At 59.7% G+C, this 56,595-nt stretch carries 52 protein-coding genes (2 of these 52 cut by a window edge); 23 read left to right on the forward strand and 29 right to left on the reverse strand.

Annotation, left to right across the window (positions count from 1 at the left end; genetic code table 11):
• From ACM6J5_RS26770 to ACM6J5_RS26795, 6 genes are all read right to left on the reverse strand, one after another.
• On the reverse strand, window positions 1–622 hold the 5' portion of the coding sequence (locus tag ACM6J5_RS26770) for a His/Gly/Thr/Pro-type tRNA ligase C-terminal domain-containing protein (protein ID WP_414929658.1). The gene continues 266 nt to the left of window position 1, outside the view; the window shows 622 of its 888 coding nt (coding positions 1–622); the start codon lies at window positions 620–622; the stop codon falls past the left edge of the window.
• 116 nt (window positions 623–738) lie between these two features.
• Complete coding sequence (locus ACM6J5_RS26775) at window positions 739–1,614, reverse strand: metal ABC transporter substrate-binding protein (protein WP_095946191.1); 876 nt, start codon at window positions 1,612–1,614, stop codon at window positions 739–741.
• Between the two features lie 11 nt (window positions 1,615–1,625).
• A complete protein-coding gene (locus tag ACM6J5_RS26780; protein WP_095946192.1) occupies window positions 1,626–2,492 on the reverse strand; it encodes a metal ABC transporter permease in 867 nt (288 codons plus the stop codon).
• Window positions 2,492–3,160 (reverse strand): metal ABC transporter ATP-binding protein, encoded by a 669-nt coding sequence (locus ACM6J5_RS26785; protein WP_414929659.1) that lies wholly within the window; start codon window positions 3,158–3,160, stop codon window positions 2,492–2,494. Before ACM6J5_RS26785 ends, ACM6J5_RS26780 begins: the two co-directional genes overlap by 1 nt.
• Window positions 3,157–4,053: a GTP cyclohydrolase FolE2 gene (gene folE2, locus ACM6J5_RS26790; protein ID WP_414929660.1), complete on the reverse strand. Its 897-nt coding sequence runs from the start codon at window positions 4,051–4,053 to the stop codon at window positions 3,157–3,159. Before folE2 ends, ACM6J5_RS26785 begins: the two co-directional genes overlap by 4 nt.
• 142 nt (window positions 4,054–4,195) lie before the next feature.
• On the reverse strand, window positions 4,196–4,573 hold the full coding sequence (locus tag ACM6J5_RS26795) for a glutamine synthetase (RefSeq protein ID WP_414929661.1): 378 nt from the start codon (window positions 4,571–4,573) through the stop codon (window positions 4,196–4,198).
• Between the two features lie 141 nt (window positions 4,574–4,714).
• On the opposite strand from ACM6J5_RS26795, the gene zigA reads away from it, so the two are divergent.
• Entirely contained in the window at window positions 4,715–5,920 is a 1,206-nt protein-coding gene (gene zigA / locus ACM6J5_RS26800; RefSeq protein WP_095946195.1) for a zinc metallochaperone GTPase ZigA, read from the forward strand.
• Window positions 5,921–5,935: 15 nt separating this feature from the next.
• Here zigA and ACM6J5_RS26805 read toward each other — a convergent pair whose 3' ends face one another.
• Window positions 5,936–6,292 (reverse strand): NADH:ubiquinone oxidoreductase, encoded by a 357-nt coding sequence (locus tag ACM6J5_RS26805; protein WP_095946196.1) that lies wholly within the window; start codon window positions 6,290–6,292, stop codon window positions 5,936–5,938.
• 27 nt (window positions 6,293–6,319) lie between these two features.
• On the opposite strand from ACM6J5_RS26805, the gene ACM6J5_RS26810 reads away from it, so the two are divergent.
• Entirely contained in the window at window positions 6,320–7,291 is a 972-nt protein-coding gene (locus tag ACM6J5_RS26810; protein ID WP_414929662.1) for a CobW family GTP-binding protein, read from the forward strand.
• 4 nt (window positions 7,292–7,295) lie between these two features.
• Here ACM6J5_RS26810 and ACM6J5_RS26815 read toward each other — a convergent pair whose 3' ends face one another.
• Entirely contained in the window at window positions 7,296–7,709 is a 414-nt protein-coding gene (locus tag ACM6J5_RS26815) for a DUF3301 domain-containing protein (RefSeq protein WP_095946198.1), read from the reverse strand.
• Between the two features lie 118 nt (window positions 7,710–7,827).
• On the opposite strand from ACM6J5_RS26815, the gene pdxY reads away from it, so the two are divergent.
• On the forward strand, window positions 7,828–8,700 hold the full coding sequence (gene pdxY, locus ACM6J5_RS26820; RefSeq protein ID WP_347909811.1) for a pyridoxal kinase PdxY: 873 nt from the start codon (window positions 7,828–7,830) through the stop codon (window positions 8,698–8,700).
• 130 nt (window positions 8,701–8,830) lie between these two features.
• On the opposite strand, the gene ACM6J5_RS26825 is transcribed toward pdxY, so the two are convergent.
• Window positions 8,831–9,313 carry an acyl-CoA thioesterase gene (locus ACM6J5_RS26825; protein WP_046038855.1) on the reverse strand — a complete coding sequence of 161 codons (483 nt, stop codon included), beginning with the start codon at window positions 9,311–9,313 and terminating at the stop codon, window positions 8,831–8,833.
• A gap of 286 nt (window positions 9,314–9,599) precedes the next feature.
• Here ACM6J5_RS26825 and ACM6J5_RS26830 point away from each other — a divergent pair, with 286 nt between their 5' ends.
• Window positions 9,600–11,363, forward strand: a complete 1,764-nt coding sequence (locus ACM6J5_RS26830; protein ID WP_095946418.1) for a cation:proton antiporter — start codon at window positions 9,600–9,602, stop codon at window positions 11,361–11,363.
• A 22-nt stretch (window positions 11,364–11,385) separates the two neighbouring features.
• Here ACM6J5_RS26830 and ACM6J5_RS26835 read toward each other — a convergent pair whose 3' ends face one another.
• The 4 genes from ACM6J5_RS26835 to uvrD form a co-directional block, all read right to left on the reverse strand.
• Complete coding sequence (locus tag ACM6J5_RS26835; protein WP_003187120.1) at window positions 11,386–11,793, reverse strand: SMI1/KNR4 family protein; 408 nt, start codon at window positions 11,791–11,793, stop codon at window positions 11,386–11,388.
• A 272-nt stretch (window positions 11,794–12,065) separates the two neighbouring features.
• The gene (locus ACM6J5_RS26840) at window positions 12,066–12,944 is read right to left on the reverse strand and encodes a Tim44 domain-containing protein (protein WP_095943446.1); all 879 of its coding nucleotides are present in this window, start codon (window positions 12,942–12,944) and stop codon (window positions 12,066–12,068) included.
• A 179-nt stretch (window positions 12,945–13,123) separates the two neighbouring features.
• Window positions 13,124–13,564 carry an EamA family transporter gene (locus tag ACM6J5_RS26845; protein ID WP_150671915.1) on the reverse strand — a complete coding sequence of 147 codons (441 nt, stop codon included), beginning with the start codon at window positions 13,562–13,564 and terminating at the stop codon, window positions 13,124–13,126.
• Between the two features lie 26 nt (window positions 13,565–13,590).
• Window positions 13,591–15,774, reverse strand: coding sequence for a DNA helicase II (gene uvrD / locus ACM6J5_RS26850; protein WP_095943444.1), 2,184 nt, complete (start codon window positions 15,772–15,774; stop codon window positions 13,591–13,593).
• A gap of 256 nt (window positions 15,775–16,030) precedes the next feature.
• Here uvrD and ACM6J5_RS26855 point away from each other — a divergent pair, with 256 nt between their 5' ends.
• The 3 genes from ACM6J5_RS26855 (at window position 16,031) to ACM6J5_RS26865 (ending at window position 20,379) form a co-directional block, all read left to right on the forward strand.
• Window positions 16,031–18,901, forward strand: a complete 2,871-nt coding sequence (locus ACM6J5_RS26855; RefSeq protein ID WP_150671916.1) for a putative bifunctional diguanylate cyclase/phosphodiesterase — start codon at window positions 16,031–16,033, stop codon at window positions 18,899–18,901.
• A 200-nt stretch (window positions 18,902–19,101) separates the two neighbouring features.
• On the forward strand, window positions 19,102–19,968 hold the full coding sequence (hexR, locus tag ACM6J5_RS26860; protein ID WP_007954250.1) for a transcriptional regulator HexR: 867 nt from the start codon (window positions 19,102–19,104) through the stop codon (window positions 19,966–19,968).
• Between the two features lie 201 nt (window positions 19,969–20,169).
• Window positions 20,170–20,379, forward strand: a complete 210-nt coding sequence (locus ACM6J5_RS26865) for a PA3496 family putative envelope integrity protein (RefSeq protein ID WP_046038865.1) — start codon at window positions 20,170–20,172, stop codon at window positions 20,377–20,379.
• Here the strand turns inward: ACM6J5_RS26865 and ACM6J5_RS26870 are convergent.
• Window positions 20,321–21,283 carry a LysR family transcriptional regulator gene (locus tag ACM6J5_RS26870; RefSeq protein ID WP_150671917.1) on the reverse strand — a complete coding sequence of 321 codons (963 nt, stop codon included), beginning with the start codon at window positions 21,281–21,283 and terminating at the stop codon, window positions 20,321–20,323. The two genes, ACM6J5_RS26865 and ACM6J5_RS26870, sit on opposite strands and share 59 nt — an antisense overlap.
• Before the next feature lie 191 nt (window positions 21,284–21,474).
• On the opposite strand from ACM6J5_RS26870, the gene ACM6J5_RS26875 reads away from it, so the two are divergent.
• Both ACM6J5_RS26875 and oadA read left to right on the forward strand, forming a co-directional pair.
• Window positions 21,475–22,890, forward strand: a complete 1,416-nt coding sequence (locus ACM6J5_RS26875; RefSeq protein WP_046038868.1) for an acetyl-CoA carboxylase biotin carboxylase subunit — start codon at window positions 21,475–21,477, stop codon at window positions 22,888–22,890.
• An 11-nt stretch (window positions 22,891–22,901) separates the two neighbouring features.
• A complete protein-coding gene (oadA, locus tag ACM6J5_RS26880; RefSeq protein ID WP_414929663.1) occupies window positions 22,902–24,710 on the forward strand; it encodes a sodium-extruding oxaloacetate decarboxylase subunit alpha in 1,809 nt (602 codons plus the stop codon).
• Window positions 24,711–24,817: 107 nt separating this feature from the next.
• On the opposite strand, the gene ACM6J5_RS26885 is transcribed toward oadA, so the two are convergent.
• The 3 genes from ACM6J5_RS26885 to ACM6J5_RS26895 are packed head-to-tail and all read right to left on the reverse strand — an operon-like array spanning window position 24,818 to window position 26,588.
• Entirely contained in the window at window positions 24,818–25,498 is a 681-nt protein-coding gene (locus tag ACM6J5_RS26885; RefSeq protein WP_095943440.1) for a GNAT family N-acetyltransferase, read from the reverse strand.
• A gap of 9 nt (window positions 25,499–25,507) precedes the next feature.
• Window positions 25,508–25,954: a GNAT family N-acetyltransferase gene (locus ACM6J5_RS26890; RefSeq protein ID WP_414929664.1), complete on the reverse strand. Its 447-nt coding sequence runs from the start codon at window positions 25,952–25,954 to the stop codon at window positions 25,508–25,510.
• 10 nt (window positions 25,955–25,964) lie between these two features.
• On the reverse strand, window positions 25,965–26,588 hold the full coding sequence (locus tag ACM6J5_RS26895) for an FMN-binding negative transcriptional regulator (RefSeq protein WP_150671920.1): 624 nt from the start codon (window positions 26,586–26,588) through the stop codon (window positions 25,965–25,967).
• 92 nt (window positions 26,589–26,680) lie between these two features.
• Here ACM6J5_RS26895 and ACM6J5_RS26900 point away from each other — a divergent pair, with 92 nt between their 5' ends.
• The gene (locus ACM6J5_RS26900; RefSeq protein WP_414929665.1) at window positions 26,681–28,234 is read left to right on the forward strand and encodes a PLP-dependent aminotransferase family protein; all 1,554 of its coding nucleotides are present in this window, start codon (window positions 26,681–26,683) and stop codon (window positions 28,232–28,234) included.
• A 126-nt stretch (window positions 28,235–28,360) separates the two neighbouring features.
• Here the strand turns inward: ACM6J5_RS26900 and ACM6J5_RS26905 are convergent, their stop codons facing one another.
• The 6 genes from ACM6J5_RS26905 to ACM6J5_RS26930 form a co-directional block, all read right to left on the reverse strand.
• Entirely contained in the window at window positions 28,361–29,461 is a 1,101-nt protein-coding gene (locus ACM6J5_RS26905) for a polyamine ABC transporter substrate-binding protein (protein WP_414929666.1), read from the reverse strand.
• 12 nt (window positions 29,462–29,473) lie between these two features.
• Entirely contained in the window at window positions 29,474–30,505 is a 1,032-nt protein-coding gene (locus ACM6J5_RS26910; RefSeq protein WP_414929667.1) for a histone deacetylase family protein, read from the reverse strand.
• Window positions 30,506–30,641: 136 nt separating this feature from the next.
• On the reverse strand, window positions 30,642–31,640 hold the full coding sequence (locus tag ACM6J5_RS26915; RefSeq protein ID WP_095943434.1) for an AraC family transcriptional regulator: 999 nt from the start codon (window positions 31,638–31,640) through the stop codon (window positions 30,642–30,644).
• A gap of 154 nt (window positions 31,641–31,794) precedes the next feature.
• The gene (locus ACM6J5_RS26920) at window positions 31,795–32,799 is read right to left on the reverse strand and encodes an asparaginase (RefSeq protein WP_095943433.1); all 1,005 of its coding nucleotides are present in this window, start codon (window positions 32,797–32,799) and stop codon (window positions 31,795–31,797) included.
• Window positions 32,800–32,939: 140 nt separating this feature from the next.
• A complete protein-coding gene (locus ACM6J5_RS26925; protein ID WP_095943432.1) occupies window positions 32,940–34,385 on the reverse strand; it encodes an alanine/glycine:cation symporter family protein in 1,446 nt (481 codons plus the stop codon).
• 492 nt (window positions 34,386–34,877) lie between these two features.
• Complete coding sequence (locus ACM6J5_RS26930; protein ID WP_414929668.1) at window positions 34,878–36,302, reverse strand: aspartate ammonia-lyase; 1,425 nt, start codon at window positions 36,300–36,302, stop codon at window positions 34,878–34,880.
• A 180-nt stretch (window positions 36,303–36,482) separates the two neighbouring features.
• Here ACM6J5_RS26930 and ACM6J5_RS26935 point away from each other — a divergent pair, with 180 nt between their 5' ends.
• Window positions 36,483–37,394 carry a LysR substrate-binding domain-containing protein gene (locus ACM6J5_RS26935; protein ID WP_095943430.1) on the forward strand — a complete coding sequence of 304 codons (912 nt, stop codon included), beginning with the start codon at window positions 36,483–36,485 and terminating at the stop codon, window positions 37,392–37,394.
• 59 nt (window positions 37,395–37,453) lie between these two features.
• Here the strand turns inward: ACM6J5_RS26935 and ACM6J5_RS26940 are convergent, their stop codons facing one another.
• Both ACM6J5_RS26940 and ACM6J5_RS26945 read right to left on the reverse strand, forming a co-directional pair.
• A complete protein-coding gene (locus ACM6J5_RS26940; RefSeq protein ID WP_095943429.1) occupies window positions 37,454–38,023 on the reverse strand; it encodes a hypothetical protein in 570 nt (189 codons plus the stop codon).
• Between the two features lie 63 nt (window positions 38,024–38,086).
• Window positions 38,087–38,644 carry a reprolysin-like metallopeptidase gene (locus tag ACM6J5_RS26945; protein ID WP_095943428.1) on the reverse strand — a complete coding sequence of 186 codons (558 nt, stop codon included), beginning with the start codon at window positions 38,642–38,644 and terminating at the stop codon, window positions 38,087–38,089.
• A gap of 511 nt (window positions 38,645–39,155) precedes the next feature.
• Here ACM6J5_RS26945 and purE point away from each other — a divergent pair.
• From purE to ACM6J5_RS26965, 4 genes are all read left to right on the forward strand, one after another.
• Window positions 39,156–39,647, forward strand: a complete 492-nt coding sequence (gene purE / locus ACM6J5_RS26950) for a 5-(carboxyamino)imidazole ribonucleotide mutase (RefSeq protein WP_007971731.1) — start codon at window positions 39,156–39,158, stop codon at window positions 39,645–39,647.
• Window positions 39,648–39,658: 11 nt separating this feature from the next.
• Window positions 39,659–40,741 (forward strand): 5-(carboxyamino)imidazole ribonucleotide synthase, encoded by a 1,083-nt coding sequence (locus ACM6J5_RS26955; protein ID WP_414929669.1) that lies wholly within the window; start codon window positions 39,659–39,661, stop codon window positions 40,739–40,741.
• 113 nt (window positions 40,742–40,854) lie between these two features.
• Window positions 40,855–41,100, forward strand: coding sequence for a GlsB/YeaQ/YmgE family stress response membrane protein (locus ACM6J5_RS26960; protein ID WP_007928514.1), 246 nt, complete (start codon window positions 40,855–40,857; stop codon window positions 41,098–41,100).
• 86 nt (window positions 41,101–41,186) lie between these two features.
• Entirely contained in the window at window positions 41,187–41,723 is a 537-nt protein-coding gene (locus ACM6J5_RS26965; RefSeq protein WP_095943426.1) for a DUF3299 domain-containing protein, read from the forward strand.
• A gap of 119 nt (window positions 41,724–41,842) precedes the next feature.
• On the opposite strand, the gene ACM6J5_RS26970 is transcribed toward ACM6J5_RS26965, so the two are convergent.
• A complete protein-coding gene (locus ACM6J5_RS26970; RefSeq protein ID WP_414929670.1) occupies window positions 41,843–42,742 on the reverse strand; it encodes a D-hexose-6-phosphate mutarotase in 900 nt (299 codons plus the stop codon).
• Window positions 42,743–42,811: 69 nt separating this feature from the next.
• Window positions 42,812–43,216 carry an acyl-CoA thioesterase gene (locus ACM6J5_RS26975; protein WP_007942704.1) on the reverse strand — a complete coding sequence of 135 codons (405 nt, stop codon included), beginning with the start codon at window positions 43,214–43,216 and terminating at the stop codon, window positions 42,812–42,814.
• A 363-nt stretch (window positions 43,217–43,579) separates the two neighbouring features.
• Here ACM6J5_RS26975 and ACM6J5_RS26980 point away from each other — a divergent pair, with 363 nt between their 5' ends.
• From ACM6J5_RS26980 to ACM6J5_RS27015, 8 genes are all read left to right on the forward strand, one after another.
• Window positions 43,580–44,878, forward strand: a complete 1,299-nt coding sequence (locus ACM6J5_RS26980) for an MFS transporter (RefSeq protein ID WP_056726831.1) — start codon at window positions 43,580–43,582, stop codon at window positions 44,876–44,878.
• A gap of 234 nt (window positions 44,879–45,112) precedes the next feature.
• On the forward strand, window positions 45,113–46,114 hold the full coding sequence (locus ACM6J5_RS26985) for a phosphate ABC transporter substrate-binding protein PstS (RefSeq protein WP_095943424.1): 1,002 nt from the start codon (window positions 45,113–45,115) through the stop codon (window positions 46,112–46,114).
• A 411-nt stretch (window positions 46,115–46,525) separates the two neighbouring features.
• Window positions 46,526–48,559, forward strand: coding sequence for an ABC transporter permease subunit (locus ACM6J5_RS26990; protein ID WP_191628367.1), 2,034 nt, complete (start codon window positions 46,526–46,528; stop codon window positions 48,557–48,559).
• Between the two features lie 16 nt (window positions 48,560–48,575).
• A complete protein-coding gene (pstA, locus tag ACM6J5_RS26995) occupies window positions 48,576–50,246 on the forward strand; it encodes a phosphate ABC transporter permease PstA (RefSeq protein ID WP_095943422.1) in 1,671 nt (556 codons plus the stop codon).
• 174 nt (window positions 50,247–50,420) lie between these two features.
• A complete protein-coding gene (pstB, locus tag ACM6J5_RS27000; RefSeq protein ID WP_095943421.1) occupies window positions 50,421–51,254 on the forward strand; it encodes a phosphate ABC transporter ATP-binding protein PstB in 834 nt (277 codons plus the stop codon).
• Between the two features lie 121 nt (window positions 51,255–51,375).
• Window positions 51,376–52,137 carry a phosphate signaling complex protein PhoU gene (gene phoU / locus ACM6J5_RS27005; protein ID WP_057712724.1) on the forward strand — a complete coding sequence of 254 codons (762 nt, stop codon included), beginning with the start codon at window positions 51,376–51,378 and terminating at the stop codon, window positions 52,135–52,137.
• Between the two features lie 169 nt (window positions 52,138–52,306).
• A complete protein-coding gene (locus ACM6J5_RS27010; protein WP_095943420.1) occupies window positions 52,307–53,209 on the forward strand; it encodes a response regulator in 903 nt (300 codons plus the stop codon).
• Between the two features lie 206 nt (window positions 53,210–53,415).
• The gene (locus tag ACM6J5_RS27015; RefSeq protein ID WP_095943419.1) at window positions 53,416–54,312 is read left to right on the forward strand and encodes a peptidoglycan DD-metalloendopeptidase family protein; all 897 of its coding nucleotides are present in this window, start codon (window positions 53,416–53,418) and stop codon (window positions 54,310–54,312) included.
• Between the two features lie 114 nt (window positions 54,313–54,426).
• On the opposite strand, the gene ACM6J5_RS27020 is transcribed toward ACM6J5_RS27015, so the two are convergent.
• Window positions 54,427–55,767, reverse strand: a complete 1,341-nt coding sequence (locus ACM6J5_RS27020; protein WP_095943418.1) for a hemolysin family protein — start codon at window positions 55,765–55,767, stop codon at window positions 54,427–54,429.
• A gap of 124 nt (window positions 55,768–55,891) precedes the next feature.
• Window positions 55,892–56,595 carry the 3' portion of a phosphate regulon sensor histidine kinase PhoR gene (gene phoR / locus ACM6J5_RS27025; protein WP_256589043.1) on the reverse strand. 583 nt of this gene lie beyond the right edge of the window, so only the last 704 of its 1,287 coding nucleotides appear in the window; its start codon lies off the right edge, out of view; its stop codon occupies window positions 55,892–55,894.

Genomic DNA, 56,595 nt, shown 5'->3' on the forward strand with positions numbered 1-56,595 from the left:
CCATGCTCACAACGACCACGTGGGGTGGAACACGCCACTGTTGCAGTTCCTGATGGCTGGACCAGCAGGTGCCGTAGATACGCTGTTGTAAAGTGCCGTTGATATGGTCGAGGGTAAACGCCTGCAAGACTTTGGTGGTGGGGACATGCGGTCCATGGCTCTGGTACTCGGTGTCCCCCAGCCGGTACAGCGAGACTGCTTCGCGCACCGGCCGACGACGGATCGAGTGATTGGTCGCTGCCAGTGATTGCATACGCGCTTCGATGAGGGGCAGGTCTGCCGCGGTCAGCGGTGGCTCGACGGCAAACTCGTAAAAGAACCCGTCGCCCAATTCTTTTCCCGCACGCATTTGCGCATGAGGGTGGAGTTGCTTGACCGCCATCGCCAGCATCAAGGCACAGGAGCGGCGCAAGATCTCCAGACCGTCCGGCTCCCGGGGGGTGACAATGCTGACCCGGGCGTCCGCTTCGATCAGGTATTCACAGTCCACCAGTACCCCGTTGACCCTTCCTGCTACGGCCGCGCTGGCCAGTTCGGGGCCGATGCTGGCGGCCACCTCATGCACGGACAGTGGCTGGTCGTATTCACGCAATGAACCATCGGGCAGGGTGATCTGGATCATGGTCGGCGTACTCAGGTGCTTCTAACGAGCGTTATCGCATAAACCGTAGGGGCAAACATTAAGACGTTTGTCGTGGCAGGCGTTCAGCGGTAAATCTCCGGAAGGGTTCTTGCGGATCATGGCTTGCTCAACGCGTTGTACAGGGTGTTGAGGTTGTACTCGAACAGCCCGGTGAAGGTGCTGGCCGGGCCACTCGCCGCCAGGGCATCGGAGTACAGCGTGCCGCCGATCTGCGCGCCGCTTTCATCCGCGATCTGCTTGAGCAGACGCGCGTCCTTGATGTTTTCCATGAACACCGCTTTGACCTTGGCCTGACGAATCTGGGTGATCAGTGTGGCCACTTCCGCGGCTGAAGGTTCGCGCTCGGTGGACAGGCCTTGAGGCGCCATGAACTCGATACCGTAGGCCTGGCCGAGATAACCGAAGGCGTCATGGGACGTCACGATCTTGCGGTTGCCCGGTGGCAGTGAACCGAGTTTGGTCTTGGCTTCGGCGAGCAGGGCGTAGACCTGTTTCAGGTACGCCTGGCTGTTGCGCTCATAGTCGGCGGTGTTCGTCGGGTCGGCGGCGATCAGCGCCTTGGTGATGTTGGCGATGTACAGCTCGGTGTTCGCCAGGTTATGCCAGGCATGCGGGTCGGGAACGGTTTCGCCGTCTTCATCCAGGCTGCGCGGGATGACGCCGTGGCTCGCGCTGATGACCGGCGCCTTGGTCTCGGTACTCGTCACCAGGCGATCCAGCCAGGGCTCGAAACCCAGGCCGTTCTTGATGATGAGCCTGGCTTTGAGCAGCGCCTTGGCATCGTCCGGTGTCGGCTCGTAGGTATGGGCATCCGCGTCCGGGCCGACCATATTGGTGATCTGGATATGCTCCTTGCCGACCTGCCGGGTCATGTCGGCAAGGATGCTGAAGCTGGTGACCACCTGGAGTTTTTCGGCGGCAGACAGCGACATCGACACCATCAAGCTGAACAGCACGAGTAAAGCGCGCATCGGGTAACACCTCATTGGGATGTGAGCAAAGGCGGGCGGCGCAGCAAGCCATGCACCGGCCCGAGCACCACGGACAACAGATACCCTCCGCCGGCCACCAGCACGATTGCCGGGCCACTGGGCAGCGAGTAATAGAACGAAATCAATAAACCCAGCCACACCGAGAGGCTGCCGAGCGAGGCGGCGACGACGATCAGCACCGGCAAGCGGCGACTCCAGAATCGCGCTGCGGCGGCAGGCAACATCATCAGCCCGACCACCATCAACGCGCCGATTGCCTGGAAACCGATGACCAGATTCAACACCACCAACGTCAGGAATACACCGTGGGCCAGTGGGCCGAGTCGGCTGACAGTTTGCAGAAAAAGCGGGTCCAGGGTGTCGAGCAGCAGTGGTTTGTAGATCAATGCCATGGCAATCAGGCTCAGTCCCGAGACCCAAAGCATGCCGGTCAAGGTCGGGCCGTCGACCGCCAGCGCCGAGCCAAACAACAGGTGCAACAGGTCCAGGCGTTTGCCGGCGATGCCGAGAATCAGCACGCCACCGGCCAGGGAAATCGGGTAGATCGCCGCGAGGCTGGCGTCCTCTCGCAGGCCGGTGCGTCGCGTAATCCAGGCCGCGAGGCCAGCCATGCTCAGGCCTGCGCCGAGGCCGCCGATGGTCAACGCCGGGAGGCTCAAACCGGCAAACCAGAATCCCAGAGCCGCGCCGGGAAGGATGCCGTGGGCGACGGCATCGCCGATCAAACTCATGCGCCTGAGGATCAGAAACACCCCAAGGGGCGCCGTGCTGCACGCCAGGAGCAAACCGCCGAGCAGCGCCCGACGCATGAAGACGAACTCCTGGAACGGTTGCCAAAGATGCGCGGCAGCGATCATCAGGCCACCTGCGCTTGAGATGATTGGCGGATCAGTTCGGTACTCGGGCCGAATACGCAGCCACTGCTTTTGATCAGCAACGTGTGCGGGATGTGCTCGCGGACAGCGTCCAGGTCATGGCATACGATCACCAGTGTCCGGCCCTCGAGGTTCCAATCGTGTATGTGCTTCCAGAGCAATGCCTGGCCGAGCTCATCGAGGGCCGCGTGGGGTTCATCGAGCAACAGCAAGGGTGCATCGGTCAGGCTCAACCGTGCGAGCAGGGCGCGTTGCAATTCGCCGCCAGAGAGAGCCATCAACGGTCGATCTTCCAGGCCGTTCAGGTGCCAGTTCGCGAGGGCGTTTTTCAGTCGTTGGCTACGGAGCTCCGATGACTGTTTGTTGCCCCAGAAACCGGCGGTGACTAATGCCTGAAGGCTGATCGGAAATTGCCTGTCCAAGTGTTGTTGCTGGGGCAGGAACGCCACACCGCCTTTAAGTGGAAGGCTCAGTTGCACCTTTCCGGCCAACGGTTTTTGCAGACCGGCGATGACCTTCAGCAGGCTGCTTTTCCCGGAGCCGTTCGCACCGATGATGGCGGTCAGGCTGCCCTGCGACAGTTCGAAGTCCAGCGCTGGCGTGAGCGGCTGCCCCGGTGCGCCCCAGCACAGGGCGTGGCAGCCAATCATGCGACCTCCCAGTTGAAACGGCTTTCGGCCACGGCGTCATGGGCGTGCAGGCTTTCGGCGTGGATGACACGAATATGGAAGGCATTGATGCCTGTGGAGCGTTTCAGGGCCAGATTCAAACGGCGTGCGGCGTCCTCGCAGAACATCAGGTTCTGACCATTGGCCAGAGCAAAGGCCTGTTCGTCGGCGCGTTTTACCGCTGTTTGAACGGCTGTGCCGAGTGCGGCTTCGGCGTCGTTGATGACGGCGATCAGAGGCAAGTCGTCCAAAAAATCAGCCAGCCGTACGCGCAACTTTGCGCTGCTGCGTTGGCTGTGAGGTGTGGCAACGATGCCGTTCGTGGAGCCGAGCCACGCTAAAACGTCGGCGTGTTGCAGTGCCTTGTTGGCGAAATCATCGACGAACTGCCGCTGAATCAACTGTCGAGAAAGGGCTGCGGAACACGGGCAAGTTGAGGAATAAGGCACGTCGATTTTTAGTTCCACGTGGAACATTGCGTTTTTCAAACGTGCTTCGATGCTGATCGGATAGTTTTTCCAGCCATCCAGTGGGCTGATCAGCGCCGGCCTTTTCAGCAACAAATCGGCATTAATGGTTAGGTAAGCGCTGCTGGATAGCCCCTCATGACTCTCAAGAAAACGCTGCAATACCCGCCGCAATAAAGCCGGTGAAAGGTTTTCCTGTTCCAGTAATTCAAGCGCCAGATAGAGTCGTGACATGTGAATGCCACGCGCATTGCCATCGTCGAGGCTTACGCCGACATCGGCCTTTGCATTCAGTCGTTGGCCATCAAACAAAACGGGAAGAGCAATGCCGCACATGCCCACCCACTCCAGTGGCAGGGCTTGGCGTGAGGCCTGCGCGGCGATATCCGGCAGAGTCAGCGCATTCATGAGCAGGTCCATCGTGGGAGTTGATCTGGCATGTTATATTATAACAATGCAATCGACGATGCCTTTTTCATGAACAAGCTTTCATCATGCGCAACCGCCACATGCTCAGCCTGATTTCACGCCATCAACAGAAAAAAGAAGTTTAACAACCGGCGATCCGGCTGCAGGTGAACCTGGCGCTGCTGCCGCCAGAGCTGGAAAACCGGTTGATCGTGGTCCAGCCGACGCGCCGGTTATAGCCAACCCAGGCCTCGCCATCGGAAGCGATGCCAGTGAAAAACGTAAGCTGGCCGTAGCGGCTGTTGGTTTGGGCCCAATAGCGTTTGCCGGCTGTTTCGAAGCCCCGCAGATAGATCGTGTTTCCGGCGGTATTGACGCTGTAGGCGTTGCCATCGGCATCCACGCAGGCCAACAGGTTGGCGCTGCGGGTGCACTTGGCCAGGCTCGGGACCTGGGCCGTCGCGTCGGCAGCCACCAGCAGGGAAAGTATGATCAATGCAGGTTTCAGGACGTTGCGCATGGGGCTTCTCACGAAAGGAACGCGTTCAGCATCCTGTCCTTTGCACCGCCGGGCAAGAGGGGATGGTTTATTTGTACTGTTACAGTATAACATTATGTAAGCCCGACACAGCGACCGGGCATCCCTGTGAGGAATATGCAGATGTCCAATCGACTCCCCGTGACCGTTCTCTCCGGCTTTCTTGGCGCCGGAAAAAGTACACTTCTTAATTACATACTACGTAATCGCGATGGTTTGCGAGTTGCAGTCATCGTCAACGATATGAGCGAAATCAACGTCGATGGCACCGAAGTTCAGCGCGATGTCAGCCTGAATCGCGCCGAAGAACGGTTGGTGGAGATGAGTAACGGGTGTATTTGCTGTACGTTACGTGAAGACTTGCTGGAGGAGGTGAGTCAACTCGCCAGGGAAGGTCGCTTCGACTATCTGCTGATCGAGTCCACCGGTATTTCCGAACCGCTGCCAGTGGCGGAAACCTTTACCTTTCGCGATGAAAACGGCCAGAGCCTCAACGACATTGCACGGCTGGACACCATGGTCACAGTGGTCGATGGCATGAACTTCCTGCTCGATTACCAGGCTGCCGAAAGCCTGGCTTCCCGAGGAGAAACACTAGGGGAAGAAGACGAACGTTCGATTACCGATCTGTTGATTGAGCAGGTCGAGTTCGCTGATGTGATTTTGCTCAGCAAGATCGACTTGATCAGCAGCCACCAGCGCGAAGAACTGATCGCGATACTTGAACGGCTCAACGCCCGGGCGGAAATCATCCCGATGACGATGGGCGAAATCCCTTTGGATAAGATCCTCAACACCGGCCGTTTTGACTTCGAAAAGGCTGCCCAGGCACCGGGATGGTTGCAGGAACTGCGCGGCGAACACGTGCCGGAAACCGAAGAATACGGCATCGCTTCCAGTGCTTACCGGGCTCGCCGGCCGTTCCATCCGCAGCGTTTCTTCAACTTCATCGACGGTCCCTGGGACAACGGCAAGCTGCTGCGCTCCAAGGGCTTTTTCTGGCTGGCGAGCAAGCACATGGATGCTGGCAGTTGGTCTCAGGCCGGTGGCTTGATGCGCTATGGCTTTGCCGGGCGCTGGTGGCGTTTCGTACCGAAAAACCAGTGGCCGCAAGATGAAGAAAGTACCACCGGGATCATGAAAAACTGGACCGCCGACAGCGGGGACTGTCGCCAGGAGCTGGTGTTCATCGGCCAGAACATCGACTTCACGCAACTCACTGCAGAACTGGACGCATGCCTGCTGACCGATGAGGAGATGGCGCTGGGCACAGAGGGCTGGCGTTTGCTGCCTGATCCATTCGGCCCTTGGAACGAAGAGGTTGCCTGATCCTCTACTGGCGCTTCAGGGCTTGAGCCAGGTGCCCTGGCTCTGGGCCTCGCAGTACGGCTGCAAATATGCCGCGTCGGTGGCAACGCCGTAATAGTGAATATCCTGGCGGTAGGGCATATTGGCGACTTGGGCGTTGCTGCAAATACCAAATGCGCCGCCGGGGCATTGATCGACATACTGCACCTCGACTTTCTGCCCCGCCAGGTTCGGCTGGCAGAAACCATCGGCGAAGAGTTTTGGCGGGATGTTGCGGTTCTGCTGGCAAACCTGGACATCAAGCCGCTCGGTCTGGCTGTGAACCACACAAGCCTGGGCCAGCGCCTCGCCTGAAACGAGTGCCAGGAGCAACGACAAGCCAATCAACCGCATCCATCACCTCCTCAGAAATCATCGACCATGCTGCAGAATATCCCCACTCATGTCATTGCCGGCCCGTTGGGCGCCGGCAAGACCAGCCTGATCAAGCACCTGCTGGCTCAGCGCCCGGCTGGCGAGCGCTGGGCGGTGTTGATCAACGAGTTTGGCCAGATCGGTCTCGACGCTGCGCTACTGACCCAGGATGGCGATGGTATCGCACTGGGGGAAGTGGCTGGGGGCTGCCTTTGTTGCGTCAACGGTGCGCCGTTTCAGATTGGTCTTGGGCGCTTGTTGCGCAAGGCACAACCGGATCGGCTGTTCATCGAGCCCTCGGGGCTGGGGCATCCGGCGCAGTTGCTCAGGCAATTGAGCGAAGCGCCGTGGCAAGGCGTGTTGGCTGTTCAGCCTTGTGTGCTGGTGCTGGATGCCCAGGCGCTCGCCGCTGGCAAACCGCTGCCGGATGTTCAACAGCAAGCGCTGGGCCATGCGGGATTGCTGCTGTTGAACAAGTCTGAAGGTCTCGACGAAGACAGTCGCCAGCGAATTGCCGGGCAATTGCCGCCTCTCCCCCTGTGCTGGACACAACAGGCGGCTTTACCCTTGAGCGAGTTGCCGGGGCTGAATGCCAAAGCGCGGGCAGGTGTGGATAACTTCGTCGTGCCCATGGGCCTGGCGCAGCTGCCGGCGGTCTGGAGCGACCCCGCGTTGCCCATTTGCCTGAGTCAGGAACAGGACGGAGGCTGGAGCATCGGATGGCGTTGGCACCCAAGCCAGGTGTTTGATGCCGCTCTGGTTGGCCGGTGGCTTGAAAGCCTTGGCTGGAGGCGGGCGAAACTGGTTATCCACAGTGCTCAGGGCTGGATTTCGGCGAACGCGGTGGATAGCTCGGTGCTGGACTGGCAGCCCAGTGAATGGCGGCAGGATTCGCGTATCGAGCTGATTTTCAGTGAAGCGCAGAATGCAGAGCGGTTGCAGCGTGAGCTGGCAGCGTGCCGATCCGGATCGGATTAACGGCTCACGGCCGCCACTTGGTATGGTCCTGACGCCACTGGCTCAGCTCGATCACTTCAGCGCGGGGTTTCGCTACTTCGACCACCGGTTCGGTTTCATCGAAGGGGACCGGGTAGGGCGCCAGCTCGATCTGTGCACTGTGTGCGCCGAACTGAGTGATGGTGCCGTTGTGGCGGGTTTCGCCCGTCACGGTGAATTCGAAGTTATACACACGGGCCAGGCGTCGGCGACCACTGGCATCCTTGATGAAAGCGATTTTTTTCAAGGCCACGTTGCCGTCGAGCAATTCGATCCCGAGTTTGCCGCAATGCTGCTTGACCCGCTCCAGCGCGCGCTCGCGCAAGCCGTGGTTGTGCCATAGCCATGCGCCGGCAGTGGCGAACAGCATCAGCACGAATATATTTCCAAGGGTCAGCATCACAGGGTGCTCCAACAAGATAGTGTCAGCTTAACTGCGTCGCTGGTCTGTCGTACAGGCTGCGTTTAGTCGCATACTGCGCGGCTAGAATTTCAATCGTTTTACGGAAATCCACCGCATGAAACGTACTCCGCATTTGCTCGCTATCCAGTCCCACGTGGTATTCGGTCACGCCGGCAACAGTGCCGCGGTTTTCCCGATGCAACGGGTCGGGGTGAATGTCTGGCCGCTCAACACTGTGCAGTTCTCCAATCACACCCAGTACGGCCAGTGGGCCGGTGAGGTGCTGGCGCCGCACCAGATCCCCGACCTGGTCGAAGGTATCGCGGCGATTGGCGAGCTGGGCAACTGTGATGCGGTGCTCTCCGGTTACCTCGGCAGTGCGGCCCAGGGCCGGGCGATTCTGACAGGGGTGGCGCGGATCAAGTCGATGAATCCCAAGGCGCTGTACCTGTGTGACCCGGTCATGGGGCATCCGGAGAAGGGCTGCAGTGTTCCGGCGGAGGTCAGTGATTTCCTGTTGGAAGAGGCCGCCGCCGTGGCGGACTTCATGTGCCCGAACCAGTTGGAGCTGGACAGCTTCTCCGGGCGCAAGCCGCAATCGCTGTTCGATTGCCTGGCCATGGCGCGTGCATTGCTGGTGCGCGGCCCGAAAGCGGTGTTGGTCAAGCATCTGGACTATCCAGGCAAATCGGCAGAGGTCTTCGAGATGCTGCTGGTGACGGCTGAGGGCAGCTGGCATTTGCAGCGCCCGTTACTGGCGTTCCCGCGTCAGCCGGTGGGCGTGGGCGATCTGACGTCCGGTCTGTTCCTGGCGCGTGTGCTGTTGGGCGACAGCCTGGTGGCCGCGTTCGAGTTCACAGCGTCGGCGGTGCATGAAGTGCTGCTCGAAACCCAGGCCTGTGCCAGCTACGAGCTGGAACTGGTTCGGGCTCAGGACCGGATTGCCCATCCGCGGGTGCGGTTCGAGGCTACACCCATCAGTCTCTGATTCGGCGCTGCCCCAATCGCGAGCAGGCTCGCTCCCACATTGGATCTTTGTCGTACACAAAATCTGTGTCCACTGAAATCAACTGTGGGAGCGAGCCTGCTCGCGATGGGGGCTAGAGTCGCGACAAGATTCAGACGTCGCCCTTGATCTCCTGATAGCGCTTTTCCGACTCCTGACGAATCTGTCGGCGCTGCTGCGCCTGCATGTAACGACGCTTGTCTTCGCTATTCTGCGGTTGCAGCGGTGGTACGGATGCCGGTTTACGTTGGTCATCCACCGCGACCATGGTGAAGAAGCAACTGTTGGTGTGGCGCACCGAGCGTTCACGGATGTTCTCGGTCACCACTTTGATGCCTACTTCCATGGAGGTATTGCCGGTGTAGTTGACCGAGGCGAGAAAGGTCACCAGTTCGCCGACATGGATCGGCTCACGGAAAATGACCTGATCCACCGACAGGGTCACCACATAGCGGCCGGCATAACGGCTGGCGCAGGCGTAGGCCACTTCGTCGAGGTATTTGAGCAGGGTGCCGCCGTGAACATTGCCAGAGAAGTTGGCCATGTCGGGGGTCATCAATACCGTCATCGACAGTTGGGCGTTTCCGGGTTCCATAGCATTCTCACGGGTCAAGGCCAGGTTTGAGGGATGCACCTCTGCGGGTGCCTCGGCGGTTTTTTCAAACCAACAGTTATCGGGACGCCGGGTGCCGGGTCGCCGTCACGCTGGATCGATCTGTTTCCATATATTGCACCGCCTTTCTGTCGGAAGTCGCGGTGTTACGCTGCAAAAGCCCGGACGCAGGGACTTTTCCTACGCGTAAAGCAGACTTTTGTTCGGTTCGATCAGACGTATTCCTGCGTCTGTGAATCGGGCAACTTCAATCAGGGAGCCGCTCGCCATGCATGCCATCAGTTTCATTCAGGATCTGGCAGTGATCATGTTGATCGCAGGTGTGGTCACCGTGGTTTTCCATCGCCTGAAACAACCGGTGGTACTGGGATACATCGTCGCCGGCTTCATCATCGGTCCGCACACCCCGCCATTCGGCCTGATCCATGATGAAGAAACCATCAAGACCCTGGCCGAACTCGGGGTGATATTCCTGATGTTCTGCCTGGGCCTGGAGTTCAGCCTGCGCAAGTTGTTCAAGGTCGGTGCCACGGCATTCATCGCGGCATTCCTGGAAATCGTGCTGATGATCTGGATCGGCTACGAGATCGGTCGCTGGTTCGACTGGAACACCATGGACTCACTGTTCCTCGGCGCGATCCTGGCGATTTCCTCGACCACCATCATCGTCAAGGCGCTCAATGATCTGAAACTGAAGAACGAGCGATTTGCCCAGTTGATATTCGGTGTGCTGATCGTCGAGGACATTCTGGGCATCGGCATCATCGCGCTGCTGTCCAGCATCGCGGTCAGCGGTACGGTCAGCTCCGGCGAAGTGTTTTCCACGGTCGGCAAACTGTCGCTGTTCATGATCGTCGCGTTGGTCATCGGCATCCTGATGGTGCCGCGGCTGTTGGCCTACGTCGCCAGATTCGACAGCAACGAAATGCTGCTGATCACGGTACTGGGCCTGTGTTTTGGCTTCTGCCTGCTGGTGGTCAAGCTTGAATACAGCATGGTCCTCGGGGCATTCCTGATCGGCGCGATCATGGCTGAGTCCCGGCAACTGCTGAAAATCGAGCGTTTGATTGAACCGGTTCGCGATCTTTTCAGTGCGATTTTCTTTGTGGCCATCGGGCTGATGCTCGATCCGGCGATCCTGCTTCAGTACGCCTGGCCAATCGCCGTAATCACCGTAGCCGTGGTGCTCGGCAAGATGTTGTCCTGCGGCCTTGGTGCATTTATCGCCGGCAATGACGGACGTACCTCGCTGCGGGTCGGGATGGGGCTTTCACAGATTGGCGAATTCTCTTTCATCATCGCGGCACTGGGCATGACGTTGCAGGTCACCAGCAACTTTTTATACCCCGTGGCTGTGGCGGTTTCGGTGATCACAACCCTGCTGACGCCCTATCTGATTCGCGCGGCTGATCCATTGTCGATCAAGCTCGCCGGCGCCATGCCAGAACGTCTGGGACGGGTGTTGGGGATGTATGGCGAATGGCTGCGCAGCATCCAGCCTCAGGGTGAGGGTGCGTTACTGGCATCCATGATTCGGCGGATTTTGTTGCAGGTGGGAGTCAATCTGGCGCTCGTGATCGCAATCTTCTTCTCGGGCGCGTATTTCGCCGAACGCATGTCGGCCTACCTGCAAGCCTGGATCAGCGACCCGAGCTGGCAAAAGGCGTTGATCTGGGGTGGGGCGCTGCTGTTATCGCTGCCTTTTTTGATTGCGGCGTACCGAAAGCTAAAGGCACTGTCGATGTTGCTGGCGGAAATGGGCGTGAAGCCGGAGATGGCCGGGCGCCACACGCAGCGAGTGCGCCGGGTGATCGCCGAAGTGATCCCGATCCTGTCGCTGCTGGTGATCTTTTTGCTGTTGGCAGCCTTGTCGGCCAGTATTCTGCCGACCAACAAGTTGCTGATGCTGATCGCCGTGGTCGCGGCCGCCGTGGCGGCGCTGCTGTGGCGTTGGTTCATTCGTGTGCATACGCGGATGCAGGTGGCGTTGCTGGAAACCCTCGACAATCACAAGGAGTCGTCCGGGCACTGACCACCCAGCGGCGTTGACTGGGTCAGCTTTCCAGCCAGACGTCCCGTGCCCAGTGCCACACCGACTCCCAGGTTTCTTCGGCGATCAGCTCTTCTTCGGCCTGCCAAAGCACCACGGTGCCGTCTTCTTCGACGCAATAGTAGTCATCACCGTCCTGGCAGATCGGGATCAGGCTGCGATCGACGCCGGCGTCCCAGGCGTTGGCGGCAACGTCGGGCAGGTAGGTGTGGGATTGCGGGTCGGTCACGGTGACCGGTTCCAGGCTGCCGTAGACGACGTCGCTGACGGTCAGCAGAAACTCTCTGAAGACGAACGGAATGTCGATGAACAGTTGTTCTTCGATTTCGACCAGCAGGTCTTCGTCGGGCAGTTCCAAGGGGACCGGTACCGGTTCGTTGGCTTCACGCAGTTGTTCGATGATTTCTTCCACGTCCGGGATCCTCTTGCTTGTATGGCGCGGTTTATATGGGGCGGTTTATACAGTAGCTTGCTATAGATGCAACCGCGAAATAGAAAACCCCGGCCTGGGCCGGGGTTTTGTTTACAGCAGATGAAGTTCTGTCCGGAACGTGCCTGCGCGTCGATCATACGGCGTTAAAAACAGGCTCGGAATGCTCATTGACTAAAGTCAACTCCGCTTCCTCGCCTGTTTTTGCCTTGTCTGATCTTAGCTCGGCACCTTCCGAACAGAACTAAGCGGGATCAGCCGTTCTGGCGGATACCAGCTACCAGCCAAGGCTGGTTTTCGCCCTGTGCACGTTCCATGTTCCAGCTTTCGCTGAAGACTTCGCCCTGGTCGAAACGCGAGGTTTTCGACACGCCAGTGAACGTCAGGGTGGCGATGGTCTTGTCGGCGCGATCGTCCACACCGTCCAGCTGTACATTGAGGTTATCGATGTAGGTGGACTGGAAACCGTCGCCCAGGTCTGCACGCTCACGCTTGAGGAACTCCAGCATTTGCGGAGTCACGAACTCGGCGATCTTGTCCATTTCGTTGGCGTCCCAGTGCTGTTGCAGGGACTGGAAGTGATTGCGCGCCGCTTCGACGAAGTTTCTTTCGTTGAACCAGGCTGGCGCGTTGATCACCGGGCGAGCGGCAACAGGTGCTGCCGAGCCACCGAAGATCGAACCGCCGGCAGGCTTTTGTTCGAACGCTTCACGTTGCATCGGCGCATGGCCGGCCGGAGCGTACTGCTCCTGCTGCTTGCGACGACGGGCGGCGATAAAGCGGAAGACCAGGAACGCAATGACGGCCATGATCAGGATGTCGAAGATCTGCATGCCCTGGAAGCCGTCACCCATGAACATGGAGGCCAGCAGGCCACCGGCCGCGATACCGGCCAATGGGCCGAGCCAGCGCGAAGCGCCACCGGCCTTGGCAGCGGCGCCAGCGGCACCGGCAGCACCAGCGGTCGCCGCAGCGCCGCCCATGCCTGGAGAAGAAGGAGCCATCTGGCTGGTCTGGTGAGTCGGCGCAGCGCCTGCGCTTTTGCCACCACCGAAGCGCTTGGCGGCATTGACGTCGAGACTCATCGTCAGGCCGATGCACAACGCCATGGCGATGCTAAGAAAACGTTTCATAAAGGGAATTCCCATTTGTGGAAGGCACGCGCGCCATGTTGCACAGGTGAAGTGTTACTGGCTAGCGGCAGAGTGTTTCGGGCTTTTGCCTGACAGGTCGTGTTCAGCTCCCGTCAGTGCAAGAAGGCCTTTTGACTTTGATCTGTCAGATGAGTGGATAGGGTTTGTAGGACGGTCGCCTAGCGTCGCAGAGCCAGCATGACCACCCCGGCCGTGATCAGGCCGATTCCGCCCCATTGGCGCAGGTCGAGTTTTTCACCCAGCAGGACAACGCCAAGAACAGCCACCAGCACCACGCTGAGTTTGTCCACTGGGGCAACCAGTGACGCCGGACCGACCTTAAGTGCGCGGAAATAGCAGACCCACGATGCACCGGTGGCAAGGCCCGACAACAGCAGGAACAGGTAGCTCTTCGCAGAGATCGATCCCAATGACTGATATTGGCCCGTGGCGTACAAAATCAAGGCCAGGCTGACCAATACCACTATCGTACGCAGCAGGGTGGCGAAGTCGGAGTTGACGTTTTCGATGCCCACTTTCGCGAAAATGGCGGTCATTGCCGCGAAAGCCGCCGATAACAGGGCCCAGAATGTCCAGGAAGAAAAAAAGCCCGAGCCCATTTTTCAGTGCCTTTAGTCAGTGCGACCTAAATAGCTTCCAGCTTGGCGTAACCCAGCATCAGCCACTTGCTGCCTTCGCTGAAGTTCACCTGCACCCGGGCCTGAGCTCCGGCGCCTTCGAAGTTCAGAATCACGCCATCGCCAAACACCGAGTGCCGTACGGTCTGGCCCAGGCTGAAGCCGGTCTGCGGAATCTCGCTGCCGCTGAACAGGTTGCTGCCACTCATCGACTGGTTGCCACCGAACGGACGGCTGACGCTGTTGGACAGCCGCACCTCCTGAATCAGGCCTTTCGGAACTTCACGTACGAAGCGCGACACCTTGTTGTAGGTCTCGCTGCCATAAAGGCGTCGGGTTTCAGCATAGGTCATCACCAGGTTCTGCATGGCCCGGGTGATGCCTACGTAGGCCAGACGACGTTCTTCCTCAAGGCGGCCAGGCTCCTCCAGGCTCATCTTGTGCGGGAACAGACCTTCTTCCATGCCCACCAGGAACACGTAAGGGAATTCCAGGCCCTTGGCGCTGTGCAGGGTCATCAGCTGGATGCTGTCTTCGTGCTCGTCGGCCTGGGTGTCGCCAGCCTCCAAAGACGCGTGACCGAGGAACGCCGCCAATGGCGTCAGGTCTTCGTCTTCTTCACTGTTTTCGAAGTTGCGCGCGGCGCTGACCAGTTCCTCAAGGTTTTCTACCCGTGCCTGGCCTTTCTCGCCTTTTTCCGCTTCGTGATAGGCAATCAGCCCTGACTGCTCGATGACGGTCTGGGTCATCAGGTGCAGTGGCATTTCCATGCATTTGGCGGCGAGGTTCTCGATCAGCTCGATAAACGCGCCCAAGGCGCCGGCCGCACGACCGGTCAGGCCTTTGTTGGCCACCAGTTGGCGCATCGCTTCCCACATCGATACATCGCTGTGGCGCGCATGGTCGCGGATCGCTTCGACGGTTTTCTCGCCGATGCCACGGGCCGGCACGTTGATGACCCGTTCCAGCGCGGCATCGTTGCCACGGCCTTCGAGCAAGCGCAGGTAGGCCATGGCGTTCTTGATTTCGGCGCGTTCGAAGAAGCGCTGACCGCCATAGATGCGGTAGGGAATGCGCTCGCGCAGCAGGGCTTCTTCCAGAACCCGCGATTGGGCGTTGGAGCGGTACAGAATCGCGATATCGCTGCGAGACAAGCCGGTTTTCAGCGCACTTTCGATGGTTTCGACAACGTAGCGTGCTTCGTCGTGCTCGTTGAAGGCGGCGTACAGGTTGATCGCTTCGCCTTCGCCGCCGTCTGTCCACAACTCTTTGCCCAGGCGCCCGGTGTTATTGGCGATCAAGGCGTTGGCAGCCTTCAGGATACCGGCGGTGGAGCGATAGTTTTGCTCCAGGCGAATGGTTACGGCGTCCGGGAAGTCTTCGGAATACTGGTAAATGTTCTCGATTTTCGCGCCGCGCCAGCCGTAGATGGACTGGTCGTCGTCGCCCACCACCATCAGGCTGTCGCCACCCTTGGCCAGCAGGCGCAACCAGGCATATTGCACGGCGTTGGTGTCCTGGAACTCGTCCACCAGGATGTGCCGGAAGCGCTTTTGATAGTGAGCAAGCAGGCCTGGGTGATCGCGCCACAGATCGAGGGCGCGCAGCAGCAATTCGGAGAAGTCGATGACACCCGCACGCAGGCAGGCGGCCTCGTAGGCTTCATAGATGCCGCGCATGGTCGCCAGGAACAGGTCGCCACTGGCCTGGATGTGTTGCGGGCGCAGGCCTTCGTCTTTCTGCCCGTTGATGAACCACTGGGCCTGACGGGCCGGCCAGCGCTGTTCGTCCAGGCCGAGTTCGCGGATCACCCGCTTGACCAGCCGCTGCTGGTCATCGCTGTCGAGAATCTGGAAGGTCTGGCTCAAGCCCGCTTCCTGCCAGTGCGCCCGCAGAAGGCGGTGCGCCAGGCCGTGGAAGGTGCCGACCCACATGCCGGCCGGGTTGATACCCATCAACTGCTCGATGCGCTGGCGCATCTCGGCAGCAGCCTTGTTGGTGAAGGTCACCGACAGAATGGAGTGGGGCGAGGCGTTTTCGACCTGGATCAACCAGGCGATACGGTGCACCAGCACTCGGGTTTTACCGGAACCAGCACCGGCCAGGACCAACTGACGACCCACGGGGGCTGCTACGGCCTGGCGTTGGGCATCGTTGAGGGAGTTCAGCAGAAGGGAGAGATCATCGCGCATCGGGGCATTCTAGGGGGCCGCGACACACCGGGCAAACCCCGCTTCGCTTTAACCGATGAAAGTTATGCGAAGGACGACCGGTCAGTCATCGGCTGCAGGCGTTGGCAGGGCATGCCTTGAGCATTTTCAGTGACATCGGCAGCCGAAAAATTTGGCGATTTATTGATCAGCAGCAGTTTGGTCCGGGCAATTGCTTGTGTATGCTCCGAGCAGTTTCGGGCACATGCTCATCATTATAAGAACAAGAACATCGCCTATGACCCTCAGCTTCGACCTGTCGGGCCCCACTGTGGAACCCCGGGTGATCCGTAAACAGTACGCCATGGAAATGGCGGTCGAACGCACGCGCCTGTTGTATCAAGGCTCGTTGCTGCCCACGTTGTTCATGCTGATCAATGGCCTGGTCTGTGCCGGTTTGCTCTGGAGCCCGCAGCGCTATTTTCTGGTCAGTGTCTGGCTGGTGTGGTTGTTGTCTTTGGTGGCATTGCGGGTGATTCAGGTCGCCGCCTTCGATTCGGCCATTCCCAACCGTCAGGCCCATCCCATTTGGCGACGGATGTTTTTGCTGGGCTCCGGCCTCACCGGTCTGACCCTGGCGGGTGCCGGCATCGCCCTGGTTCCCGCCGATAATTTCATTCAGCAAGCCTGGGTCTTCGGCCTCATCGGTGCTGCGGCGCTCTCGGCCAGTGTGGCTTATGCAGTCAGCTTGCCGGCCTTTCTGTCATTCACCTTGCCCTGCCTGTTGCCGGCCATCGCCTATATGTTTTGGGTGGCTGACGAGCAGCAGCAAGGTTGGGGCTGGTTCGGGCTGATCCTGCTCGGTGCATTGAGCGTGGTCGCCTGGCAAGTCAATCGATTGATCGATCGGGGCTTGATGCGACGCTTTCAGAACCAGGCGCTGATCGAGCATCTGCAACAGGCGCAAAGCTGCAGTGACCAGCTCAATCAGAAGCTGGCCAAGGAAATAGAACAGCGCCGACGTGCCGAGGACGATTTGCGAGAGATCCAGGTCGACCTGGAAAACCGAGTCGCTCAGCGCAGCCTGGAACTGGATGCCGCCAACCAGGCACTGAGCAAGAGTGAAGCGCGTCTGGCGCTGGCATTGAAGGCCAGCGAGTTGGGGTTGTGGGACTGGAATCTGCAAACCGACGAAGTCCATCACACGCAGATTCAGGAATTGTTCGGCCTGGAGCCGGAGCAGGTCACGGCATTATTGCGCCACCTCAAACCGCGCCTTCATCCCGAGGATCTTCCTGCGCTGAAAAGGGCGCTGGTCGAGCATTTGAAGGGTCGCACCGAGGACTATCAAATCGAGTATCGCGTGCGGCATGGCGACGGCCACTGGGTCTGGATCGAGGACCGCGGGCGGGCAGTCGAGCGTGCCGACAACGGCCGGGTGATTCGCATGGTCGGCACTCGCCGCGATATCAGCGCCAGCAAAGGCCTGGAAGAGCAGCGGCAACTGGCGGCGACCGTGTTCGAGGCGGCCAGCGAAGGGATCGTGATTTTCGATCCGAACTACGTCCTGATCGCGATCAATCAAGCCTTCAGTCGGGTGACCGGCTATGACATCGACGACATGATCGGGCGCAATGTCGTTGAGTTGCCATGCAGTCGTGATGCGCGTCGGCATTACGCCGCAATACATCAGGCGCTGGAGCAGCAAGGCAGCTGGCAGGGCGAATTGGTGGAGACCCGCAAGAACGGCGAGATGTATCCGCAATGGCTGCAACTGAATGCCGTGCGCGATACCCGGGGAAATGTAAGCCATATTGTGGGCTTTTTCGCTGATCTCTCAGCCCGCCGAGAATCCGAAGAGCGCATGCGCTATCTGACCCATTACGACGAGCTTACCGGTCTGGCCAACCGCGCGATGTTTCGCGAACGACTCAACGAGGCTCATCAACGAGTGCGACAGGGCGGTTATCGCAGCCTGGCGTTGCTGCACATCAATCTCGATCGGTTCAAGCAACTCAACGACAGCCTGGGACATGAAGTCGCCGACCAACTGTTGCAGAAAATGGCCCGGCGACTGGTGAATGCGTTGCCTGAAGCAGACACCATCGCGCGCCTTTCCGGTGATGAGTTTGCCGTGCTGTTCAACGCCTACGGCAACCTGTCGAGCCTGGCCCGGGTGGCGACTCGCCTGGCGAACAAGTTGCGCCTGCCGGTGACCATTGACGGGCATGAGCTGGTGGTCAGCGCGTCGATGGGCATCAGCCTGTTGCCGGACAGCGCTCGGGAAATATCGGCACTGGTCAGTCAGTCGAACATGGCCATGCAGCACGCCAAGCACCTGGGTGGCGATAATTTCCAGTTTTACACCGATAGCTTGCAAGCCAGCACGCTGGAGCGTTTGCAGCTGGAAAACCACTTGCGCAAAGCCATCGAAGACAAACAACTGAAGGTGTTTTACCAACCGAAACTGTGCCTGGCCACTGGCCGGTTGAATGCCGCCGAAGCCTTGGTGCGTTGGGATCATCCGACCATGGGCCGTGTGCCGCCGGGGGATTTCATCGGCCTGGCTGAAGAAACCGGATTGATCGGCCCGATCGGTGAGTTCGTGTTGCGTCAGGCGTGCTGGCAAGCCTGTGAGTGGCAGCGGCAGGGGTTGGAAGCGATTCGGGTGTCGGTCAACCTGTCGGTGCATCAATTGCGCCAGGGCAAATTGGTCAGCCTGGTGCGGCAGGTGCTGGAAGAGACCGGGCTGGCGCCGCAACTGCTGGAGCTGGAACTCACCGAAAGCCAGTTGCTGGACAGCGTCGAACACATCATCGCAACCTTCCAGCAGTTGCGTGATCTCGGGGTGAAACTGGCCATTGACGATTTTGGCACCGGTTACTCATCTCTGAGCTATCTCAAAAGGATCCCGGTGGATTACGTGAAGATTGATCAGGCCTTTATTCGCGGGTTGGGAGAGGGTACCGAGGATGCGGCGATTACCCGGGCCATCATTGCCATGGCTCACGGCCTGAAGCTGAAGGTCGTGGCGGAAGGGGTGGAGCGGGAAGAACAGCTTGAGTTCCTGAAAGCCGAACGCTGCGATGAAGTACAGGGTTATTTGATCAGCCGCCCGGTCGAGGCCGAGACGTTGGCCGGTTTGCTGCACGCGCAAGCCGCAAGCTGACAAGGATACGCAAGGCGCTTTTGTCCATTAAAACGCGCACTCGGCGCACCTGGACAGGCGCCATGGGTGCTACATGAAGCGCGGGCACCTGAAATCGAGGGATTCGGTAACGCATTGAGCAGGCAAAAAGCCAATTCATGTAGTATAACTACAAGCGTGCTACATCCCCGGCACCTGCCAATAACAAAGAGTCCAGCCCTTTGAATCTGCTGCAACACATCGCCCAGTCTCGCCACCTGTTACGCAAGTCGGAGCTCAAGGTCGCCGACCACGTGCTGCTTGATCCTGCGGCCGTGATGCACAGTTCCATGGCCGACCTGGCCCACAGCGTGGGCATCAGTGAACCGACCATCGTGCGGTTTTGCCGTGCCATCGGTTGTTCCGGCTTTCAGGACCTGAAGCTGAAGCTGGCCCAGAGCCTGGCGGCAGGTGCGAGTTTCGGCCAGTTTGCGATTCACGAAGACGATTCGGTCGCCGACTACAGCCTGAAAATCTTCGACACCACCCTGCATACGCTGATGGAGGTTCGCGAGAAGCTCGATCCGCTGGAATTGCAGCGGGCGGTGACGCTGATGTCCCAGGCCCAGCGCGTCGAGTTCTACGGTTTCGGTGCCTCGGGTGCGGTCGCGGCGGACGCCCAGCACAAATTCTTCCGCTTGCTGCTCACCGCTGCGGCGTATTCCGACCCGCACATGCAGGCGATGTCGGCCGTGACGCTCAAGCCAACCGACGTGGCGATCTGCATTTCCCAGTCCGGGCGTTCCAAGGACCTGCTGATCACCGCTAACCTGGTGCGCGAAAGCGGCGCCTCGTTGATCACCCTGTGCCCGAGCCAGACGCCATTGGCCGAGCTGTCTACGGTCAATCTGGCGATCGATGTGCATGAAGACACTGAGATCTATACGCCGCTGACTTCGCGCATCGCTCACCTGGTGGTGATCGACGTGCTGGCGATGGGCGTGGCCATGGCCCGTGGCCCGAGCCTGGTCAACCACCTCAAGAGCGTCAAGCGCAGCCTGCGCAGCTTGCGGTTGTCACCCAAGTCGGTGAAAGCGCTGGACGACTGACGTCGTCGTAAGGTCGTTCCGACCTTAATCGCGAGCAGGCTCGCTCCCACCTTTGACCGCAATCTCCTGTGGGAGCGAGCTTGCTCGCGATGGCGGCCTCGAATACAGCGCAATTTTCATCAGTCTGTAACACCCAAGCCGCCAAACCGTCATCCCTCGCGCCTATCTTGAAACTCCCGTACTCGCCTTGGGAGACTCGAAATGGCCATGCCCTACGAAGAACGCAACAGCGCTGTCAAAACCCGTCGTCAGCAAGAAGATCAGCGCCGCATGGAATTCCGCCGCGCCATCGAAGATCGCTGCGAACGCCGTCAGCTTCTGGCCGAAATTGGCGACTTTCCGGAGTTGGAACTCAACTTCTGGCAGGCATCTCCCTCGGCGTCCCGTCGAAACGCTCAACCAGCGCGCTGATCTGAATCCGTTCGCTACGGATAAACGCCAGGAAGGCGTGAGCCACCGGTGACAGGCGTTTCGCCTTGGCCTGCACCAGGCACCAACTGCGAAACAGTGGCAGCTCTTCGACCGGTAGCTCGATCAGCCCACCGGTTGCCAGCTCAAGGCTCAGGGCGTGGCGCGTCAACAGCGCAACGCCCAGGCCTGCCAGTACGCATTCTCGCTGAGCCTCGGCAGACGAGACCTCCTGGGTCTGGTTGAAGTGCACGCGTTTCTCTTTGAAGTATTCTTCGCACGCCAGCCGCGTCCCTGAGCCCGGTTCACGCAACAGCAGTGTGTAGGGCTCGAGATCCTGCAAGCGCAACGGCCCCATATGACACAGCGGGTGATCCGGTGGCGCCACGGCGACGATCGGGTTGTTCAGGAACGGCAGGAATTCCAGGCCCATGTCCTGAGGCACCATGGACATGATCACCAGATCGTCGCGGTTGTCTGATAGACGCCGAATGACCTGACCGCGATTGACCACCGTCAGTTGCAGGTTCACTTCCGGGTGCTGGCGTTTGAACGCGGCAAACAGATGCGGCACGAAGTATTTGGCGCTGGATTCAATCGCCAGTTTCAGTTGCCCCTGCAACGAGCCCTGCATATCCGACAGCTGCATATCGAGGTTTTCCAGGCGCCCGAAAATATCCCGACTGGCCCGCTGTAACGCTTCAGCCGCCTCGGTCATGTAGAGTTTTTTGCCGACGTAATCGAACAAAGGCTGGCCAATCAGCTCTTCAAGTTGACGAATCTGTAGGCTGACGGCAGGTTGTGTGAGCGACATTTCCTCGGCCGCGCGACTGTAGGAGCGCAAATCACAGACCTCGTTGAAGATCTGCAATTGCCGCAAAGTCATACGCATCAATGACTTACGCATTATCTGGTCGCTTTCGTCGCTGGCTGGTGAATCAACTATAAGTCTTTACTTATGCACGACCCAATTTTTATTCATTTTTGTTAATCCCTTGTGGGCGCTAGTGTGGACCTGCGACCAAATTGAAACATTTGGTCACGCGTCGACCTGGGTCTAGCAGGTCGTGGGTACCACCGGCTCAAGGGAAACTCCAAGTGATAACAAAGATCCTGATCGCCAACCGTGGTGAGATTGCCGTACGAATCGTACGTGCCTGCGCCGAAATGGGCATTCGCTCGGTCGCGATCTATTCCGATGCCGACCGTCATGCCTTGCACGTCAAGCGTGCGGACGAGGCCCACAGCATTGGTGCCGAGCCACTGGCCGGCTACCTGAACCCGCGCAAGCTGGTGAACCTGGCGGTGGAAACCGGTTGCGATGCACTGCACCCCGGCTATGGCTTCCTTTCGGAAAACGCCGAGCTGGCGGAGATCTGCGCCGAACGCGGGATCAAATTCATCGGCCCTTCGGCTGAGGTCATTCGCCGCATGGGCGACAAGACCGAAGCTCGCCGCAGCATGATCAAGGCCGGCGTACCGGTAACCCCGGGCACCGAAGGCAACGTGTCAGGCATCGAAGAAGCCCTGACCGAAGGCGATCGCATCGGTTACCCGGTGATGCTCAAGGCCACTTCCGGTGGCGGCGGCCGCGGCATTCGTCGCTGCAACAGCCGTGAAGAACTTGAACAGGCTTTCCCGCGAGTGATTTCCGAAGCCACCAAGGCGTTCGGTTCGGCGGAAGTGTTCCTGGAAAAATGCATCGTCAACCCGAAGCATATCGAAGCGCAGATCCTCGGCGACAGCTTCGGCAACGTGGTGCACCTGTTCGAGCGTGACTGCTCGATCCAGCGTCGCAACCAGAAGCTGATCGAGATCGCTCCGAGCCCGCAACTGACCCCGGAACAGCGCGCCTACATCGGCGACCTGTCGGTGCGCGCAGCCAAGGCCGTGGGATACGAGAACGCCGGGACCGTGGAGTTCCTGCTCGCCGAGGGCGAGGTGTACTTCATGGAGATGAACACCCGGGTGCAGGTGGAACACACCATCACCGAAGAAATCACCGGCATCGACATCGTGCGTGAGCAGATCCGCATCGCGTCCGGCCTGCCGCTTTCGGTGAAACAGGAAGACATCCAGCACCGCGGTTTCGCGTTGCAGTTCCGGATCAACGCCGAAGACCCGAAAAACAACTTCCTGCCGAGCTTCGGCAAGATCACCCGTTACTACGCACCCGGCGGCCCCGGCGTACGTACCGACACGGCGATCTACACCGGTTACACCATCCCGCCGTACTACGACTCCATGTGCCTGAAACTGGTGGTGTGGGCGCTGACCTGGGAAGAGGCGATGGACCGTGGTTTGCGAGCCCTGGACGACATGCGTCTGCAAGGGGTCAAGACCACCGCCGCGTACTACCAGGAAATCCTGCGTAACCCGGAATTCCGTAGCGGCCAGTTCAACACCAGCTTCGTTGAAAGCCACCCTGAACTGACCAACTACTCGATCAAGCGCAAACCCGAAGAGCTGGCCCTGGCCATCGCCGCCGCCATCGCCGCCCACGCAGGCCTGTGAGGAATAGAACAATGAGCAAGCAAATCCACGTTACCGACACTATCCTGCGCGACGCCCACCAATCGCTGCTCGCCACCCGCATGCGCACCGAAGACATGCTGCCGATCTGCGACAAGCTCGACAAAGTCGGCTACTGGTCGCTGGAGTGCTGGGGCGGCGCGACGTTCGACGCCTGCGTACGTTTCCTGAAAGAAGATCCGTGGGAGCGCCTGCGCCAGTTGCGCGCCGCGCTGCCTAACACCCGCCTGCAGATGCTGCTGCGCGGCCAGAACCTGCTGGGCTACCGCCACTACAGCGACGACGTGGTCAAAGCCTTCGTCGCCAAGGCCGCGGTCAATGGCATCGACGTGTTCCGCATCTTCGACGCCATGAACGACGTGCGTAACCTGCGCGTGGCCATCGAAGCGGTGAAAGCTGCCGGCAAACATGCCCAAGGCACCATCGCCTACACCACCAGCCCGGTGCACACCATCGAGGCCTTCGTGAACCAGGCCAAGCAAATGGAGGCCATGGGCTGCGACTCGGTGGCGATCAAGGATATGGCCGGCCTGCTGACCCCGTACGCCACCGGCGAACTGGTCAAGGCTCTGAAAGCCGAGCAATCGCTGCCTGTGTTCATCCACTCCCACGACACCGCTGGCCTGGCCGCGATGTGCCAGATGAAGGCCATCGAAAACGGTGCCGACCACATTGACACTGCGATCTCCAGCTTCGCCTGGGGCACCAGCCATCCGGGCACCGAGTCGATGGTCGCCGCCCTGAAAGGCAGCGAGTTCGACACCGGCCTGAACCTGGAACTGCTGCAAGAGATCGGACTGTACTTCTACGCCGTGCGCAAGAAGTACCACCAGTTCGAAAGCGAATTCACCGCCGTTGACACCCGTGTTCAAGTCAACCAGGTACCGGGCGGGATGATTTCCAACCTGGCCAACCAGTTGAAAGAGCAGGGCGCACTGAACCGCATGAGCGAAGTGCTGGCCGAAATCCCGCGTGTTCGTGAAGACCTCGGCTTCCCGCCGCTGGTGACCCCGACTTCGCAGATCGTCGGCACCCAGGCGTTCTTCAACGTGCTGGCCGGCGAGCGCTACAAGACCATCACCAACGAAGTGAAGCTGTACCTGCAAGGCGGCTACGGCAAGGCGCCGGGTACCGTGAACGAACAACTGCGTCGCCAGGCCATTGGCAGCGAAGAAGTGATCGACGTTCGCCCGGCCGATTTGCTCAAGCCGGAAATGGCCAAGCTGCGTGCCGACATCGGCGCACTGGCCAAGTCCGAAGAAGACGTGCTGACCTTCGCCATGTTCCCGGACATCGGCCGCAAGTTCCTCGAAGAGCGCGCTGCGGGCACCCTGACACCTGAAGTACTGTTGCCGATTCCTGAAGCCGGCGGCGTCGCGTCTGTTGGTGGGGAAGGTGTGCCAACCGAGTTCGTCATCGACGTTCACGGCGAAACCTACCGGGTCGACATCACCGGCGTCGGCGTCAAGGCCGAAGGCAAGCGTCACTTCTACCTGTCCATCGACGGCATGCCGGAAGAAGTGGTCTTCGAACCGCTCAACGAATTCGTCGGCGGCGGTAGCAGCAAGCGCAAGCAAGCCTCTGCTCCGGGTCACGTCAGCACCACCATGCCGGGCAACATCGTCGATGTGCTGGTCAAGGAGGGCGACACCGTCAAGGCCGGCCAGGCTGTGTTGATCACCGAAGCGATGAAGATGGAAACCGAAGTCCAGGCTGCCATCGCCGGCAAAGTCACCGCCATTCACGTGGCCAAGGGCGACCGGGTGAACCCGGGCGAGATCCTGATCGAGATCGAAGGCTGATTTAACAGCCTCGATTCAACGCTTTAAACCTCGGGGGGGCATGTGCTCCCCTTTTTTTGCCTGAAATTCAAACCGCAGTCTTCGCCGAAGGCTGCGATTTTCTGGATTCAGGACTGTTGCGTTCTGCACTCCACCAACCCTTTAACCTGACCCGAAGCGGTCTGGTTCTCATCGCTCAGCCACTTCTCGAACCCCGCACCAATCGCCGGCCATTCCGAATCCAGAATCGAATACCACGCCGTGTCCCGGTTCTGCCCCTTGACCACCATGTGCTGGCGGAACACACCCTCAAAGCTGAAGCCCAGGCGCTCGGCCGCGTATTTGGAGCGGGCGTTGGCGTTGTTGCACTTCCATTCCAGGCGACGGTAGCCCAAGGCAAAGGACTCCTTGGCCAGCAGGTAAACAGCCTCGGTGCTTTTCGGCGAGCGCTGCATCGGGGCGCCGAAGGTGACGTGGCCGATTTCGATGCGGCCCTGGGCCGGGACGATGGACATCAGGCTGAGGATGCCTTGCACCTCACCGCTGGCGCGGTCGATTACGCTGAAAAAATACGGGTCGCTGTTGGCCGCGTGGTTGTTCAGCCAATCGTTGAAGACGCTGCGCTCCGGGAAGGGGCCGTAAGGCAGGTAGTCCCACAATTTCGGGTCGGCGCCGGGGCCTTGCAGGACTTTGTACAGGCCGTCGCCGTGGCGTGCAGGGTCGAGTTTTTCCAGGCGGATGTAACGCCCTTCGATCAGTTGAGCGGTGGGTGCCGGGACGCCTTTCCAGTCGGCGAGTGAAATCGACATGCTGTTCTCCTAGATGGCTTTGCGAAACTGGATGAAACCGGGGCGTTCGGCGATGCGCTCGTAGAGCTGGATCGCGGTGGCGTTGGTTTCGTGGGTCAGCCAGTGGACTTTGTTGCAATCGTCGGCCTTGGCCGTGGTGTAGACAAACTCGATCAGTTGCCGGCCGACACCGGTGCCTCGGGTTTGCGGGACTACCAGCAAGTCTTGCAGGTAGCAGGCGTTCTCGATGGCCCAGTTCGAACGATGGTAGATGAAATGCACCATGCCCACCGCTTTGCCGTCGGCCCAGGCGAGGGCGGCGTGAGTCGGTTCGCTCGGGTCGAGCATGCGCAGCCAGGTGCTTTGGGTGACGGCATCCGCCAGTTCGGTGTTGTAGAAGCGCAGGTAGGCTTGCCACAGTGGCAACCAGGCCGCGTGATCACCGGCGGTGACTTGGCGAATGTCGATCTGACTCATGGTGATTTCCTTAGCGCATCAATTGGGCGAGGGTTTGATCGTTGACGTCAGGGCTGGCTGCCAGGCCTTCGCGCACGCCGGCGATGTCGGCGGGGCTACGGTTCTGGCTGAGCTTGCGCTTGCCTTCCAGGCGGTCGATGGGAATGGCGAAACCGACGATGGCCTTGAGCATGCCGTCGATGTAATCGGCGGGGGCATCGGCCACTGACCACGGTTTGGCGCGGCCAGCTTCATGACGGTCGGTGAGGGTGCTGACGATGTCGAGCAGCCGCCCGCCATCACTGAAGGTTTCGGCTCGGCCATAGGCGTGTACGGCGACGTAGTTCCAGGTTGGCACGACTTTGCCGTGTTCGGCCTTGCTCGGGTAGAAGCCGGGGCTGACGTAGGCGTCGGCACCGGCAAAAATGAGCAGGGCTTCGGCGCCGTCGCGCAGGTCTTTCCACTGTGGATTGGCTTTGGCCAGATGCCCGTACAACGTGCCGTTCGAGCCTTGTTCGCAATGCAGCAGCACTGGCACATGACTGGCTTGCAGGCCGCTTTCGCCGTGGGTCACCAAAATGGCGAGACGGGTGGCGAGGATCAGTTCATGCAGTTGGGACAACTCGTCGATGGCAAAAGCGCGCGGCGTGTACATAGAGATATTTTCCTTGGCGAATGCCTGCATCCTAGGCAGGCTATTGGTCTGTTGTAAGAGCCATTAACGACCAATTTCATGGGTCCATTGCGATGACTAGCGAACCACTGTCCCTGACCTTCAACCCTGCGGGTATCGAACTTGATCGTCGGCAAGGGCTGAGTCGTCAGCTCTACCAGGCATTGCGCACGCGTGTTTTGGACGGGCGACTGGCCAGCGGTACGCGTCTGCCTGCCAGTCGTGATCTGGCCGCCGCGCTGGCGATTTCCCGCAACAGCGTGGTGCGCGCCTACGATCAGCTGTACGCCGAAGGGTTTATCGAAGGGCGAGTGGGCGACGGGACTTATGTCGCGAAATTGCCCCAGACAACCTTGCCGGCAAAAAAATTATCCACAAAAGTATCCACAGGGTTTTCAACAGGGTTACCCACAACCTTATCCACAAAATGGCTCGATTTACCTGTTGATTTATCCAGCAAAGTTATCCACAGCGGTGCACTGACTCGCGTTGAAAAGAACCATTTACCCATGCCGCCCAGCGGTCCGCCCAGGGCTTTTCGGGTCGGTGTTCCGGCGTTCGATCTGTTTCCGTTCGAGGTTTGGGCCAAGCTGAATGCGGCTTTCTGGCGCAAACCGGATTTGCAGCAACTGTGCTACGGCGACCCGGCAGGTGATACGCGCTTGCGCGGGATGATCGCGGCGTACCTGCGCAGCTCGCGGGGCATGCAATGCACGGCTGAACAAATTCTGATCACCAGTGGCGCGCAGCAGGGAATAAGCCTTTGTGCACAGTTGCTGGTGGAGCCCGGTGACGGGGTGGCGATTGAAAATCCGGGGTATCGGGCGGCTGGACATGCGTTCGCCGTGGCGGGGGCGCGACTGCACGGGGTGGCAGTGGACAGCGAGGGCATCAATTGCAGCGAACTGGCAGGGCTCGATGATTGCCGGCTGACCTACGTCACGCCGTCCCACCAGTATCCCACCGGCGTGGTCATGAGCCTGGCGCGGCGCCTGGAGTTGCTGGCCTGGGCCGAGCGCACCCAAGGCTGGATCGTCGAGGATGATTACGATGGCGAGTACCGCTACAGCGGTGCGCCATTGGCGCCTTTGGCCGCGCTCGATCGTCACGGGCGGGTGTTGTATGTCGGCACGTTCGGCAAGGTCGCGTTTCCGGCTTTGCGTCTCGGTTATCTGGTGCTGCCGCCGGGGCTGGTGCAGGCCTTTGCGCAACGACGTGCGGTGGACGTGCGGCATTCTGAAGTCAGCACCCAGGCGGTGATGGCCGAGTTCATGGCAGCCGGGCATTTTCAGCGGCACATAAGACGCATGCGGCGTGCGGCGCTGAGTCGGCGCAATACCTTGCTCAATGGTTGGCCGCTGGATATTCCAGGCATCGGCAAACTGCCCACCGTCGCCGCGGGACTGCATATGACCGTACCGGTCGACAGCGTGGCCCGCGAACGCGAGCTGATAGAGTTGGCGAACAGTGTCGATGTCGAGGTCAACGGCTTGAGCAGTTACTGGCTGCCGGAATCCGTGACTCCGATGGATCAACGTGCGGGACTGGTACTGGGCTTTGCCGCCGTACCTGAAAAGGCGATCGAGTCTGCATTGGAGCGGTTGCGCAGGGTGTGGCAGGTGCTCTGAAGCGGGCGGTCTGTTCATTCCAATCGCGAGGGTGCATCAGTGTGCGGTTGGCGGTAAGTAAATATCGTGGGCAAAAAAAGACCTGCGCGAACGCAGGTCCTGATGACAGCTGGATAGCGGTGGGTTTCAGGTCCCGGACTTGATCTTGGTCCAGGCCCGGGTCCGTGCACGTTCGGCATCACGCGGCAGCGGTTGCAGGGTGTAGAGCGTGCCCATCGCCGCATCGGTCGGATACAGGTTGGGGTTGTTGCGGATCGCCGGGTCGACCAGTTCCGTGGCGTCCTTGTTCGGGTTCGGGTAACCGACAAAGTCGCTGACCGGTGCAATTACTTGCGGCTGCAGCAGGTAGTTGATGAAGGTGTAGGCGTCTTCGGGGTTTTTCGCCCCCTTCGGAATCGCCAGCATGTCGAACCAGATCGGCGCGCCTTCCTTCGGCAAACGCATGTCGACGACCACACCGTTCTTGGCTTCCTTGGCGCGGTTGGCGGCTTGCGAGAAGCTGCCGGAGTAACCGACCGCGACGCAGATGTCACCGTTGGCGATATCGGCCATGTACTTGGACGAGTGGAAGTAGGTGATGTACGGGCGGATCTTCATCAGCAGTGCTTCAGCCTTGGCGTAGTCCGCAGGCTTCTTGCTGTTGGGGTCCAGGCCGAGGTGTTGCAGGGCCAGTGGCAGGATCTCTGAGGGTGAGTCGAGCAGGGCGACGCCGCACTGCTTGAGCTTGCTGATGTTCTCTTCCTTGAAGATCAGGTCCCAGCTGTCTACCGACGCGTCGGCGCCCAGGGCGGCCTTGACCTTGTCCGGGTTGAAGCCGATCAGGATGGTCCCGTACATGTACGGCACAGCGAACTTGTTGCCCGGATCGTTGGCTTCGATCAATTTCATCAGCTTGGGATCGAGGTGGTTCCAGTTCGGCAGCTTGCTGCGGTCCAGAGGCTGGAATACTCCGGCTTCGATTTGCTTGGCGAGGAACACGTTGGACGGCACCACCACGTCGTAGCCGGAGTTGCCGGTCAACAGCTTGGCTTCCAGTGCTTCGTTGGTGTCGAAGATGTCATAGACCAGTTTGGTCTGGGAGTTCTGGGCCTTGAAGTCTTCCAGGGCCTTGGGGGTGATGTAGTCGAACCAGTTGTAGACGCGCAACGTTCGCTCTTCGGCGTGGGCGGCAACGCTGAGCACCGAGGCACACAGCGTCGGCACGATGAAACGCTTAAGACTTTTCATTTTTCTACTTCCTCAACAAGCGCTTTCAAAACCTTCGAGAACGTTCACGGCATTGATGCCGATTTCTTCGACGGCATAACCGCCTTCCATCACGAACAGCGTCGGTACGCCGAGGCCGGCGATGCGCTTGCCCATGGCCAGGTAGTCCGGACTGTCGAGCTTGAATTGCGAGATCGGATCGTCCTTGAAGGTATCGACGCCCAGGGACACGACGATGATGTCGGCGCCGTAGCTTTCGATCTCTTTGCAGGCTTGTTCCAGCGCTGCGCTCCAGGTGTCCCAGCCTGAGCCTGCGGCCAGCGGGTAGTTGAAGTTGAACCCTTCGCCAGCGCCTTCGCCGTGCTCATCTTCATAGCCGAGGAAGAACGGGAACTCGGCTTCCGGATGACCGTGGATAGAGGTGAACAGCACGTCGCTGCGCTCATAGAAAATCGACTGGGTGCCGTTGCCGTGGTGGTAGTCGACGTCGAGGATCGCGACCTTTTTGTGGCCTTGATCGAGGAACGCCTGGGCGGCGATGGCGGCGTTGTTGAGGTAGCAATAACCCCCCATCAAATCGCTGGCGGCGTGGTGTCCCGGTGGACGGCACAGGGCGAAAGCAGAACGGGCTCCACGCTGGATTTCCGCTTGGGCGGTGAGCGCGACTTGCGCTGCGCTGTACGCCGCCTGCCAAGTGCCGGCGGTGATCGGGGCGCCGCCGTCGAAGCTGTAATAACCGAGTTGGCCGTGCAGACTGGTCGGTTTGATCGGACGCAAGCTACGTGCAGGCCAGGTGTAAGGCAGCAGGTCACCGTCGGTGTTGAATTCGGTCCAGCGTGCCCAGGCACCCTTGAAGAAATCGAGGTAGTCGCGGCTGTGGATGCGCGCGATGGGCCCCAGGCCGAAATCCTTGGGTGCTTCGACAGGGCCAAGGTTTTGGTTCTGCACGCGTTGCAGCACATGATCGGCGCGCGATGGCATCTCGAAGCACGGCTTGAGCTGCCCGTCTATCAATTCGCAACGGCCGTGGTGCAGGTGGTGATCGTCCGAGTAGATCGTCAGCATTTCTTGTTCTCCGCAGGGCTGATTCGGTTGCCCCAGTGTTGCGGCGCACGGCGAATCGGAGAACGGCGGGAAAGGCCAAAAAGGGATCGATATGGCCAAAACATTTGACCGAAATTCGCCCCTTGCTCCCACAGAATTATCCGTGTGGCCGGAATTGGCTGGGCGCCACACCACTCCAGCGCACAAACGCATGGCGAAAACTCGCGGTCTCGCTGAAGCCCAATGCTTCGGCAATCTGATAGATCGGCAGTTGATCCTCGCACAGCATTTGCTTGGCCTGCTCGAAGCGCAGTTCGTCGAGCAGTTCCTGGTAGCTGCAACCCATGTCCTTGAGATGGCGGCGCAAGGTCCGCGCCGAACAGTTCATTTGCTCGGCCAGCCCTTCCAGCCCGGGTGCGGCATTCAATTGCGCGCTGAGCAATTGGCGGATCCGCCCCAGCCAGGCCTGTCGCCCGGTGAACTCGATGTTCTGTTTGCGGCAGCGTTCGGCGATGGCTTGATGGGTGATGACATCGGCCAGCGGCAGTGGCTGGTCGAGCCAGCGCTTGTCGAAGGCGAAAGCGTTGTTCCGTGCGCCGAAGTGCACCGGGCAGTTGAAGTGCTCGGCGTAGGTCGCTTCGTAATCGGGCGCGGCATGTTCGAAGCGTGCGCCGAGCAAGGGCAGAGGGTGGCCGAGCAGGTCATCGCAGGTGACTTTCAGCGACACCAGGCAGAACTCGGCATTGAACACCGCCATGGCCGGGCTCTCGCGATAATCGGCGGCGGCGAACCAGATGCGCTCGCCATCGTCTTCCAGGCTCAGTTCGAAAAGTGTTCCCAGCAGCGCCGGATAGCGTATCGCCAGACGCAAAGCGTCACCGAAGGTGGCACTGGTGAGCAGGGCGTAACCGAGCATGCCATAGCAGGAAACGTGCATCCGTCGGCCCAGTTCCAGGCCAATGTCACGCTTGAGGGCAACGGCGTTGGCGCAGACCTGCATTTCCTGGTTGGTGGTGATGCGCGTGTCGGCACGGTTCAGATCCGCCGCACTGATGCCGCTTCCGGCCAGCAGCGCTTCGCTGGACAAGCCTTGTGCCTTGAAGGCATCGAGTACCAGGGAGACCGCGTTGAGCGTGGTGAGGTGGGAGTGGAGCATGAGGACTTCCAGCCTGGGGATGGCTGGAGCGCAGCAAGTTGTATGCCGGGTGATGTCCCTGTGGGAGCGAGCCTGCTCGCGATGACGGTGGATCAGTCACATCAATGTGAATGGTAGACCGCTATCGCGAGCAGGCTCGCTCCTACAAGGGGGCTCAGCTCAGCTCGCCGCACAGGTCGAGTTCGACGAGCCGACGGACTTCATCCGTATCAAGCCCTGTACCCAACAACCCATGCAACTTGCCGAACGCTGCTTCACGGGTCATGCCGCCACCGGACAATACGCCCACACCGCGCAAACGACTGCCGGCTTCATAGACGTCCAGTTCAACCCCGCCTTCGTGGCATTGCGTGACCGCTACCACGACCACGCCTTTGTCCCGCGCATGGCCAAGGCTGGCGAGAAACCCGGGGTTGTCGCTCGGGCCGGTGCCGCTGCCGTAGCACTCCAGCACCAGGCCCTGAATGCCGCTGTCGAGCAAACCATCCAGCACCTCGGCGCTGATGCCGGGGAAGAGCGGCAGCACCGCGACGTTCGTCAATTGTTTGGGCTGGTTGTAATTCAACTGTGTTGGCAGCGAAGGCACTTTCACTCCACCGCCCTGACGCTCCAGGCGCTTGAAAGGATGCCGACCAAAACTGCGCACCTTCGCGCAGCGGGTCGGGTCCAGCAGTTCGCCATGGAAGTACAGATGCACACCCGGCGCCAGGCCCTGGCCCAGTGCGACCAGCGCGCCGCCGAGGTTTTCCCAGGCATCGCTATCGGTGACGCCGGCCGGCAGCATCGAGCCGGTGAAGCATACGCGGGCGTGCAGGCCCAACAATTGAAAACTCATGGCGGCCGCGCTGTAGGCCAGGGTGTCGGTACCATGCAGGATCAGCACGCTGTCGCAGCCTTGAACATCCACCGCATCGACCACCGCTTCACGCAACTGCTGCCAGTACGTCGGGGTCATGTTGGCGCTGTCGATCAGCGGCGACATCTCGCGAAAGCGCCATTGCGGCACAACCAGCTCGGGCTGGCTGTGCAGGTAGTCGCGCATTCGCGCTTCGAAACCGGACGCCGGGGCCAGGCCGTTGGCGCTGGCCTGCATGCCGATGGTGCCGCCGGTGTAGAGCACCATGACGTGTTGGGCGGCAGGATAGGTCGAGGAATTCATGGGAATCTCCGAAATCGATGACTTCCTTGTGGGAGCGAGCCTGCTCGCGATAGCGGTGTGTCAGTCGACATCAATATTGAATGTCAGTCCGCATTCGCGAGCAGGCTCGCTCCCACATGGGATTTCCGCACTTTAACCGATCAGTGTTGCGCTGCGGTCGCGGCCTTTAGCGTCGCTTCAGCCTGAGCGGCTGGCGGATTGGCCGGCCATGCCTGGCGATCCAGATCCAGATCCGGGAATTTGCTCGAATCGAATACCGGTGTGGTGATGCCAGCGGCGCGCTGGTCATCGTAGTCACGCAGGATGCGCATGCCGACCTTGAACAGCAGGAACAGCGCGATCAGGTTGACGAACGCGAGCATGGTCATGGTGATGTCGGCGAAGGCAAATACGGTGCCGAGGTTTTCGATGGCGCCCCAGAAAATCAACACCAGTACCAGCGCGCGATAGCCCATCAGCGCCTTGCGGTTTTCACCGATCAAAAAGCGCAGGTTGTTCTCGCCCAGGTAGTAGTTGTAGAGGATCGAGGTGAACACGAACAACGCCAGGGCCACGGAGATGAACATCCGGCCCCAGTCACCGACCACGGCGGCCAGGGAGTTCTGGGTCAGGGCAATGCCGTCGCCCTCGAAGCCCGGGGTGTAGAAGCCGGAGAGCAGGATCAGCAGCGCGGTGCAGGTGCAGATCACGAAGGTATCGAGGAACACGCTGAACGCCTGAACCACACCTTGTGCCACCGGGTGCTCGACCGCCGCGACCGCCGCCACGTTCGGCGCACTGCCCAGGCCTGCTTCGTTGGCGAACACGCCACGCTTCACGCCCATGACAATGGCGCTGCCGATCAGGCCGCCGAAGGCCTGGTCCAGACCGAAGGCGCTCTTGACGATGGTCATCAGCATGCCCGGCACATGGTCGAACTGCAGCACGATCACGTAGAGGGTCACGCCGATGTACACCAGGGTTTTCACCGGCACCAACAAGTCGGCGACCTTGGCGATGCGCTTGATCCCGCCGATGAACACCAGGCCCAAAAGCACAGCCAGACCGATACCGGTGTAAGTGGTGTCGAGGCCGAACGCGTTGTTCAGCGAGTGCGTCACGGCGTGGGCTTGCAGGCCGTTGAAGGCGAAGCCGAACGTCACCAGCAGCAGGAATGCCATCAGCATGCCCAACCAGCGTTTTTGCAGGCCGTGCTGGATGTAATAGGACGGGCCACCACGGAACTGGCCTTCGGAGTCGCAGCGCTTGTAGAGCTGGCCGAGGGAGCATTCGAAGAAGCTGCTGGACATGCCGACCAGTGCGGTCACCCACATCCAGAACACGGCGCCGGGGCCACCGAGGGTCACGGCAATGCCGACACCGGCGATGTTGCCCGCACCGACGCGGCCGGCGAGGCTGAGCATCAGGGCCTGGAACGAACTCAGTTGTCCGGCGCTGCTTTTGAGGCTGTCGCGGAACACCGCGAACATGTGGAAGAAGTGACGCAATTGAACGAAACGCGAGCGGATCGTGAAGTAGCTACCGAGCCCGACAATGAGCACGATCAGTACTTTCCCTGAGAGGAAGTCGTTGATGACTTCGAGCATGGATTATTCCTCGCTGTTTTTTGTGTAGGCAAATGCTGGCCGGATAGACACATCGAGTTACATCCCTTGGCGCACGGCACAATGGGCGGTTCGACGTTCGTCCCGGTTTCATATCGCGGGTTTGTTATTAGTTCGGGTTTCGCATGGGTTGTGGCCTCGCTACCGACGACCGCTCACACGAAGAGGGGCGGCACTATACCGATGACAGTGCCGTCCGTCTGCACGGTTGTGGTCCATTCGGTGAAGCGAAGCCTTTGAAACACCCGACGTTACCGGCGCCGGGCTCCTGTAGGAGCGAGCTCGCTCGCGAAAAACTCAAGGGCGCCGTTGGCCATCAGGTTTACGCGTTATCGTTAAACATCTTCGCGAGCAAGCTCGCTCCTACAAAACAGTTAAAAAAAAGGGCCTGGGGACTAAATCCCCAAGCCCTCAAAAGGTGAGAGGTGTCTAGTCCCTCGACCTGGTGAGCGGTGCTACAAGTAACGCGTCGGGTTATGCCTTCAGAGGCACCAGGCGCGGAGCAATCATGTTTTCCGGGCGCAGGATGTCGGCAAGCATGGCTTCGTCGAGCAGACCTTCTTCGCGCACCAGTTCCAGCACGCCGCGGCCGCTTTCAAGGGCGATGCCGGCGATGCGGGTGGCATTCTTGTAGCCGATGTACGGGTTCAGTGCGGTGACCAGGCCGATCGAGTGCTCGACCAGTTCGCGGCAGCGGGCTTCGTTGGCGGTGATGCCGACGATGCAGTGCTCGCGCAGCATGTCCATGGCGCGTTGCAGCAGGCGGATCGAGTCGAAGATCTTGAAGGCGATCAGCGGCTCCATCACGTTCAGTTGCAGCTGGCCGCCTTCGGCCGCGATGGTCAGGGCCAGGTCGTTACCGATGATCTGGAACGCCACCTGGTTGACCGCTTCCGGAATTACCGGGTTGACTTTGCCTGGCATGATCGAACTGCCTGGCTGCCGTGCCGGCAGGTTGATCTCGTTGATGCCGGTACGCGGGCCGCTGGACAGCAGGCGCAGATCGTTACAAATTTTCGACAGTTTGACCGCGGTACGCTTGAGCATGCCGGAGAACAACACGAAGGCGCCCATGTCGGAGGTGGCTTCGATCAGGTCGGCGGCCGGTACCAGCGGTTGGCCGCTGATCACTGCCAGACGCTGAACAGCCAGAGCCTGATAACGCGGGTCGGCGTTGATACCGGTACCGATCGCGGTGCCGCCCAGGTTCACTTCAGTCAGCAGTTCCGGGGCCAGCGTCTTCAGGCGGGCCAGGTCTTCGCCCATGGTGGTGGCGAACGCACGGAATTCCTGACCCAGGGTCATCGGCACGGCGTCTTGCAGTTGGGTACGACCCATCTTCAGGACGTGGTTGAATTCTTCACCCTTGGCCGCGAGCGCCTGAATCAGGCTGTCGAGGCTGGCGAGCAGGGCGTCGTGACCCAGCAACAGACCCAGACGGATTGCCGTTGGATACGCGTCGTTGGTCGACTGCGCCATGTTCACGTCGTCGTTCGGGTGCAGGTACTGGTACTCGCCTTTCTGGTGACCCATGGCCTCCAGCGCGATGTTGGCGATGACTTCGTTGGCATTCATGTTGGTCGAAGTGCCAGCGCCGCCTTGAATCATGTCCACCACGAACTCTTCGTGGAAGTCGCCGCGGATCAAACGTGCACAGGCTTCGCTGATGGCGGCGTGCTTGGCTTCGCTCAGGTGACCCAGCTCACGGTTGGCGTCAGCAGCGGCCTGTTTAACCATGGCCAGACCGACAACCAGTTTCGGGTAGTGCGAAATCGGAACGCCCGAAAGGCGGAAGTTATTCACCGCTCGCAGGGTCTGGATACCGTAATACGCTTGAGCCGGTACTTCGAGGGCGCCAAGCAGGTCATTTTCTGTGCGGAATGATGCAGCGGAGGACATGATAGAAATCATCTCAATATGAACCCGGTCTGTGCCGGAACGCTGCGAATGCTAGGCCTGTGGAGAATTTTGGGCCAATGCTGTTAAACACTAGGCTATGCATATTCGGCATAATGCCCGTGTGACGCTGGCTTGATGGCGAACGTGTGACCTAAATTGGTGCGTGTCCGGGAGGACGTGATGAATCTGGAAAGCAAATGGCTGGAGGACTTCAGTGCCTTGGCCGCCACCCGCAGTTTCTCCCAGGCCGCCGAGCGGCGCTTCGTGACGCAGCCCGCGTTCAGCCGGCGAATCCGCAGCCTGGAGGCGGCGTTGGGGCTGACCCTGGTCAACCGTTCACGCACGCCGGTGGAGCTGACGGCGGCAGGGCAATTGTTTCTGGTTACCGCACGCACCGTGGTCGAGCAACTGGGCGAAGTGCTGCGCCATCTACATCACCTGGAAGGCGGGCAGGGTGAAGTGATGCAGGTCGCTGCCGCGCACTCCCTGGCGCTCGGTTTCTTTCCGCGCTGGATCGCGCAGTTACGCAACGAAGGCCTGAACATCGCCACGCGGCTGGTGGCGACCAACGTCGGTGACGCGGTGCATGCGTTGCGCGAAGGCGGCTGCGATCTGATGCTGGCGTTCTACGACCCGGACGCCGCCATGCAGATGGACCCGGAAATCTTCCCTTCGTTGCACCTTGGCCACACCGAGATGCTGCCGGTCTGCGCAGCCGACGCCGACGGCAAACCGCTGTTCGATCTGGAAGGCGAAGGCAGCGTGCCGCTACTGGCGTACAGCGCCGGTGCGTTTCTCGGCCGTTCGGTGAACATGCTGCTTCGTCAACGGGCGCTACGCTTCACCACCATCTACGAAACCGCCATGGCCGACAGCCTGAAAAGCATGGCCCTGGAAGGCCTGGGCATCGCCTGGGTGCCGCAACTGAGTGTGCGTGCCGAGCTGGCGCGAGGTGAGCTGGTGGTCTGCGGCGGGCCGCAGTGGCATGTGCCGCTGGAGATTCGTCTGTACCGCTGTGCGCTGGTGCGCAAGGCCAACGTGCGGTTGTTGTGGCGCAAGCTGGAGGGTGGGGCGGCGGGCTCAAGTAGCTGAAGGAGAGTAAAGAGTGAAAGCCATTTCTGTTTTCACTCTTTGCCGTGATTCAAAGCGTCTCAAGCGTACTCTTCGAGATAATTACGGATGTTTTCCCTGTTTTTGTCGCTGAAGCGCTTGGCGTCCCCCCTGAGCGCGGAAAAACCTGTACCCGGCGCCATGATGGTTTCGTCCCACCAGCCGTTGTAATAAACCTCATAGTCCTCATGTGTTGCACCGAACATGTGACCCGCTTCATGGGCGGGAGTCTGGTTGCCGCGAATAGATGAAATTGCACAATAGCCCTTGGGGCTGGCAATTCCGGCAGTAGAGCTGTTGAGGTTGTCGCGTGTCAGCAGAAGGAACTTTCGAGTGTGATCGTCGTAGCTGCCATAGGTGTAGGTCATTTTTTGTTCCTCGACTTTTAGATACCAGTCATGAAGCGCTTGTTCAGGCGTATCAATTTTATAAGAGTGGTCACTAAGCGTTGGCGCATCTGAGGGAGGTATGAAGATGATCGCAAATGGCCGTCCGGATAGTGTTTCGAATTCCTCTGATAGCCAGTTGAAGTGGTTCTCATAAAGTTCATTGGTCTTGTAGTCAGAAAGGTCTTTGTGGATGAAAACAAGTAGCAACAATGGACGTGGCATTGAAGAGCCTCCAAGAGGCTTTGGCCTCAGCGGTTGATATGCCGAAGGAAGTGTTATTCAGAATCAATCGGCTTGATTGAGGTAGCGACGGATGTTCTCCTCGTTTGTTTTGCTGAAGCGGAACGCAATAGGTCCATCTGCAGTAGCGTACATGGTAGATTTAGCGGGGCCATAGTAAGTAGAGACACTTTCTTCGGCATCTTCATGGTTCGCATTGAACATATGACCAATCTCGTGAGCGGCGGTGACTTTATATGTAGTCGAAGCGACTCCTGCAATACCCGGGGCATAGGCAACTCCCAAGGTTTTATCGTTGATGTCGTCACGCGTTAATAGCAAAAATTTGTGAAGGTAGTCATCGGGCTGGAGTGACTCGACGTACTCCAGGATTTTATCCTGTAGTGTATTTAACAGATTGGCCAGGTCCTCGGTTTTATAGTCGAGGTTGCTTATAAATGGGGCATCTGATGGGGGGACAAATGTGACGTCCATTGTACGGGCAGAAATCCGTGCAATTGTATCTGCTATCCAGTCAAAATGATCGAGGTAGAGCTTGTCTTCGTTGTAGCCGGTCAGGTCTTCATGGACGAAGACGGTCAACATGATTTGACGTTTTGGCATGGTAGTTCTCTTGAAAGTTTAAGTGGTGATGGCTTTTTTTGTTTTGCTGTTCGGTAATTGAGCTCCTTTCAAGGTGCGCTCAATATTGATAGGCATTCAGCTTTTGCTGGTTGGTATGTATGCCTGGATTTAAATAGGCTTGCGATGATTAAATTAGCGGTGCTGTGATGTATTTTCGAGTGAACGTTTATTTCTTTCTATTGCGCAGTGCTGACTATTATAAGACGTGGGTTTAAGATCTTTTAGAAATGTGGAAAGTTGCGCGTTCGGCTGGCTGAATCGTCTTCTTCCAGAGGAGGTATGTCGGCTGACCTTTGAGTCAATAAATACGCCGCTTTGAGGTGAATGACAGATGGTCGCAACAGGGGCTGTTTATCTGCCTCATTGAGGTATACTGCGCGGCCTTCGGCCGGTTACGACCGGCCATAATTCGTACAATCAAGCCACGCATCCTGCGTGGCTTGTTGTTTTTTGACGCGCCTGCGGGCGCCCAGAGAGAAGAGGCACGACGATGAGTGCACTGGTTGGCGTGATCATGGGCTCCAAGTCCGATTGGTCCACCCTTAGCCACACCGCCGATATGCTGGAAAAGCTCGGCATCCCCTACGAGGTGAAAGTGGTTTCTGCCCACCGCACCCCGGACCTGCTGTTCCAGTACGCCGAAGAAGCCGAGGCGCGTGGCATCGAGGTGATCATCGCCGGTGCCGGTGGCGCGGCCCACTTGCCTGGCATGTGTGCGGCCAAGACCCACCTGCCGGTGCTGGGCGTACCCGTACAATCGGCAATGCTGTCAGGTGTTGATTCGCTGCTTTCCATTGTGCAGATGCCAGCAGGCATTCCGGTCGCCACCCTGGCCATCGGCAAGGCGGGCGCGATCAACGCAGCGCTGCTGTCGGCGAGTATCCTTGGCGCCAAGCACCCGCAGTTCCACGCGGTGCTGAAAACCTTCCGTGCTGAGCAGACAGACAGCGTCCTGGAAAATCCAGACCCACGCATCGCCTGAGGTTGTTGACGATGAAGATCGGTGTAATCGGTGGCGGCCAGTTGGGTCGCATGTTGGCGCTGGCGGGCACTCCGCTGGGCATGAACTTCGCTTTCCTGGACCCGGCGCCGGATGCTTGCGCAGCCGCTTTGGGCGAACACCTGCGGGCCGATTACGGCGATCAGGATCACCTGCGTCAGCTGGCCGATGAAGTCGATCTGGTGACCTTCGAGTTCGAAAGCGTGCCGGCCGAGACCGTGGCTTTCCTGTCGCAATTCGTCCCGGTCTATCCGAGTGCCGAAGCGCTGCGCATCGCCCGCGATCGCTGGTTCGAGAAGAGCATGTTCAAGGACCTGGGGATTCCTACCCCGGCGTTCGCCGACATTCAGTCTCAGGCTGATCTCGACGCCGCCGTGGCTTCCATCGGTCTGCCGGCGGTGCTGAAGACCCGTACCCTGGGTTATGACGGCAAGGGCCAGAAAGTCCTGCGCACCCCTGAAGATGTGGTTGGCACCTTTGCCGAACTGGGCAGCGTGGCCTGCCTGCTGGAAGGTTTCGTGCCGTTCACCGGTGAAGTTTCGCTGATCGCCGTGCGTGCCCGCGACGGTGAGACCCGGTTCTATCCGCTGGTGCACAACACCCACGAAAGCGGCATCCTCAAACTGTCCGTGGCCAGTACCGATCACCCGTTGCAAGCCTTGGCCGAAGACTACTCCAGCCGTGTGCTCAAGCAGCTGGATTACGTCGGCGTGATGGCGTTCGAGTTCTTTGAAGTCGACGGTGGCCTCAAAGCCAACGAAATCGCCCCACGGGTGCACAACTCGGGGCACTGGACCACCGAAGGCGCCGAGTGCAGCCAGTTCGAAAACCACCTGCGAGCCGTTGCCGGTCTGCCGTTGGGCTCGACCGCCAAGGTCGGCGAAAGCGCGATGCTCAACTTCATCGGCAAGGTGCCGGACACCGAGAAGGTCGTGGCTATCGCCGATTGCCATCTGCATCACTACGGCAAGGCCTTCAAGGTCGGCCGCAAGGTCGGTCACGCCAACCTGCGATGCGCGGATCGCGAAACGCTCACCGCGCAGATCCTCAAGGTCGAAGCGCTGATCGCCGAATAGTTTCATGTGGCAGCGGCGGAACCATTCAGGGACCGCCGTTCTCTCATGGCAGGATGCCAAAGTCTGACTAGGCTTTGGCTAGGACTCAGCCAATTCAATCAGAGGGAAATGCCATGGGAATCATCGGAACCATCTTTATCGGCTTGATTGTCGGCCTGCTGGCGCGGTTTCTGAAACCGGGCGATGACAGCATGGGCTGGATCATGACCATCCTGCTCGGTATCGGCGGTTCGCTGGCGGCCACTTACGGCGGTCAAGCTCTGGGCATCTATCAGGCTGGCCAAGGCGCAGGCTTCATCGGTGCGCTGGTGGGCGCCGTTGTGTTGCTGGTGATCTACGGACTGGTCAAAAAGAACTGATCCAGGCGACAAGCCCTCTCCGCCAAACCGGCCGGGAGGGCTAGAATGCTTGGTGTTCCCTGTTCTTCCCTTTACCGAGCACCTTCATGCGCCGTCTTTTACTGACTCTTGTTTTACTGGGTTCGGGCTTTGCCCATGCCGGCGAATTGCCGGAAACCGATTGGCTCGAATTGATGCCCAAGTCGGACCAGAAGGCCCTCGAGGCCATGCCTGAAATCGACCACAACTCCCCTGAAGCCAACGGCACTTTCACCGACAAGGGTGGGATGAAGCAGGCCAAAGGCTTGCCAGCGGTGATGTATTCGACCAAGACCGTTGCGTCGATGAACGACAAGAACATCCGCATTGGCGGGTACCCCGTGCCGCTGGAGTCCGATGCCAAGGGCCGCAGTACGTTGTTCTTCCTGGTGCCGTATCCGGGCGCGTGCATCCATGTGCCACCGCCGCCGCCCAACCAGTTGGTGCTGGTGCGCTATCCAAAGGGCCTCAAGTTGAACGATATCTACTCGCCGCTGTGGGTCACCGGCACGCTGAAAGTCGAGAAGGTCAGCAATGACCTGGCCGATGCGGCGTATGCGCTGGATGCGCAGAAGGTACGTGTGGTGGAAGAGTCGGATCTGTAAGGAGATCCAAATGTGGGAGCGAGCCTGCTCGCGATAGCGGCCTGACAGCCAACGATGATGTTGGATGTGGTGACCTCATCGCGAGCAAGCTCGCTCCCACATTGGTTTTGTGGTGTTGCTTAGAGTGGCTTGCTACCGATGCTCACACCCAGGGTGTGGCTCGCCCCTGGTTTCAGTTTCACCACATCGTCCATCACGTTCGCCGTCTCGATGCATAGCATGCGCTGCCAGCCATCGTCGGCCATGTCGCTGAACGCGGCGGCGCGGTCGATCCACGGGTTCCAGATCACCGCCGTACGTGATCCGCTGCTGGTCAGTTCGATGCGTCGCTCCCAGGTCGGGTCGACGATGCTCAACAGTGGCGGGGCATCGAGATAGATGCGATCGGTCTCCCCAATAAAGCGCAGATCACCGAGTTGTTGCCTGGTTTTCCAGTCTTCCAGGGTTTCGATGTAGCTCAAGCCATCCACGCCTTCGACATGCACCTCGCGCACATCGCTGACGGCAAAATAGCTGTGCAGCGCCTGGCTGATGCTGACGGTTTCAGCGCCCCGGTTGTGGCTGATCAGATGGATGTGCAATTGCTCGTCGAGGCGAATGCTCAGCGTCAGATCCACCTGGTGCGGCCAGCCGGGAAAGCCGCCTTCGGGGTAGGGCAGGAGGAATTCGACCTTCAGGCTTTCGCCTTCGGCTTCGATGCCGCCCAGCTCCCAATCCATCGCTCGCACGAAGCCGTGAGCCGACGGCGCTTCATTGCTGGTGCGCATCGCCTGAACGCTTTGCGGGTTGCGCGCAAAGTTGCCGAACCACGGCCAGCACACCGGCACGCCGGCGCGAATGCTCTTGCCGGTCTTGAACACAGCCTCGTCGTTGAGCCAGATCAGCGGCGGCTGTCCGGCCAATTGATAGCTGAGGATGTGCGCGCCTTGCTGGGCCACCAGTAATTCGGCCTGACCGTGGCGAATACGCCAGCAGTTCAGTTCATCCAGTTTTACGGCTTCAACATTGGGCGTGCTCATGGGACAGCTCTCGATCAGTAACGTGGACGACTATCGACCGCAAAACGGCTACCAGGTTTAGAAGCTCTTTCAGCGAGCCCGAGGCGGAACCGAACGGGTGCGGCCGCTGCCGTCGATGGCAACGAACACAAACACCGCTTCGGTCACTTTACGCCACTCGCTGGACAGTGGATCGTCGCTCCAGACCTCGACCATCATCTTGATCGAGCTGCGGCCGATTTCCAGGGCCTGGGTATAAAAGGAGAGCTGAGCGCCCACCGCCACTGGAACCAGAAAGGCCATGCGGTCGATTGCAACAGTGGCAACGCGCCCGCCGGCGACCTTGCTGGCCATCGCGGTGCCCGCCAAATCCATCTGCGCCACCAGCCAGCCGCCGAAAATATCGCCAAAGCCGTTGGTTTCGCGAGGAAGCGCGGTGATTTGCAGGGCCAGGTCGCCTTGCGGGATCGGATCTTCTTGTTCGAGCTCTATCATTCCGGGGGTGCCTCTGACCCGTGACTCTTCGTTGGTATTGCTGGTGGTAGCCGTCTTCGGGAAAAACGATTCAGCACCGAACATACTACGTTCGTCACGTTTTCCATCAGGCGCCTAAAGGGAAACTCTGCGAAATCGCCTATGAACCTGACAGGCGCTTTCGCACAGCAACCCCTCAAAAACCGGAGCAGGCTTTGAGTATATCGGTCGGTAGACTCCGCGACGACCGTCCGGTTCTCATTTTGACTGTCAAAAACGCACCTCTATGTGCTTTTTCGAACAATTTGCTATCGTGCCGGACCTGCCCAAACCTCAGCCAGCGTTGTTGAGGTTGCAGATCCGACTATAAGAGAAGCCCTTGCCATGACCACAGCGCCCTCGAGCATCGCGCAGCCAGACCAACCCGCACGTCCGCTGACCCGCAACGACTACAAGACTCTATCGCTGTCTGCCTTGGGCGGCGCGCTGGAGTTCTACGATTTCATCATCTTCGTGTTCTTCGCCACGGTGGTGGGCAAGCTGTTCTTCCCGGCGGACATGCCTGAGTGGCTACGCCTGATGCAGACCTTCGGTATCTTCGCCGCCGGCTACCTGGCGCGGCCGTTGGGCGGCATCGTGATGGCGCACTTCGGCGACCTGTTGGGTCGCAAGAAAATGTTCACCCTGAGTATTTTCATGATGGCGGTGCCGACCTTGATCATGGGTTTGCTGCCGACTTACGCGCAGATCGGCATGTGGGCGCCGATTCTGCTGTTGCTGATGCGGGTGATCCAGGGCGCGGCCATTGGTGGTGAAGTGCCGGGGGCATGGGTCTTCGTTTCCGAGCACGTTCCGCAGCGGCATGTCGGCTACGCCTGCGGCACCCTGACCAGTGGCCTCACGGCGGGCATCCTGCTCGGCTCGCTGGTTGCCACGGCGATCAACAGCCTCTATACCCCGGTGGAAGTTGCGGATTACGCCTGGCGGATTCCGTTCCTGCTCGGAGGCGTGTTCGGTCTGTTCTCGGTGTACCTGCGTCGCTGGCTGCACGAAACCCCGGTGTTTGCCGAACTGCAACAGCGCAAGGCCCTGGCCGAAGAAGTGCCGTTGCGTGCGGTGCTGCGTGACCATCGTGGCGCGATTGCCATTTCGATGCTGCTGACCTGGTTGCTGTCGGCCGCCATCGTGGTGTTGATCCTGATGACCCCGACGGTGTTGCAGACGGTCTATCACTTCTCGCCAACCACGTCCCTGCAGGCCAACAGCGTGGCGATCGTGTTCCTGAGTTTTGGATGCATCATTGCCGGCGCACTGGCCGACCGCTTCGGTGCGGGACGAGTCTTCGTGATCGGCTGTACCGCGCTGCTTGCCAGCTCCTGGACCTTCTATCACAGCCTGGCCGATCATCCCGACTGGTTGTTCCCGATGTATGCCCTGACCGGTCTGCTGGTCGGCACCATCGGTGCGGTGCCGTATGTGATGGTCAAGGCCTTCCCGCCGGTGGTGCGTTTCAGCGGCCTGTCGTTCTCCTACAACGTCGCCTACGCGATTTTCGGTGGCCTGACGCCGATGATCGTCAGCCTGTTGCTCAAGGAGAGTGCGATGGGGCCTGCTTATTATGTGGCGGTGCTGTGTGGGGTCGGGATTCTGGTGGGGGCATATCTCTGGAAGAAGGGTCGTTAATCTCGACTTTTTACATCGTCTATAAAGGCCACATCGCTAGCAGGCTAGCTCCCACATTGGAATGCGTTTCAACTGTGGGAGCTAGCCTGCTAGCGACTGAGGGCGCCGTGAATCATCCAGTAAAAACCCGAATACTGGCCTTTCATCCAATTGTCATATTTCAGCCATAGAGTGTTCACACGGCCTGCTGATACTTGGCCCCGAATAACACACCCTATCTGCTAGGAGTAAGGCATGAAACTGAAGCGTTTGATGGCGGCAATGACTTTTGTCGCTGCTGGCGTTGCGACTGCCAACGCGGTTGCCGCTGTTGACCCTGCTATCCCGAGCTACACCAAGACCACTGGTGTGTCGGGCAACCTGTCCAGCGTCGGCTCCGATACCCTGGCCAACCTCATGACCCTCTGGGCTGAGAACTACAAAAAAGAATACCCGAACGTAAACATCCAGATTCAGGCCGCTGGCTCCGCCACTGCGCCACCTGCGCTGACTGAAGGCACCTCCAACCTGGGCCCGATGAGCCGCAAGATGAAGGACACCGAACTGGCTGCCTTCGAGCAGAAGTACGGCTACAAGCCAACCGCTATCCCGGTTGCAGTGGACGCCCTGGCGGTATTCGTACACAAGGACAACCCGATCCAGCACCTGACCATGGAGCAAGTTGACGCGATCTTCTCGTCCACTCGTCTGTGCGGCGCTAAAACCGAAGTCAAGACCTGGGGTGACCTGGGCGTGACCGGCGACCTGGCCAACAAGCCGGTTCAACTGTTCGGTCGTAACTCGGTATCCGGCACCTACGGCTACTTCAAGGAAGAAGCCCTGTGCAAAGGCGACTACAAGCCTAACGTGAACGAGCAGCCAGGTTCGGCTTCGGTCGTGCAGTCGATCAGCTCCTCGCTGAACGGTATCGGTTACTCGGGCATCGGTTACAAGACCGCTAGCGTGAAAACCGTTGCCCTGGCCAAGAAAGGCAGCCAGGACTTCGTCGAAGACACTGAAGAAAACGCCCTGAACGGCAAGTACCCGCTGTCCCGCTTCCTGTACGTGTACGTCAACAAGGCCCCGAACAAGCCTCTGGCCCCGCTGGAAGCCGAGTTCGTGAAACTGGTTCTGTCGAAACAGGGTCAGGAAGTCGTAGTGAAAGACGGTTACATCCCACTGCCAGCCAAAGTAGCTGCCAAAGCTCTGGCTGACCTGGGTCTGGCGGAAGGCGGCGCTGAAGTCGCAAAAAAGTAACAAATTGAGTCTAGAGTGACCCCTCTGGACTCACATGGGGGCGGCAGGAGCCGCCCCCATACACCTCTAATTCTCTATCCACTGCTGGTTACCGTCAGCGGCGGATTTGTTGCGTCACTGCATTGTCATCTTTCTGTCATACAGGATCGCTAGGGTGTGCGCATGAATGATCTGGCCAATTCCAACATGACTACTAATCCCCCCAAGCGAATTGATTTCAATACGCCTGAGCTACAACGCAAGCGCCGCATTCGCGCGCTCAAAGATCGCCTGACCCGCTGGTACGTCCTCGTTGGCGGCCTCGCTGTTCTGGGCGCGATCACCTTGATCTTCTTCTTCCTTGCCTACGTCGTCGCGCCCCTGTTCCAGGGTGCCAGCCTGACGTCCAGGGACGCCATCACGCCAGCCTGGATGCAGGACGCCGGCAAGCCGCTGATGATCTCCCTGGAAGAGCAGAACCAGGTTGCGATGCGGGTTTCCGACAAGGGCCAGGCATTGTTCTTCGACATCGACAGTGGCGCTGAATTGAAGCGCGTCGATCTGTCGATCCCGGCCGGCACCACCGTGACCTCCATCGGAGAAGACCAGCCAGGTCACCCGCTGGTGGCGGTGGGCCTGTCCAACGGCCAGGCGCTGGTGTTCCGTCACACCTATAAAGTCAGTTACCCGGAGGGCAAGAAAACCATCACCCCAGCCGTCGAGTACCCGTATGGCGAAGCGCCAATCGCCCTGAACGAAGCCGGCGGTGCGCTTGAGCATGTCAGTCTCAACGCCAACGATTCGACCCTGATGCTGGTCGGCTCCACCGGTTCGCAACTCAATGTCCTGTCGCTGACCAGCGAAGAGAACATGATGACCGGCGAAGTCACCAACGAGCAGAAGCGCATCGAACTGCCGCAAATGACCGAGCCGGTGAAGAACATCTTCGTCGACCCGCGTCAGCAGTGGCTTTACGTGGTCAACGGGCGTGCCCAGGCCGACGTATTCAGCCTGCGCGACAAGAGCCTCAACGGTCGCTACAAACTGCTTGAAGACGGTGAAGCGCAAGTCACCGCCAGCACCCAACTTGTGGGCGGTATCTCGCTGATCATCGGTGACTCCAAGGGTGGCCTGGCCCAGTGGTTCATGGCCCGCGATCCGGATGGCGAACAACGCCTGAAGCAGATCCGCACCTTCCAGATGGGCACCACGCCTATCGTTGAAATCACTGCCGAAGAACGCCGCAAGGGCTTCATTGCCCTCGACGCTTCCGGCCAGCTCGGCGTGTTCCACAGCACCGCCCACCGCACCTTGCTGGTGGAGCCGGTCGCTGAAGGCCAGGGCATTTTCGGGCTGTCGCCTCGTGCCAACCGCGTGATCGTGGAGGCCGGCGGCAAGTTGCACCCGTTGCTGCTCGATAACCCGCACCCGGAAGTCTCGTGGAGCGCGCTGTGGAGCAAGGTCTGGTACGAGAACTACGACGAGCCTAAATACGTCTGGCAATCGACCGCCGCCAACACTGACTTCGAACCCAAGCTAAGCCTGTCGCCGCTGACCTTCGGTACCCTGAAAGCCGCGTTCTACGCCATGCTGCTAGCCGCTCCACTGGCCGTCGCCGCTGCGATCTACACCGCGTACTTCATGGCCCCAGGCATGCGCCGCAAGGTCAAGCCGGTGATCGAGTTGATGGAAGCGATGCCGACGGTGATCCTCGGTTTCTTCGCCGGCCTGTTCCTCGCGCCGTATGTGGAAGGGCATTTGCCGGGCATCTTCAGCCTGCTGATGTTGCTGCCGATCGGCATCCTGGTCGCCGGTTTCACTTTCAGCCGCCTGCCTGAGTCGATCCGCCTGAAAGTTCCGGACGGGTGGGAAAGTGCGCTGCTGATCCCGGTGATCCTGTTTGTGGGCTGGCTCTCGCTGTACATGAGCCCGTTCATGGAGAACTGGTTCTTCGGCGGCGACATGCGCATGTGGATCTCCCACGACCTGGGTATCACCTACGACCAGCGCAACGCTCTGGTGGTCGGTCTGGCCATGGGCTTCGCGGTCATCCCGAACATCTACTCCATCGCCGAAGACGCCGTGTTCAGCGTGCCTCGCGGCCTGACCCTGGGCTCCCTGGCTCTCGGTGCCACGCCGTGGCAGACCATGACCCGCGTGGTGATCCTCACCGCGAGCCCAGGCATCTTCTCGGCGCTGATGATCGGCATGGGCCGTGCGGTCGGTGAAACCATGATCGTGTTGATGGCCACCGGTAACACCCCGGTCATGGAAATGAACCTGTTCGAAGGCCTGCGCACCCTGGCAGCCAACGTTGCAGTGGAAATGCCCGAATCGGAAGTCGGCGGCAGCCACTATCGCGTGCTGTTCCTCTCGGCGTTGGTACTGCTGTTGTTCACCTTCGTCATGAACACCCTCGCAGAACTGATTCGTCAGCGTCTGCGCAAGAAATACTCGTCGCTTTAAGCAAAGGTAGAAGTCTGTGAAACAGAACTCCTTGAAAGGATGGTTCAAGAGCGGCGCCCCCGGCGTCTGGATCAGCGGTGGCGCGGTGTCCATCGCGGTCATCATGACCATTGGCCTGCTGGCAGTGATTGCCGTGCGCGGCCTGGGTCACTTCTGGCCGGCGGATCTGGTGCATGCCAGTTACGACGTACCGGGCCAGGCCAATCACCTGGTGATCGGCGAAATCGTACAGAAGGAAGAAGTGCCACGTGCCCGTCTGAAGAGCGCCGGCCTGCCGGTGCCTGACGAAGGCCCGGAGTTCATGACCCGCGAGCTGATCAAGGTCGGCAACCGTGACCTGAACGGCAATGACTTCACCTGGATCGTCGGCGAGTGGCTGACCAAGCAGACGACGCCGCCTGAGCTGATGGCCATCGAGCGCCGTGAGTGGGGCAACTTCTACGGTTACCTGGTCAACGTCAAACAGGATGGCAAGGTTGTCGCTGAAGGCGAAGCCGCATGGCCTGAGTTGCAGGCCCGTGTCGACCGTGTCAACAAGCTGGCTGCACAGCTCAAGAACCTGGAAAAGACCGACATCGGCGCGATCAATGCCGGTCTCGAGCGCATCCGTTTGCACAGTCGCAAACTGGAGCTGGATGGCAAGCTCGACGCCACTGCACAAGCAGACATGGAATCGGAGCGCGCCGAACTCAATGCTCGTTATCAGGAAGTTGAAGCGCGCCTGAGCGATCTTCATGCGCAGTTCAACCGCGACAGCCTGACCGCCCGCGATGCGAACGGTAAGGAAGTCGAGATCGGCATCGGCAAAGTGGTTCACGCCTATCAGCCGAACGCCATGAGCACGACCACCAAGATCGGTTTCTACTTCAGCAAGGTCTGGGAGTTCCTGAGCGACGACCCGCGTGAAGCGAACACCGAAGGCGGGATCTTCCCGGCCATCTTCGGCACCGTGATGATGACCCTGATCATGGCGATGATCGTGACCCCGTTCGGCGTGCTGGCGGCGGTGTACCTGCGTGAATACGCCAAGCAGAACGCGCTGACCCGGGTGATCCGCATCGCGGTGAACAACCTGGCGGGCGTTCCGGCCATTGTTTACGGCGTGTTCGGCCTGGGTTTCTTCGTCTACGTGCTGGGTGGCTCGCTCGACCGTCTGTTCTTCCCGGAAGCACTGCCGGCACCGACCTTCGGTACACCGGGTCTGCTCTGGGCTTCGCTGACCCTGGCGCTGCTGGCGGTGCCGGTGGTGATCGTGGCCACTGAAGAAGGCCTGGCGCGGATTCCTCGCACCGTGCGTGAAGGCTCGTTGGCCCTCGGCGCGACCAAGGCTGAAACCTTGTGGAAGATCGTGCTGCCGATGGCCAGCCCGGCGATGATGACCGGCATGATCCTCGCCGTGGCCCGCGCCGCGGGTGAAGTGGCGCCGCTGATGCTGGTGGGTGTAGTGAAACTGGCGCCGTCGCTGCCGGTGGACGGTAACTACCCGTACCTGCACCTGGACCAGAAGATCATGCACCTGGGCTTCCACATCTATGACGTCGGCTTCCAGAGCCCGAACGTCGAAGCCGCACGACCGCTGGTGTACGCCACGGCGCTGCTGCTGGTGCTGGTGATCGCGACATTGAACCTGTCGGCGGTGTACATCCGTAACCACCTGCGCGAGAAGTACAAGGCGCTGGATAGCTAATTGGTCGGCGCGGACCTTGTGGGAGCGAGCCCGCTCGCGAAGAAGGTACATCCGACACATTTTCTGTGTCTGAACGACCATCGCGAGCAAGCTCGCTCCTACAGTAAGAATTGTGTAACCGCAGGCCAAGGCCAGCGGAAAACGAACCGAATTTGTTAGCACAGGGAGCCTCCCATGCAGCACGAAGCACATACCCACGGCATCAACATGTCGGCCCTGGGTCGCGACAAACAGAGCCTGAATCTCGAACAGGAAACCGTAGCCATCGAAGTGCCGGGCCTGAGCCTGTTCTACGGCGATAAACAAGCGCTGTTCGACGTCAGCATGAACATCCCGAAACAGCGCGTGACCGCCTTCATCGGTCCGTCCGGCTGTGGCAAGTCGACGCTGTTGCGTACCTTCAACCGCATGAACGACCTGGTTGACGGGTGCCGTGTTGAAGGCGAGATCAACCTGTACGGCAACAACATCTACCGCAAGGGCGAAGACGTGGCCGAGCTGCGTCGTCGCGTCGGCATGGTGTTCCAGAAGCCCAACCCGTTCCCGAAAACCATCTACGAAAACGTGGTCTACGGCCTGCGCATCCAGGGCATCAACAAGAAGCGCGTGCTCGACGAAGCCGTTGAGTGGGCGTTGAAAGGCGCGGCGCTGTGGGACGAGGTCAAGGACCGTCTGCACGAGTCGGCACTGGGCCTGTCCGGTGGTCAGCAGCAGCGTCTGGTGATCGCCCGCACCATCGCCGTTGAGCCGGAAGTACTGCTGCTCGACGAACCGTGCTCGGCACTCGACCCGATCTCCACCCTGAAAGTCGAAGAGCTGATCTACGAACTGAAATCCAAGTTCACCATCGTCATCGTGACCCACAACATGCAACAGGCCGCGCGGGTTTCCGACTACACGGCGTTCATGTACATGGGCAAGCTGGTTGAGTTCGGCGACACCGACACCCTGTTCACCAATCCGGCGAAGAAGCAGACCGAAGACTACATCACGGGTCGGTACGGCTAGTTGAGGCCGCCGCGAGCTACAAGCTGCAAGCGGCAAGAAAGAACCGGTGCGATTCCAGGACTTGTACATAACTGCTTGAAGCTTGCAGCTTGAAGCTTGCAACTTTCGCGGAGCGAAAAAGATGATTAGTAAAGAAGGCCTTACCCACCACATTTCCGCGCAATTCAACGCCGAGCTCGAGGAAGTGCGCAGTCACCTCCTGGCCATGGGCGGGCTGGTGGAGAAGCAGGTCAACGACGCGGTGACCGCGCTGATCGAGGCCGACTCCGGCCTGGCCCAGCAGGTGCGCGAGATCGACGACCAGATCAACCAGATGGAACGCAACATTGACGAAGAATGCCTGCGCATTCTGGCCCGTCGTCAACCGGCAGCGTCCGACCTGCGCCTGATCATCAGCATTTCCAAGTCAGTGATCGACCTGGAGCGCATCGGTGACGAAGCGACCAAGATCGCCCGTCGCGCTATCCAGCTGTGCGAAGAAGGCGAAGCGCCGCGCGGTTACGTCGAAGTGCGCCATATCGGTGACCAGGTACGCAACATGGTTCGCGACGCACTGGATGCCTTTGCCCGTTTCGACGCCGAACTGGCCTTGTCGGTGGCGCAGTACGACAAGATCATCGACCGCGAATACAAGACCGCGCTGCGTGAGCTGGCCACTTACATGATGGAAGATCCGCGTTCCATTTCGCGGGTTCTGAGCATTATCTGGGTGCTGCGTTCGCTGGAGCGTATCGGCGACCACGCGCGCAATATCTCGGAGCTGGTGATCTATCTGGTACGCGGCACCGACGTGCGGCACCTGGGTCTTAAGCGCATGAAGGAAGAAGTCGAAGGAACAACCGGCGAAAGCGCTAATGTTCCGGGCAAAACTGACGATAAGTAAGGTTGCCCAAGTAAAGCGCCCGGCCTTTTGGCCGGGCGTTTTTGTTTGCGCTTCACGAATTCGAAAAGCAGCACCCCGCGAACGAAAAGTCCGGCGTGACTGAAAGGTTTTTGGCAATGTGCCATCAGCAAGGCGGTATGCTGGCCGGGATTTTTAAAAGGGGTTTTGGATGAGTAAGGTCAGTGTGTTGGTCGTGGACGACGCGTCGTTCATTCGTGACCTGGTGAAAAAGTGCCTGCGCAATTATTTCCCGGGCATGCGGATCGAAGATGCGATCAACGGCAGAAAGGCTCAGGCCATGCTGGCCAAGGAAGCCTTCGACCTGGTCCTGTGCGACTGGGAAATGCCGGAAATGTCCGGCCTGGAACTGTTGACCTGGTGCCGCGAGCAAGACAGCCTCAAGGCCATGCCTTTCGTGATGGTGACCAGCCGTGGTGACAAGGAGAACGTTGTCCAGGCGATCCAGGCCGGTGTTTCCGGTTACGTCAGCAAGCCGTTCACCAACGAACAGTTGATCACCAAGGTCAAGCAGGCGCTGCACAAGGTCGGCAAACTCGACGCCTTGATCAACGTGGCCGCGACCAAGACCAGCCCTGCATTCGCTAACGACTCCCTCGCCGCCCTGACTGGCGGCAAGGCGCCCGTCGTCACGCCAACGGCCGCACCCGCACCGTCCAAAGGCTTGCTCAGCAGCCCGCCGGTCAAGGCGCCTGCGGCCTCTTCGGCACCCACCAGTGGCCGTGGCCAGGGTCAACTGCGTTTGCCGAACGGTATCGCACAATGCGTGATCAAGGCCTTGAGCCTCAAGGAAGCCCTGTTGGTGATCAAGCGTACCGAGACCCTGCCGCAGATCCTCGACAGCGCCGTGCTGGATCTGGAGCAGGGCGATAACGCCGAGATCGCCCGCCTCAACGGTTACCTGCACGCCGTCGTGGCCCACGAACCGAAGCCCGACAGCGACTGGCTGCAGCTGACCTTCCGCTTTGTCGACCAGGATGCGCAGAAGCTCGATTACATTTCGCGCCTGATTGCGCGGGGTACGGCGCAGAAGCACTTCATTCCTGGCGCTTGAGGCGCGTCGCCTGACAGTCCGCTTTCGCGAGCAGGCTCGCTCCCACATTGGAATGCGTTTCCTTGTGGGAGCGAGCCTGCTCGCGAAGGGGTCATCACTGATACCGCACATCTGCTGAACACCTTTTCTGAAACATCTGCCGACTACCCGGGTCCATTGCAGCTGCTAGGCTCAATCCCAGATCTCACTCGACAGAATCCTTGCTCATGTTCACGCGCCTGATGCTTTTATGTGGCCTGCTCATGGTCGCCACTTCGGCCATGGCCATGACCATCTACAAATCCAAAGATGCCTATGGCGTGGTTTCCTACAGCGACCGCCCCAGCAAAGGCGCCCATGTGTTCGTTTTTCGCGATGGCATGGTCGAGCACCTTGAGCGTCAGGTGCGCCTCGTCATCATGAAGAAGAACGGCGTGCACAGCGTGTACGTACGCAATGACCTGTATGCGCCGGTAGAAGTCGAATTGAGTTTTGCCGGGGTGAAGAACGCCAACGGTGTGCCGGGAGGGACGATTCGGCGCGTGATACCGCTGCGCAGCAGCGTTCGCCTGGCGCAGCTTACGGCGACTAAAGGTGGAAGGCCCCTCGCGTATGTTCCAAAGTTCAAATACTCCCTGGGCGACCCCTCAGGGCCCACGGTGGGCTATCGGTATCCGTTGCCCTGGCGTGGCGGGCCGTTCCGGATCAGTCAGGGCGCCAATGGCCCCTACAGCCACTTCGGGCCCAAGAGCCGTTACGCCATAGACATCGCGATGCCTGAGGGCACACCGATCATTGCCGCGCGAGGCGGGGTGGTGGTGAAAACCGAAAACAGGCAGAGCGGACGCGGCACCGATGCATCCGGTAATTTCGTACGGGTGCTACACGATGACGGGACCATGAGTGTTTACCTGCACCTGAAGAAAGGCTCGGTCTGCGTTCGGGAAGGTCAGCGGGTAACGGTCGGCAGTGCGTTGGCGTTGTCCGGCAACACCGGCAACAGCACCGGGCCGCATTTGCACTTCGTGGTGCAGCGCAATACCGGGCTGGGACTGGTGTCGATTCCATACCAGTTCAACCAGCCGGTCAGCGCGCTGCCCAACTTTGCGTTGGGTAAGCAGTGAGGCGTTGTCTGGTCTGACGCCATCGCGGGCAAGCCCGCTCCCACTGTTGAAATGCATTCCAGTGTGGGAGCGAGCTTGCTCGCGATGGTATCGACTCGAATCCGGATATCTCGATCAGTCCAGCATCAACACCTTGGCCAGGACGATCTTCGGCCCTTTCATCTTCTTGATGATGATCCGCAGGCCTTCGACTTCCAGCACTTCTTCCTCTTCGGGAACGCGCTTGAGGCTCTCGTAGACCAGCCCGGCAAGGGTTTCGGCTTCGACGTGGTCGAGGTCGATGCCCAGCAGTCGTTCAACCTTGAACAGCGGCGTATCGCCCCGCACCAGCAGCTTGCCCGGCTGATACGCGAGGATCCCGCGCTCGGCCTTGCGGTGTTCGTCCTGGATGTCGCCCACCAGCACTTCCAGCACGTCTTCCATGGTCAGGTAGCCGATGATATTGCCATCGGCCTCTTCGACCACGGCGAAGTGCGAGCCGCCCTTGCGGAACTGTTCCAGCAACTGCGACAGCGGCATGTGCCGCGACACGCGCTCCAGCGGGCGAGTCAGTTCGGCCAGGTTGAACGACTCGGGAATGTGGTCCAGCGCCGCCAGTTCCAACAGCAGATCCTTGATGTGCAGCAGGCCGACGAACTCCTGACGTTCGCTGTCGTACACCGGGTAGCGGCTGAACTTGTGGCGACGAAACATTGCCAGGATCTGCTTGAGTGGCGCATTGAACTCCAGTGTCACCAGGTCTTCGCGGGAGTTGGCCCAGTCGACCACTTCCAGTTCACCCATTTCCACCGCCGAGGCCAGCACGCGCATGCCTTGGTCGCTCGGGTCCTGGCCACGGCTGGAGTGCAGGATCAGCTTCAGTTCTTCACGGCTGTAGTGGTGCTCGTGATGCGGGCCGGGCTCACCTTGGCCTGCGATGCGCAGGATCTGGTTGGCGCTGGCGTTGAGCAGGTAGATGGCCGGGTACATGGCCCAGTAGAACAGGTACAGCGGCACGGCGGTCCACAGCGACAGCAACTCGGGTTTGCGGATCGCCCAGGATTTGGGAGCCAGTTCGCCGACCACGATGTGGAGGTAGGAAATGATGAAGAACGCGGTGAAGAATGAAACAGCCTTGACCACTTCAGCGGAATCTACGCCCACGGCACTCAGTACAGGCGCCAGAAGGTGCGCAAACGCAGGTTCACCGACCCAGCCCAGGCCCAGGGAGGCGAGGGTGATACCGAGCTGACAGGCCGAGAGATAGGCATCGAGCTGACTGTGCACGGTACGCAGGATGTGCCCGCGCCAGCCGTTTTTGTCAGCGATGGCCTCGACCCGGGTCGAGCGCAGCTTGACCATGGCAAATTCCGCCGCAACGAAAAATCCGTTGAGCAAAACCAGGATCAGAGCAAAAAGAATCATGCCGAAGTCGGCGAAAATGGTAGCGAGGGTCAAACCAGGGGAAGGGTCCATGATGGAGTTTTGCGGGTTCCGTATATTCGAGAGGGAAGTAAAAAACCGCGCCTGAAAGGCAGGCGCAAGTCAGCCAATGTAGCGGCTGACTGGCCAGTTGCCTAGTGGCGCGTGCTGACCGGTATCAGTCAGCGGTGCTGATAACCCGGGATTTGGTGACCTGGGCCGGGGCAAAGTGGCAGGTGAAGGTGCTGCCGTGGCCCGGTACGCTGCTGATTTCCATCCGTGCCCGATGTCGTAACAGGACGTGTTTGACGATCGCCAGCCCCAAGCCGGTGCCCCCGGTGTTGGAGTTGCGGCTGGAGTCGACGCGATAGAAACGTTCGGTCAGGCGCGGCAGGTGTTTGGCATCGATGCCGATCCCGGAATCCTGCACGCTCAGGTGCGCCCCCTGGTCATCGCTCCACCAGCGAATGCGGATATTGCCTTCGGCCGGGGTGTATTTCACCGCGTTGAACACCAGGTTGGAAAACGCGCTGCGCAACTCCGCTTCGCTGCCCTTGAGCAGAATCGTCGGATCGGCTTCCAGGGTGATTTTCTGGTTTTTCTGACCGGACAACTGCTGCGCGTCGCTCTTGATCGATTGCAGCAAGCCGTCGATCGGCACTGGCTGGTTGTCCGACGGATAATCGGTGGCTTCCAGCTTGGCCAGCAACAACAGATCATTGAGCAGGGTCTGCATGCGTCCGCCTTGTTGCTGCATCTGCTGCAAGGCACGGCCCCAGCGCGGGTTCACTTCGTCGACGTTGTCGAGCAAGGTTTCCAGGTAACCGCAGATCACCGTCAACGGCGTGCGCAGTTCATGGGAAACGTTGGCGATGAAGTCTT

Source organism: Pseudomonas sp. IT-P74, assembly GCF_949768175.1.
In the GTDB taxonomy this organism is placed as follows: Bacteria; Pseudomonadota; Gammaproteobacteria; order Pseudomonadales; family Pseudomonadaceae; genus Aquipseudomonas.

Excerpts from the sequence above, each read along its gene's own strand:
- ACM6J5_RS26775 (WP_095946191.1), bottom strand. The coding sequence starts at position 1,614 with ATGCGCGCTTTACTCGTGCTGTTCAGCTTGATGGTGTCGATGTCGCTG.
- ACM6J5_RS26780 (WP_095946192.1), bottom strand. The coding sequence starts at position 2,492 with ATGATCGCTGCCGCGCATCTTTGGCAACCGTTCCAGGAGTTCGTCTTC.
- ACM6J5_RS26785 (WP_414929659.1), bottom strand. The coding sequence starts at position 3,160 with ATGATTGGCTGCCACGCCCTGTGCTGGGGCGCACCGGGGCAGCCGCTC.
- folE2 (WP_414929660.1), bottom strand. The coding sequence starts at position 4,053 with ATGAATGCGCTGACTCTGCCGGATATCGCCGCGCAGGCCTCACGCCAA.
- ACM6J5_RS26795 (WP_414929661.1), bottom strand. The coding sequence starts at position 4,573 with ATGCGCAACGTCCTGAAACCTGCATTGATCATACTTTCCCTGCTGGTG.
- zigA (WP_095946195.1), top strand. The coding sequence starts at position 4,715 with ATGTCCAATCGACTCCCCGTGACCGTTCTCTCCGGCTTTCTTGGCGCC.
- ACM6J5_RS26805 (WP_095946196.1), bottom strand. The coding sequence starts at position 6,292 with ATGCGGTTGATTGGCTTGTCGTTGCTCCTGGCACTCGTTTCAGGCGAG.
- ACM6J5_RS26810 (WP_414929662.1), top strand. The coding sequence starts at position 6,320 with ATGCTGCAGAATATCCCCACTCATGTCATTGCCGGCCCGTTGGGCGCC.
- ACM6J5_RS26815 (WP_095946198.1), bottom strand. The coding sequence starts at position 7,709 with ATGCTGACCCTTGGAAATATATTCGTGCTGATGCTGTTCGCCACTGCC.
- pdxY (WP_347909811.1), top strand. The coding sequence starts at position 7,828 with ATGAAACGTACTCCGCATTTGCTCGCTATCCAGTCCCACGTGGTATTC.
- ACM6J5_RS26825 (WP_046038855.1), bottom strand. The coding sequence starts at position 9,313 with ATGGAACCCGGAAACGCCCAACTGTCGATGACGGTATTGATGACCCCC.
- ACM6J5_RS26830 (WP_095946418.1), top strand. The coding sequence starts at position 9,600 with ATGCATGCCATCAGTTTCATTCAGGATCTGGCAGTGATCATGTTGATC.
- ACM6J5_RS26840 (WP_095943446.1), bottom strand. The coding sequence starts at position 12,944 with ATGAAACGTTTTCTTAGCATCGCCATGGCGTTGTGCATCGGCCTGACG.
- ACM6J5_RS26845 (WP_150671915.1), bottom strand. The coding sequence starts at position 13,564 with ATGGGCTCGGGCTTTTTTTCTTCCTGGACATTCTGGGCCCTGTTATCG.
- uvrD (WP_095943444.1), bottom strand. The coding sequence starts at position 15,774 with ATGCGCGATGATCTCTCCCTTCTGCTGAACTCCCTCAACGATGCCCAA.
- ACM6J5_RS26855 (WP_150671916.1), top strand. The coding sequence starts at position 16,031 with ATGACCCTCAGCTTCGACCTGTCGGGCCCCACTGTGGAACCCCGGGTG.
- ACM6J5_RS26865 (WP_046038865.1), top strand. The coding sequence starts at position 20,170 with ATGGCCATGCCCTACGAAGAACGCAACAGCGCTGTCAAAACCCGTCGT.
- ACM6J5_RS26870 (WP_150671917.1), bottom strand. The coding sequence starts at position 21,283 with ATGCGTAAGTCATTGATGCGTATGACTTTGCGGCAATTGCAGATCTTC.
- oadA (WP_414929663.1), top strand. The coding sequence starts at position 22,902 with ATGAGCAAGCAAATCCACGTTACCGACACTATCCTGCGCGACGCCCAC.
- ACM6J5_RS26885 (WP_095943440.1), bottom strand. The coding sequence starts at position 25,498 with ATGTCGATTTCACTCGCCGACTGGAAAGGCGTCCCGGCACCCACCGCT.
- ACM6J5_RS26890 (WP_414929664.1), bottom strand. The coding sequence starts at position 25,954 with ATGAGTCAGATCGACATTCGCCAAGTCACCGCCGGTGATCACGCGGCC.
- ACM6J5_RS26895 (WP_150671920.1), bottom strand. The coding sequence starts at position 26,588 with ATGTACACGCCGCGCGCTTTTGCCATCGACGAGTTGTCCCAACTGCAT.
- ACM6J5_RS26900 (WP_414929665.1), top strand. The coding sequence starts at position 26,681 with ATGACTAGCGAACCACTGTCCCTGACCTTCAACCCTGCGGGTATCGAA.
- ACM6J5_RS26905 (WP_414929666.1), bottom strand. The coding sequence starts at position 29,461 with ATGAAAAGTCTTAAGCGTTTCATCGTGCCGACGCTGTGTGCCTCGGTG.
- ACM6J5_RS26910 (WP_414929667.1), bottom strand. The coding sequence starts at position 30,505 with ATGCTGACGATCTACTCGGACGATCACCACCTGCACCACGGCCGTTGC.
- ACM6J5_RS26915 (WP_095943434.1), bottom strand. The coding sequence starts at position 31,640 with ATGCTCCACTCCCACCTCACCACGCTCAACGCGGTCTCCCTGGTACTC.
- ACM6J5_RS26920 (WP_095943433.1), bottom strand. The coding sequence starts at position 32,799 with ATGAATTCCTCGACCTATCCTGCCGCCCAACACGTCATGGTGCTCTAC.
- ACM6J5_RS26925 (WP_095943432.1), bottom strand. The coding sequence starts at position 34,385 with ATGCTCGAAGTCATCAACGACTTCCTCTCAGGGAAAGTACTGATCGTG.
- ACM6J5_RS26930 (WP_414929668.1), bottom strand. The coding sequence starts at position 36,302 with ATGTCCTCCGCTGCATCATTCCGCACAGAAAATGACCTGCTTGGCGCC.
- ACM6J5_RS26935 (WP_095943430.1), top strand. The coding sequence starts at position 36,483 with ATGAATCTGGAAAGCAAATGGCTGGAGGACTTCAGTGCCTTGGCCGCC.
- ACM6J5_RS26940 (WP_095943429.1), bottom strand. The coding sequence starts at position 38,023 with ATGCCACGTCCATTGTTGCTACTTGTTTTCATCCACAAAGACCTTTCT.
- ACM6J5_RS26945 (WP_095943428.1), bottom strand. The coding sequence starts at position 38,644 with ATGCCAAAACGTCAAATCATGTTGACCGTCTTCGTCCATGAAGACCTG.
- purE (WP_007971731.1), top strand. The coding sequence starts at position 39,156 with ATGAGTGCACTGGTTGGCGTGATCATGGGCTCCAAGTCCGATTGGTCC.
- ACM6J5_RS26955 (WP_414929669.1), top strand. The coding sequence starts at position 39,659 with ATGAAGATCGGTGTAATCGGTGGCGGCCAGTTGGGTCGCATGTTGGCG.
- ACM6J5_RS26960 (WP_007928514.1), top strand. The coding sequence starts at position 40,855 with ATGGGAATCATCGGAACCATCTTTATCGGCTTGATTGTCGGCCTGCTG.
- ACM6J5_RS26965 (WP_095943426.1), top strand. The coding sequence starts at position 41,187 with ATGCGCCGTCTTTTACTGACTCTTGTTTTACTGGGTTCGGGCTTTGCC.
- ACM6J5_RS26970 (WP_414929670.1), bottom strand. The coding sequence starts at position 42,742 with ATGAGCACGCCCAATGTTGAAGCCGTAAAACTGGATGAACTGAACTGC.
- ACM6J5_RS26975 (WP_007942704.1), bottom strand. The coding sequence starts at position 43,216 with ATGATAGAGCTCGAACAAGAAGATCCGATCCCGCAAGGCGACCTGGCC.
- ACM6J5_RS26980 (WP_056726831.1), top strand. The coding sequence starts at position 43,580 with ATGACCACAGCGCCCTCGAGCATCGCGCAGCCAGACCAACCCGCACGT.
- ACM6J5_RS26985 (WP_095943424.1), top strand. The coding sequence starts at position 45,113 with ATGAAACTGAAGCGTTTGATGGCGGCAATGACTTTTGTCGCTGCTGGC.
- ACM6J5_RS26990 (WP_191628367.1), top strand. The coding sequence starts at position 46,526 with ATGCAGGACGCCGGCAAGCCGCTGATGATCTCCCTGGAAGAGCAGAAC.
- pstB (WP_095943421.1), top strand. The coding sequence starts at position 50,421 with ATGCAGCACGAAGCACATACCCACGGCATCAACATGTCGGCCCTGGGT.
- phoU (WP_057712724.1), top strand. The coding sequence starts at position 51,376 with ATGATTAGTAAAGAAGGCCTTACCCACCACATTTCCGCGCAATTCAAC.
- ACM6J5_RS27010 (WP_095943420.1), top strand. The coding sequence starts at position 52,307 with ATGAGTAAGGTCAGTGTGTTGGTCGTGGACGACGCGTCGTTCATTCGT.
- ACM6J5_RS27015 (WP_095943419.1), top strand. The coding sequence starts at position 53,416 with ATGTTCACGCGCCTGATGCTTTTATGTGGCCTGCTCATGGTCGCCACT.
- ACM6J5_RS27020 (WP_095943418.1), bottom strand. The coding sequence starts at position 55,767 with ATGGACCCTTCCCCTGGTTTGACCCTCGCTACCATTTTCGCCGACTTC.